52 protein-coding genes and 1 pseudogene (1 of these 53 only partly in view) are annotated in these 57,093 nt (G+C 68.4%); 16 read left to right on the top strand and 37 right to left on the bottom strand.

What is annotated here, in order from left to right:
* Positions 1-500, bottom strand: the 5' portion of a protein-coding gene (locus NRP21_RS25755) for an FAS1-like dehydratase domain-containing protein (RefSeq protein ID WP_257719108.1). It extends 658 nt beyond the left edge of the window; the window shows 500 of its 1,158 coding nt (coding positions 1-500); it begins with the start codon at positions 498-500; its stop codon lies off the left edge, out of view.
* Positions 501-526: 26 nt separating this feature from the next.
* Positions 527-2,086, bottom strand: coding sequence for an acyl-CoA synthetase (locus NRP21_RS25750; protein WP_257719107.1), 1,560 nt, complete (start codon positions 2,084-2,086; stop codon positions 527-529).
* A 94-nt stretch (positions 2,087-2,180) separates the two neighbouring features.
* On the opposite strand from NRP21_RS25750, the gene NRP21_RS25745 reads away from it, so the two are divergent.
* Positions 2,181-2,978, top strand: a complete 798-nt coding sequence (locus NRP21_RS25745; RefSeq protein ID WP_257719106.1) for an IclR family transcriptional regulator — start codon at positions 2,181-2,183, stop codon at positions 2,976-2,978.
* A 327-nt stretch (positions 2,979-3,305) separates the two neighbouring features.
* On the opposite strand, the gene NRP21_RS25740 is transcribed toward NRP21_RS25745, so the two are convergent.
* The 19 genes from NRP21_RS25740 to NRP21_RS25650 form a co-directional block, all read right to left on the bottom strand.
* Positions 3,306-4,262 (bottom strand): SMP-30/gluconolactonase/LRE family protein, encoded by a 957-nt coding sequence (locus tag NRP21_RS25740; protein ID WP_257719105.1) that lies wholly within the window; start codon positions 4,260-4,262, stop codon positions 3,306-3,308.
* Complete coding sequence (locus NRP21_RS25735) at positions 4,259-4,996, bottom strand: ABC transporter ATP-binding protein (protein WP_257719104.1); 738 nt, start codon at positions 4,994-4,996, stop codon at positions 4,259-4,261. The genes NRP21_RS25740 and NRP21_RS25735 overlap by 4 nt, the downstream gene beginning before the upstream one ends.
* Positions 4,989-5,777 carry an ABC transporter ATP-binding protein gene (locus NRP21_RS25730; protein ID WP_257719103.1) on the bottom strand — a complete coding sequence of 263 codons (789 nt, stop codon included), beginning with the start codon at positions 5,775-5,777 and terminating at the stop codon, positions 4,989-4,991. Before NRP21_RS25730 ends, NRP21_RS25735 begins: the two co-directional genes overlap by 8 nt.
* A complete protein-coding gene (locus NRP21_RS25725; protein ID WP_257719102.1) occupies positions 5,770-6,759 on the bottom strand; it encodes a branched-chain amino acid ABC transporter permease in 990 nt (329 codons plus the stop codon). The genes NRP21_RS25730 and NRP21_RS25725 overlap by 8 nt, the downstream gene beginning before the upstream one ends.
* Positions 6,752-7,642, bottom strand: coding sequence for a branched-chain amino acid ABC transporter permease (locus tag NRP21_RS25720; protein WP_257719101.1), 891 nt, complete (start codon positions 7,640-7,642; stop codon positions 6,752-6,754). Before NRP21_RS25720 ends, NRP21_RS25725 begins: the two co-directional genes overlap by 8 nt.
* Entirely contained in the window at positions 7,639-8,550 is a 912-nt protein-coding gene (locus NRP21_RS25715) for an NAD(P)-dependent oxidoreductase (RefSeq protein ID WP_257719100.1), read from the bottom strand. The genes NRP21_RS25720 and NRP21_RS25715 overlap by 4 nt, the downstream gene beginning before the upstream one ends.
* A gap of 7 nt (positions 8,551-8,557) precedes the next feature.
* Positions 8,558-9,313, bottom strand: a complete 756-nt coding sequence (locus tag NRP21_RS25710) for an SDR family NAD(P)-dependent oxidoreductase (RefSeq protein WP_257719099.1) — start codon at positions 9,311-9,313, stop codon at positions 8,558-8,560.
* A gap of 49 nt (positions 9,314-9,362) precedes the next feature.
* On the bottom strand, positions 9,363-10,568 hold the full coding sequence (locus tag NRP21_RS25705) for an ABC transporter substrate-binding protein (protein ID WP_257719098.1): 1,206 nt from the start codon (positions 10,566-10,568) through the stop codon (positions 9,363-9,365).
* A 183-nt stretch (positions 10,569-10,751) separates the two neighbouring features.
* Positions 10,752-12,401, bottom strand: coding sequence for an acyl-CoA dehydrogenase family protein (locus NRP21_RS25700; protein ID WP_456300251.1), 1,650 nt, complete (start codon positions 12,399-12,401; stop codon positions 10,752-10,754).
* Between the two features lie 13 nt (positions 12,402-12,414).
* On the bottom strand, positions 12,415-13,632 hold the full coding sequence (locus NRP21_RS25695; RefSeq protein WP_257719096.1) for a CoA transferase: 1,218 nt from the start codon (positions 13,630-13,632) through the stop codon (positions 12,415-12,417).
* On the bottom strand, positions 13,629-16,289 hold the full coding sequence (locus NRP21_RS25690) for a 2-oxoglutarate dehydrogenase E1 component (RefSeq protein ID WP_257719095.1): 2,661 nt from the start codon (positions 16,287-16,289) through the stop codon (positions 13,629-13,631). Before NRP21_RS25690 ends, NRP21_RS25695 begins: the two co-directional genes overlap by 4 nt.
* A 49-nt stretch (positions 16,290-16,338) precedes the next feature.
* Complete coding sequence (locus NRP21_RS25685) at positions 16,339-17,400, bottom strand: isocitrate/isopropylmalate dehydrogenase family protein (protein ID WP_257719094.1); 1,062 nt, start codon at positions 17,398-17,400, stop codon at positions 16,339-16,341.
* Between the two features lie 5 nt (positions 17,401-17,405).
* Positions 17,406-18,398, bottom strand: a complete 993-nt coding sequence (locus NRP21_RS25680; protein ID WP_257719093.1) for a Bug family tripartite tricarboxylate transporter substrate binding protein — start codon at positions 18,396-18,398, stop codon at positions 17,406-17,408.
* Positions 18,395-19,228 carry a TauD/TfdA dioxygenase family protein gene (locus tag NRP21_RS25675; protein ID WP_257719092.1) on the bottom strand — a complete coding sequence of 278 codons (834 nt, stop codon included), beginning with the start codon at positions 19,226-19,228 and terminating at the stop codon, positions 18,395-18,397. The genes NRP21_RS25680 and NRP21_RS25675 overlap by 4 nt, the downstream gene beginning before the upstream one ends.
* 444 nt (positions 19,229-19,672) lie before the next feature.
* On the bottom strand, positions 19,673-20,254 hold the full coding sequence (locus NRP21_RS25670) for a cysteine hydrolase family protein (RefSeq protein ID WP_257719091.1): 582 nt from the start codon (positions 20,252-20,254) through the stop codon (positions 19,673-19,675).
* Positions 20,247-20,954 carry a GntR family transcriptional regulator gene (locus tag NRP21_RS25665; RefSeq protein ID WP_257719090.1) on the bottom strand — a complete coding sequence of 236 codons (708 nt, stop codon included), beginning with the start codon at positions 20,952-20,954 and terminating at the stop codon, positions 20,247-20,249. The genes NRP21_RS25670 and NRP21_RS25665 overlap by 8 nt, the downstream gene beginning before the upstream one ends.
* Positions 20,955-21,059: 105 nt before the next feature.
* Entirely contained in the window at positions 21,060-21,896 is an 837-nt protein-coding gene (locus NRP21_RS25660) for a Bug family tripartite tricarboxylate transporter substrate binding protein (RefSeq protein WP_257719089.1), read from the bottom strand.
* 336 nt (positions 21,897-22,232) lie between these two features.
* The gene (locus tag NRP21_RS25655; RefSeq protein ID WP_257719088.1) at positions 22,233-22,415 is read right to left on the bottom strand and encodes a hypothetical protein; all 183 of its coding nucleotides are present in this window, start codon (positions 22,413-22,415) and stop codon (positions 22,233-22,235) included.
* A 221-nt stretch (positions 22,416-22,636) separates the two neighbouring features.
* Complete coding sequence (locus NRP21_RS25650) at positions 22,637-23,356, bottom strand: GntR family transcriptional regulator (protein WP_257719087.1); 720 nt, start codon at positions 23,354-23,356, stop codon at positions 22,637-22,639.
* 172 nt (positions 23,357-23,528) lie between these two features.
* On the opposite strand from NRP21_RS25650, the gene NRP21_RS25645 reads away from it, so the two are divergent.
* Genes NRP21_RS25645 through NRP21_RS25630 form a run of 4 tightly spaced genes read left to right on the top strand, consistent with a single transcriptional unit; the run spans position 23,529 to position 27,475 of the window.
* Positions 23,529-24,395 carry an amidohydrolase family protein gene (locus NRP21_RS25645; RefSeq protein WP_257719086.1) on the top strand — a complete coding sequence of 289 codons (867 nt, stop codon included), beginning with the start codon at positions 23,529-23,531 and terminating at the stop codon, positions 24,393-24,395.
* The gene (locus tag NRP21_RS25640; RefSeq protein ID WP_257719085.1) at positions 24,392-25,414 is read left to right on the top strand and encodes an NAD(P)-dependent oxidoreductase; all 1,023 of its coding nucleotides are present in this window, start codon (positions 24,392-24,394) and stop codon (positions 25,412-25,414) included. The genes NRP21_RS25645 and NRP21_RS25640 overlap by 4 nt, the downstream gene beginning before the upstream one ends.
* Before the next feature lie 43 nt (positions 25,415-25,457).
* Complete coding sequence (locus NRP21_RS25635) at positions 25,458-26,456, top strand: Bug family tripartite tricarboxylate transporter substrate binding protein (RefSeq protein WP_257719084.1); 999 nt, start codon at positions 25,458-25,460, stop codon at positions 26,454-26,456.
* A gap of 29 nt (positions 26,457-26,485) precedes the next feature.
* Positions 26,486-27,475: a Bug family tripartite tricarboxylate transporter substrate binding protein gene (locus NRP21_RS25630; RefSeq protein WP_257719083.1), complete on the top strand. Its 990-nt coding sequence runs from the start codon at positions 26,486-26,488 to the stop codon at positions 27,473-27,475.
* 20 nt (positions 27,476-27,495) lie between these two features.
* Here NRP21_RS25630 and NRP21_RS25625 read toward each other — a convergent pair whose 3' ends face one another.
* The 5 genes from NRP21_RS25625 to NRP21_RS28125 form a co-directional block, all read right to left on the bottom strand.
* The gene (locus NRP21_RS25625) at positions 27,496-27,999 is read right to left on the bottom strand and encodes an aromatic-ring-hydroxylating dioxygenase subunit beta (RefSeq protein WP_257719082.1); all 504 of its coding nucleotides are present in this window, start codon (positions 27,997-27,999) and stop codon (positions 27,496-27,498) included.
* Positions 28,000-28,004: 5 nt separating this feature from the next.
* Entirely contained in the window at positions 28,005-29,339 is a 1,335-nt protein-coding gene (locus NRP21_RS25620; protein WP_257719081.1) for an aromatic ring-hydroxylating oxygenase subunit alpha, read from the bottom strand.
* A 35-nt stretch (positions 29,340-29,374) separates the two neighbouring features.
* Positions 29,375-30,364 carry a tripartite tricarboxylate transporter substrate binding protein gene (locus tag NRP21_RS25615; RefSeq protein WP_257719080.1) on the bottom strand — a complete coding sequence of 330 codons (990 nt, stop codon included), beginning with the start codon at positions 30,362-30,364 and terminating at the stop codon, positions 29,375-29,377.
* Positions 30,365-30,500: 136 nt separating this feature from the next.
* Positions 30,501-30,818: an FAD-dependent oxidoreductase gene (locus NRP21_RS25610; RefSeq protein WP_257719079.1), complete on the bottom strand. Its 318-nt coding sequence runs from the start codon at positions 30,816-30,818 to the stop codon at positions 30,501-30,503.
* On the bottom strand, positions 30,790-30,882 hold the full coding sequence (locus NRP21_RS28125) for a hypothetical protein (RefSeq protein ID WP_408639665.1): 93 nt from the start codon (positions 30,880-30,882) through the stop codon (positions 30,790-30,792). Before NRP21_RS28125 ends, NRP21_RS25610 begins: the two co-directional genes overlap by 29 nt.
* Between NRP21_RS28125 and NRP21_RS25605 the strand changes: the two genes are divergently transcribed.
* Positions 30,854-31,207: a hypothetical protein gene (locus NRP21_RS25605; protein WP_257719078.1), complete on the top strand. Its 354-nt coding sequence runs from the start codon at positions 30,854-30,856 to the stop codon at positions 31,205-31,207. The genes NRP21_RS28125 and NRP21_RS25605 overlap by 29 nt on opposite strands.
* 619 nt (positions 31,208-31,826) lie before the next feature.
* Here NRP21_RS25605 and NRP21_RS25600 read toward each other — a convergent pair.
* The gene (locus NRP21_RS25600) at positions 31,827-33,476 is read right to left on the bottom strand and encodes an ABC transporter substrate-binding protein (protein WP_257719077.1); all 1,650 of its coding nucleotides are present in this window, start codon (positions 33,474-33,476) and stop codon (positions 31,827-31,829) included.
* 161 nt (positions 33,477-33,637) lie between these two features.
* Between NRP21_RS25600 and NRP21_RS25595 the strand changes: the two genes are divergently transcribed.
* From NRP21_RS25595 to NRP21_RS25555, 9 genes are all read left to right on the top strand, one after another.
* A complete protein-coding gene (locus NRP21_RS25595) occupies positions 33,638-34,753 on the top strand; it encodes an ABC transporter ATP-binding protein (protein WP_257719076.1) in 1,116 nt (371 codons plus the stop codon).
* Positions 34,750-35,736, top strand: coding sequence for an ABC transporter ATP-binding protein (locus tag NRP21_RS25590; protein WP_257719075.1), 987 nt, complete (start codon positions 34,750-34,752; stop codon positions 35,734-35,736). The genes NRP21_RS25595 and NRP21_RS25590 overlap by 4 nt, the downstream gene beginning before the upstream one ends.
* 4 nt (positions 35,737-35,740) lie before the next feature.
* Positions 35,741-36,694 (top strand): ABC transporter permease, encoded by a 954-nt coding sequence (locus NRP21_RS25585; protein WP_257719074.1) that lies wholly within the window; start codon positions 35,741-35,743, stop codon positions 36,692-36,694.
* A complete protein-coding gene (locus tag NRP21_RS25580) occupies positions 36,691-37,593 on the top strand; it encodes an ABC transporter permease (RefSeq protein WP_257719073.1) in 903 nt (300 codons plus the stop codon). Before NRP21_RS25585 ends, NRP21_RS25580 begins: the two co-directional genes overlap by 4 nt.
* A 52-nt stretch (positions 37,594-37,645) precedes the next feature.
* Positions 37,646-39,256: an ABC transporter substrate-binding protein gene (locus NRP21_RS25575; protein WP_257719072.1), complete on the top strand. Its 1,611-nt coding sequence runs from the start codon at positions 37,646-37,648 to the stop codon at positions 39,254-39,256.
* Positions 39,257-39,444: 188 nt separating this feature from the next.
* Complete coding sequence (locus tag NRP21_RS25570) at positions 39,445-39,612, top strand: hypothetical protein (protein WP_257719071.1); 168 nt, start codon at positions 39,445-39,447, stop codon at positions 39,610-39,612.
* A 291-nt stretch (positions 39,613-39,903) separates the two neighbouring features.
* The gene (locus NRP21_RS25565) at positions 39,904-40,512 is read left to right on the top strand and encodes an exopolysaccharide biosynthesis protein (protein WP_408639666.1); all 609 of its coding nucleotides are present in this window, start codon (positions 39,904-39,906) and stop codon (positions 40,510-40,512) included.
* A 28-nt stretch (positions 40,513-40,540) separates the two neighbouring features.
* Positions 40,541-41,326 (top strand): Ntn hydrolase family protein, encoded by a 786-nt coding sequence (locus tag NRP21_RS25560; RefSeq protein ID WP_257719070.1) that lies wholly within the window; start codon positions 40,541-40,543, stop codon positions 41,324-41,326.
* Positions 41,327-42,557: 1,231 nt separating this feature from the next.
* On the top strand, positions 42,558-44,450 hold the full coding sequence (locus NRP21_RS25555) for an ABC transporter ATP-binding protein/permease (RefSeq protein ID WP_257719069.1): 1,893 nt from the start codon (positions 42,558-42,560) through the stop codon (positions 44,448-44,450).
* A 179-nt stretch (positions 44,451-44,629) separates the two neighbouring features.
* Here NRP21_RS25555 and NRP21_RS25550 read toward each other — a convergent pair whose 3' ends face one another.
* The 7 genes from NRP21_RS25550 to NRP21_RS25520 form a co-directional block, all read right to left on the bottom strand.
* Positions 44,630-45,118: a hypothetical protein gene (locus NRP21_RS25550; RefSeq protein ID WP_257719068.1), complete on the bottom strand. Its 489-nt coding sequence runs from the start codon at positions 45,116-45,118 to the stop codon at positions 44,630-44,632.
* Between the two features lie 487 nt (positions 45,119-45,605).
* Positions 45,606-46,229, bottom strand: coding sequence for a GAF domain-containing protein (locus NRP21_RS25545; RefSeq protein ID WP_257719067.1), 624 nt, complete (start codon positions 46,227-46,229; stop codon positions 45,606-45,608).
* Positions 46,230-46,313: 84 nt separating this feature from the next.
* Positions 46,314-46,589 carry a hypothetical protein gene (locus NRP21_RS25540; protein WP_257719066.1) on the bottom strand — a complete coding sequence of 92 codons (276 nt, stop codon included), beginning with the start codon at positions 46,587-46,589 and terminating at the stop codon, positions 46,314-46,316.
* A gap of 750 nt (positions 46,590-47,339) precedes the next feature.
* Positions 47,340-48,314: a tyrosine-type recombinase/integrase gene (locus tag NRP21_RS25535; protein WP_257719065.1), complete on the bottom strand. Its 975-nt coding sequence runs from the start codon at positions 48,312-48,314 to the stop codon at positions 47,340-47,342.
* Between the two features lie 399 nt (positions 48,315-48,713).
* Entirely contained in the window at positions 48,714-49,079 is a 366-nt protein-coding gene (locus NRP21_RS25530) for a response regulator (protein ID WP_257719064.1), read from the bottom strand.
* Complete coding sequence (locus NRP21_RS25525) at positions 49,076-52,249, bottom strand: PAS domain-containing protein (protein ID WP_257719063.1); 3,174 nt, start codon at positions 52,247-52,249, stop codon at positions 49,076-49,078. The genes NRP21_RS25530 and NRP21_RS25525 overlap by 4 nt, the downstream gene beginning before the upstream one ends.
* Before the next feature lie 353 nt (positions 52,250-52,602).
* Complete coding sequence (locus tag NRP21_RS25520; RefSeq protein ID WP_257719062.1) at positions 52,603-53,208, bottom strand: tyrosine-type recombinase/integrase; 606 nt, start codon at positions 53,206-53,208, stop codon at positions 52,603-52,605.
* A gap of 384 nt (positions 53,209-53,592) precedes the next feature.
* Here NRP21_RS25520 and NRP21_RS28120 point away from each other — a divergent pair, with 384 nt between their 5' ends.
* Positions 53,593-54,435 carry a transposase gene (locus NRP21_RS28120; protein WP_408639664.1) on the top strand — a complete coding sequence of 281 codons (843 nt, stop codon included), beginning with the start codon at positions 53,593-53,595 and terminating at the stop codon, positions 54,433-54,435.
* Positions 54,436-55,324: 889 nt separating this feature from the next.
* Here the strand turns inward: NRP21_RS28120 and NRP21_RS25515 are convergent.
* The 3 genes and pseudogenes from NRP21_RS25515 to NRP21_RS25505 form a co-directional block, all read right to left on the bottom strand.
* On the bottom strand, positions 55,325-55,933 hold the full coding sequence (locus tag NRP21_RS25515; RefSeq protein ID WP_257719061.1) for a DUF3102 domain-containing protein: 609 nt from the start codon (positions 55,931-55,933) through the stop codon (positions 55,325-55,327).
* Positions 55,917-56,585, bottom strand: coding sequence for a ParA family protein (locus NRP21_RS25510; RefSeq protein ID WP_257719060.1), 669 nt, complete (start codon positions 56,583-56,585; stop codon positions 55,917-55,919). Before NRP21_RS25510 ends, NRP21_RS25515 begins: the two co-directional genes overlap by 17 nt.
* Positions 56,586-56,775: 190 nt before the next feature.
* A pseudogene (locus tag NRP21_RS25505) lies at positions 56,776-57,093 on the bottom strand (hypothetical protein); the annotation flags it as partial.

The following is a 57,093-nucleotide window of genomic DNA, read 5'->3' as shown; positions in this document are numbered from 1 at the left end:
AAGCACCAGCTCTCGGCCTCCGCCACCTTGTCGCCGCCATCGCCGTAGAAATCGACGTGGTAGACTTGGCGGATCGCCCGTCCGGCGAAGGTGGTCTCGTGCTCCACCAACTCGGAAAGATGTGCCTCGGTACGGATGGTCTCGTTCCGGCGCACCCAGCGATGCCAGCGCCAATCGGCGCCCGACCACATGGCGTGCACGCCCGGCAGCCCGCCAACATAACCGGAGATGATGCGGCTGGTGGTAAAGAGGAAGCTGGGCAGGGCAACGATGCCGCCCTGTGTGCTACGCGCTGCGTAGTCCGGGTTGCACCACAGCGGGTTGTCGTCCCCGATGCCGTGGGCGTAGTGGCGAATGTTGTCCCGCGTCGCCTCGTAACACCAGGGCTCGGCGGTGTTCTCGATCTTCACGCCGATGCGGGCGCGCAGGTCGTCGAGCGCCTCCTCGGTGATCTTCGGGAAAAGCCGGCTCCCCGGCTTCTCGAGTGTCGTTGCGGACATGACGTTCCTTCCTTCTCTCTTTGAGCCTACGCAGGCACGCGACGTGCAGCCTCGGCGTCGCGGATGGCCTTGCGGTTGATCTTGCCGGCCGGGGTCTTCGGCAACTCAGGTACGAAGGCGACCTGGCGCGGGTACTCGTGCTGGCTGAGCCGAGCCCGGGTGTGGTCCTGCAGCTCCCGGGCGAAGTCGTCGTCGCCGATCCGGACGCTGACGATGAAGGCCTTCACCACCTGCCCGCGCACGGGATCGGGCACGCCGATCGCTGCCGCTTCGCGCACGTCGGGATGCTGCATCAGCACGTCCTCGATCTCGACGGCACTCATCGTCCAGCCGGCGGAGATGATCACGTCATCGGCGCGTCCGGCGTGGTAGAAGTAGCCGTCCTCGTCGACACGCCCCAGGTCCTTGGTCGGCACCCATTCTCCCCGTCGCCGCAGCTTGATCTCACCGATCTCACCGGGTTCGGCGGGTGTACCGTCGGGACGTTGCACCTGCACCTCCAGCCCCGGCACAGCCTTGCCGAGGGAGCCGGGCTTCACCGGGAAATCGCGGGCGCCCGGATAGTTCACGAGGGCGACGCCGACCTCGGTAGTGCCGTACATGCTACAGGCCGGCACGCCGAAGATCTCGTCGATGAAGCGCAGCGTCTCCGCGTCGATCGGCTCGCCGGTGTAGGAGAGCTTGCGTATCGCGAACCGGAACTGCGCCGCTTGCCCGCTGGTCCGCATCATTCGGTAGTGGGTGGCGGCCGCGGAGAGATTGGTGATGCCGAAATCCTGGAGCGCCTTCATCAGCCGAACCGGGTCGAACTTCCCCGCATATGTCCCGGTTGTGACACCCATGGCGAGCGGCGCGAGCGTGCCGTGCGCCAGCCCGTGGCCCCAGGCGGGGGAGGAGGGGCAGAAGAACTCGTCGGCCGGGCGGATGCCGGTGCCGTAGAGGGCTGCCAGCATGAGCACGACGATGGAGCGGTGCGTGTGCTTCACCGCCGCCGGAAGCTCCCGTGTTGTGCCAGAGGTGTACTGGAACAGCGCCATGTCGTTCGCGCCCGTCCGCACAGCGTACTGGGCGGGGAACCGCGCCAGGCCGTCCATGAAGTCCGCGTCGGCAACCACCGTCTCCGTTCCCTCGATGGCGCTCGCGGCGTCCTCCTTCCCGGCCTGGGTCAGCAGCACGCGCGGGGCACAGTCCGCCACCCGTAGCCGAACCCCGTCCGGGCCAAAGAGGGTGAAGAGCGGTACGGCGATGGCGCCGCGCTTCATGGCGCCGAACATGGCGGCGTAGAAGGGCAGCGAGGGGTCGATCATCACCGCCACCCGGTCACCGCGGCGCACGCCGCGCGTCTCTAGCCAATGGGCAATGCGGGAAGAAGCCTCGGCGATAGCGCGGAAGGTGATGAGCTCGTCCCGGCCATCCGCATGCGCGACGCGCACGGCCAAGCGCGCGGGATCGGTGGCGTGGCGATCGATGCACTCCTGGGCGACGTTGAAGTGCTCGCGGTCGCCGTCGAAGAAATCCCAAAGGCGCTCGGGGGTGAAGTTTGCCTGCGCGAAGCCGTAGTCGGGGCTGTCGGTGAGCCGTGCCATCGAACGCTTCCTCTCCCGGCTTCTCGCCTTGGGCACATTCAAGGCAAGGCAGGATAGTGTTGTCAATGAGAATAGTTTGTTGTATTAGGACAACATGAACCAGGATGACGAAGCTCGGCATGATCCCTCTGACCGGGGCGCGACGATCCGTGCCGTTCCCGCCGTTACCCGCGCGATAGCAATCCTGAAGCTGCTCTCGCGCAGCGATGCCCCGCTGGGCGTACACGGCATCGCGCGGCCGCTAGGCATGGTGCCCAGCACTTGCCTGCACATCCTTCGCGCGCTCGTCGCGGAGGAGATGCTGTCCTTTGACCCAGCGACAAAGCGCTATGCACTGGCGGGTGGCGTCGTCGCTCTCGCGCGGGGAATGCTGCGCAAGGACCCCTTCAGCAACCTCGCGCAGCCGGTGCTCGATCGGCTCGCGGCGGAGTACAGCGCCACCGCGATCGGCGTGGAGATCCCGGGGCTCGACCACATCGTGGCTGTCGCCATCGCGCGGCCGAGTCACGCGCTGCGGCTGCAGGTGGATGTAGGTAGCCGGTACCCCTCGCTGATCAGCGCGACCGGGCGCTGCATCGCCGCCTTCGGCGGCCATTCCTGGAGGGAGATCGAGCGGCGCTTCCACGGCCTGCGCTGGGAGGACCCACCAAGCCTCGCGCAGTGGCGCGCCGACATCCAGGCGACGAAAGAGAGTGGCTTCGCGGTCGATGAAGGCCGGTACATAACCGGTGTCACGGTGATCGCCGCCCCGGTGGCGCCGCGAGAGCGCGTCTCCCATGCACTTGTCATTGTCGGCGTCAGCGAGCAGCTGCGCCGCATCGGCCTGACTGAGATCGGGACGACCCTCAGAGCTCAGGCTAGCGCCCTCTCCCTCCAGCTGGAGGGCGGGTGACCTCGCCCTACCATCGGGGCAGCGATGGCGACGTTACCCTGCGAAGGCAAGTATCTCCTCCGCCCGCCGGACGACCGGCGGATCGATCATGCGGCCATCAAGTTCGAACGCACCTCGCCCCTTGTCCCGAGCGTTACAAGCTCCCTTGGCAACACGCAGTGCCCAGTCGAGCTCCCTCGAACCGGGCGTGAAGGCGGCATTCAGCGGTGCTACCTGAGAGGGGTGTACGACCAGCGCGCCGCGGAACCCCATCTTCCACGCGCGGGCCGCGATGTGCCGGTACGCAAAGGTGAGGCAACTCGCAGCCCGAGCTCGACCCAGCGAGGGTCACCCAAGCCTCGGTTGCAGCGGCAGCCCACTTCTGGGCCAGTCAACCGCGATCAGGCGCCCGGTCCCGGACAGGGTGATGAATGCCGTCCTGAGCCCGCCACCGCCGAAGCAGATGTTCGTGCAATACGGCTCCGGTGCGGCATGGAACTCGACCAACTCGCCCACGGGCGAGATGACCGAGATACCTGCATGCACCAGTGTCGCCACGCAGATGTTGCCGTCCGCCTCAACGGCCAGGGAGTCAAAGCGCTGGTATCCCGGGGGACCGTAGAGAAGGCGCCCGCCGTTGGGCGACGGCCAGGCCTCCAGGCCCACCTCACCCGGCGCGGTGACAGGATAGGCCCAGAGACGGCTCGTCTCCGTCTCCGCCACGTAAAGCGTGCGGCCATCCGGGGAAAGACCGACCCCGTTCGGGGTCATGGAGGGGAAGATCACCTCGCGGATGAGGCTGCCGTCGCAGCGGGCATAGTAGACGGCGCCGCGGTCCATGCTGCGGGCCCGCACCTTGCCCAGGTCGGTGAACCAGAAGCCGCCATGGGCGTCGAAGACGATGTCGTTCGGACCGTTCAGGGGCTTGCCGTCGCATTCCGTGTAGAGAATTCGGACCTGGCCCGTCCCAAGGTCCACACGCTCGATCCGGCCGCCAGTGTAGTCCTCGGCGATACCGACGGGACGGAGGTAGCCGTCCGCCTGCTCCAGCCAGCGGAAGCCGCCGTTGTTGCAGACGTAGCAGGCCCCGTCCGGCCCGATGGCCGCCCCGTTCGGCCCGCCGCCCAGCCTTGCGACCACCTCGGCGTGGCCAGAGGGAGCGATCCGCGTCAGCGTCCCGCCCTCGATCTCCACGACCAGCAGGCTGCCGTCGGGCAGCCAGATCGGCCCCTCGGGAAAGCGCAGCCCGCGCGCGACCTCGCGCCCAACCAGTTCCATCACGCCACCCTTCGTGAATGCATTCACGCCGCCACCTCCCCCGCCCCGAGATAGGCGGCGATGGCCTCCTCCATGGCCGCGGGCTCCCGCAGCTCCGCGGCCTCCCTTCGCCCGAGCATCCGTCCTCCCCGCATGAAGTGCACCGCGTCGGACACACGGACGGTCAGTCGGAAGTTCTGCTCAACGAGGATCATGGCCAGCCCCGTCTCCGCGCGTACCGCCTCCAGCTTCTCGAAGACACGCCGCACCAGCAGGGGCGCGAGGCCGAGCGAGGGCTCGTCGAGGAGCAAGAGGCGCGGCCCCGCCATCAGAGCGCGGCCGATGGCCAGCATCTGCTGCTCGCCGCCGCTCAGGCGCCAGGCCGGGCTCCCGGCCCGCCCGGCGATCTCGGTGAAGATGCCCAGCACCATGTCCCGCCGCCGGCGCCGCGTGGCGCCATCTAGGTGGAAGCCGCCCAGGACTAGGTTCTCGTCCACCGACAGGTTGGGCACGATCTCCCTTCCCTCCGGCACGTAGACGATCCCGGCCCGCACCAGCGCCCGCGCATCCTGCACCGTGATGTCCTCGCCCTCCAGCAGCACGCGGCCGGCGGATTTCGGCACCAGCCCCGCGATCGCCTTCAGCACGGTGGACTTGCCCGCTCCGTTCGCGCCCAGCAGCCCGACCGTGCCGCGCTGCGGCACCGCCAGCCCTATCCCGCGCACCGCCGTGGCGGCGCCGTAGCGGACCTCAAGCCCTTCCACCCGGAGAAGGTCAGTCATCGGAATCCCCCAAGTAGACGCGGATGACCTCAGGGTCGGCCCGGATCTCTTCCGGCGTGCCGGTCGCGATCCGCTGGCCGAAGTTCAGCACGTGGATGCGGTGGCAGAGCTGCATGATGAGGTCCATGTCGTGCTCCACCACCACGATCATCAGATCCGGGGAAACGAGGCCCCGGAGCACCGCCATGAGCTGCCGGGTCTCCGCCGGGTTCAGCCCCGCCGCAGGCTCGTCCAGGAGCAGGACGCGGGGGCGGGAAACGATGGCACGGGCAATCTCCACGAGGCGCTGGGTGCCCGGGGGCAGCCCGGCGGGCGTGGTCTCCGCATAGGCCGCAAGATCCAGGCGGCGGAGCACTTCCATGGCCGCCGCCCTGGACTCCTCCACCTCGGCCCGCCCGGCAGGAAGGGGCAGGAAGGCGTCCGCCCAGCCCGAGCGGCCGAGCCGCGCCCGGCCGAACATGACGTTCTCCACCACGTCCAGCTCCGGACAGAGGGCCACGTGCTGGAAGCTGCGCGACAGGCCAACCCGGGCCCGTTGCGCGGGCGGCAGCCGCTCCAGGGGCTCGCCACCCAGGGCGATGGTGCCCTGCTGCGGGCGGTAAAGCCCGGTGAGGCAGTTGAACAGGCTCGTCTTGCCCGCCCCGTTCGGCCCGATGAGCCCCGTGACCTGGCCAGGCCGGAAGTCCATGCTGACTTCCTTGAGCACCCGGTGCCCGCCAAAGGACAGGGAGACGGAGGTGACCGTCAGCTCCGCACCTGCGGTGATCGACGCGTCAAGCATCCCGCCGCCCTCCCGCCAGCCGCGCCCGGAGTGCCGCGAGGACCTCCGCCGGACGGTGTCCGAGGGTGATGACCAGCAGCAGCGCGGCGCCGTAGATGATCGGCACCCAGTCCCCCCAGGCCGCGAAGACCTGCGGGACAAGGGTGATGAACGCGCCCCCGGCCAGGGCTCCGATCAGCCCGAGCGACCCGAAGCTGACCACCGTGCCCACGAGGAGGTAGATGGCCGTCGAGAGGGTGAAGCTGTTCGGCGAGACGGTGGAGGCCGAGAAGGCGAGGAGCGATCCGGCGACGGAGGCCACGGCGGCACTGATGGCGAAGGCCGCCAGGCGCGCGTAGCCGCGGGAGAAGCCGAAGGCCTCGGCAGCCCGGGGATGGTCCCGGGCCGTGAGCAGCACCAGCCCCTGCCGGGAGCGCCGGAAGCGCGCCAGCAGCAAGACAACCAGCCCCAATACGACGAGCGGGAGGTAGTAGCGCTGCAGCTCGATGGACAGGCCCGGCACCAGGGGGCGCGAGACGTAGAGGCCCTCGTAACCGCCCGCGACTGGGCCCGCCTGCAGGATCAGCTCGGGCACAGCGAGCGCCAGCGCCATGGTGGCAATGGCAAGGTAGATGCCGGACAGCGCGCGGGACGGCCAGGCGAAGGCGACGCCGAGCACCGCGCCGGCGATCGCCGCAACCGGGAGCCCGATCCCGACGGACAGGCCCAGCTGCCGTTCCAGGATCGCCGTGCAGTAGGCGCCGAAGGCGAGGAAGAAGCTGTGCCCGATCGAGACCTCCCCGCCGTAGCGGAGCAGGAAGCCGACGGAGAGGACCGCCACGGCATTCGCCATGCAGACGCCCACGCTGTAGGTCCAGAAGCCGCCCGCCACGGCGGGGATGGCGGCCAGGACCACGAGAGCGACCCAGCTCGCCAGGCGGCGCGGCAGGGGGCGCGCCTCGCCCGTGACCGCGTGGGTTACCACGCCGACCGCCTCAGGCACGAGAGCCTCCTCCGCGCTGAGGCAGGATGCCGCCCGGGAACAGGTTCAGGGCCGCGAGCATGAGGACGAGCAGGAAGGTCGCGCTCAGCTCGGAGGTCACGAAGTAGCTGAACAGGTTCATCGTGACCCCCACGATCAACCCGCCGACAATGCTCCCCGGCAGGCTGGAGAAGCCGCCGAGCACCGCCGCGGCGAAGGATTGCAGCATGAAGGATGCGACCGTCGTCGAGCTGAGGAAGGTGCTGGGGATGATCAGCAGCGCCGCCGTCACGCCCAGTCCTGCCGCCACGCCCCATGCAAGGCCTTGGACGGCGTGGATGTTCAGCCCGCAGACGCGGCTGGCGAAGGCACTGGTGGAGACCGCGCGGAAGGCGATCCCGACCCGGGTCCGCTCGATGACGAAGAAGAGGACCGCGATGACGGAGCCCGAGACCGCCAGCACGGCAAAGTCGTAGGAGGTGACCCGGAGCCCCGCGACCGTCGCGCTCCAATTCGGCACGGGCAGATCGAGGTTGACGATGTCGGCGCCGAAGAGGACCTGCACCACCCCCTGCAGGACGAGGCTGATGCCGAGGGTCGCGATCGTCCCGCGGAGGTCCGACACTTCCGAGACCCGGGCAATGAGCCCGTAGGAGACGAGCGCCAGGACGACCACGATCGCCAGCGCCACGAGGACGGAGGCAACCCAGCCGAGGCCGCCTCCCATCGCCGTCAAGCCATAGACCACGAAGCCTGCGAGGGCCGCCAGGTTGCCGTGCGCGAAGTTCACCACCCGGGTCGCCTTGAAGATCATCACCAGCCCGAGAGCCCCCATGGCGTAGAGGCAGCCCGTGACGATCCCCGTCCAGACGAGGGAGAGGAGGTCCTGGAGGGCGTCGCTCATGTCTCTGCGGGCTCCGTCACGGTGAGGCGCCCCGCCACCAGCTCCAGCAGGACCGGGAAGTACTGACTGCCCGCGCCGAGGCGGACGAGCTCGGCGTAGTATTCGCGCGCCGTCTCCGTGACTCGGGCCTGAACGCCCGTATCACGTGCCAGCTCCAGCGCCCCGGCCAGGTCCTTCAGCACGTAGGTGGAGGGGAACGCGCGCTCCGGGTAGTTCCGCGGCACCATCGCCTTCATGCCGTGGTTGCGAAGCACGAAGCTGTCGCCCGATCCCCGCGAGACGGCGTCCAGCAGCCGGGCGGGTTCCACCCCGGCCCGCTCTCCGATCGCGATCATCTCGGCCAGCGCCGCGACGTGCTCGAAGACGAGGGCGTTGTTGATGAGCTTCACCGCCTGGCCCGTACCGATCCCGCCGCAATGCGTGACGTCGGTGGCCATGTAGCCCAGCAGCGGGCGCAGCCGGGTGAAGGTCGCCTCGTCCGCGCCGACCATGATGCTGAGCTCGCCGCGGATCGCGGCTTCGCGGGTGCGGGCCACGGGAGCGTCGGCAAAGCCTATCCTGCCCTCGGCCAGCCGCCGCGCGACATCACGGGCGGAGGCGACCGTGGTGGTGCTGAGATCCACGACGAGGAGGCCAGGCTTGCCGTGGTGCAGGATGCCATCCTCGCCGAGGCAGACTGCTTCGACCTGCGGCGGGCCCGGAAGGGAGAGGAAGACAATGTCCGCGCCGCGAACCGCCTCCGCCGCGCTCTCCACCACCACGGCCCGGGTGTCCCGCAGCGCGTCGCGCGCGGCCGCCCCCATGTCGAAGGCACGGACCTCGCCCGCGTGCTTGGTGGTGGTGTTGCGGCACATGGGCCCGCCCATGACGCCGAGGCCGATAAAGCCGATGGTTTCCGCTGCTGTCATGTCCGCCTCAATCCATCAACATGCCGCCGTTCACGTCGAGCACGGTTCCCGTGATCCAGTTCGACGCGGGCGAGCAGAGGAAAAGGATGGCCTGCGCGATGTCCTCGGGCTGGCCGAACCGCCCGAGCGGAACGCTGCCGTTGGCCGAGGGCGGCGCGCGGCCGGTCACGGTCTGCCACATGGGCGTTTCCACCGGCCCGGGCGCGATGGTGTTGGCGAAGACGCCGTGCTGGGCGCCGGACTTCGCAACCCACTTCATCAGCCCGTGCACCGCCGACTTGGCGGAGACGTAGGCGGGGCCGGACGCCACGCCGCCGATCTTGGCGGCAATGGATCCCAGCGCGACAATCTTGCCCCCACCCGCCTGCACCATGAGGGGGTAGAGCTTCCGCAGCGGGTTCACCACGCCCATGAGGTTGACGTCGAGGATGGACCGCCACTCGTCGTCCTCGCTGTCCGCCAGGGGCGTGTTCGCGATCGTGCCCGCACAGAGGACCAGCGCGTCCACCCGCCCGTGCTCCGCCAGCACCGCGTCGATCATGGCTTCCGTCCCGGCCCGGGACGTCACGTCGCATCGCATGAAGGTGACCCCGGGCGCCATGACGGTTCCGGCGGCGGCCTGGTGCAGGTCGGCGGCCACCACCTTCGCCCCGGCCTCCGCCAGGGCGGCGCAGACGGCCCGCCCGATACCGCCGGTCCCGCCGGTCACGATGGCCACGCGGCCGTCCATCCGCGCGGGCGCGCTGATCGGAATGCTTGTCATGTCTGTCCTGTCTTGGAGGCTTCGTCGGTCGGCCGCGGTCGTTGCCCGCTCAGCTCGGCAGGTCGAACGCCGCGGCCGGGTAGGGCCGGAACTCACGGACGAGGCTGAACTGCCCGCCCTTGGCCTGGATGATTCCTTCCTGACGGGTGCCGCGGTGGTCACCGGGCTGGAAGGAGACGTTGCGGGCGCCGCCGACCGAGGCATCCCTCAGCCCTTCCATCGCCTCGATCAGGTTTGGGCGCGTTAGCGGCTTGCTGCTGTCCAGCAGCCGCTCGAACCCCGAGGCGAAGAGGGCCGCGTTGCTCCACCCGTTCAAACCGAAGACCCCGATCGGGTCGTTCGGGGCGTACTTCGCGGCGGACTGGCGGTAGGCCTCCACCTCCGGCTCCGACCCGCCGACGGGCAGCAGCCATGAGGAGAAGTAGGTTCCGTCCAGCAGCTCTGAGGCGAGGCGGTAGGTGGAGGGGTCGGCGGTGAAGAAGGGCGCGAACCAGGTAGCGCGCAGGCCGCCGCGGCTCGCCGAGCGCAGCGCGGCGGCGAGGTTAGCGTTTGAGCCGAACATCACCACCGCCTCCGCCCTCGCGCTGATCAGGCGGCGGATCTGCGGGGTGAAGTCGGTGGCCCGCACGTCGAAGGGTTGCGACTCCGCAGGCTCCATGTTGCGCGACGCCATGTACTTGTCGAAGCCGCGCTTGGCAGAGCGACCGAGCTCGTCGTTCTCCCACAGGAGCGCCACTCGCTGGAGCTTCAGCCCGTCGATGGCGTGCTCCGTGTTCGCGGCGGCCGACCAGCCGTAATCGGGCAGCAGCGGGAAGACGTGCTTCTCGGTAAAGAAGGCGGAGGCACCCCCGATCGGGCCGATCATCGGCAGGCCCTGCTCCCGGGCGTAGGGGATGACGGCCACGTTCGTCGCGGTGCCGACCGGCGCGACCAGGGCGAAGATGCCCTGCTCCTCCACCAACCGACGGGTCACGGCGACGCTGCGCGAGGGCTCGTAGCCGTCATCCATGGTGGCGTACCGAACCTGCCACCCCCGGATCCCGCCATTCTCGTTCTTGTACCTGAAGAATGCATCGGCGGCCCGGGTCAGGATGGCGTAGAAAGGCACGGGCCCGGTGACGGGCGTGAAGGCGCCGACCGTGACCGTCTTCGTTGCAGGGTCGATGCCCGGCACGCCGCCCTGTGCCAGCGCGGGTCGCGCCAGCGGCGCCAGCGCCGACGCAGCCATAACCGACAGGAACTGGGCTCGGCTCATCGTCATCTTCTTGGATCCCCAATGGCCGCCTTTCCGGCAACCCTTTCTGATGCCGTCCGCGCGAAGTCCTGCCCGGCCGACCTTTTCCAGAAGCTTCGCTGCTATTCAGCCGGGCGTCAACGGATAATGCATTATGCATCTGTTTCTTCGCAGCAACTCGGCTCTTCGGGCCTTGCTGGAGTCCTAATTCACTCGTCCTAGCAGCCCGCGCGCGATGACCTGGGCCTGGATCTCCGCCGCGCCCTCGAAGATGGAGAGGATGCGCGCGTCGCAGAGCACGCGGCTGATGGGGTACTCGATGGCGTAGCCGTTCCCCCCGTGGACCTGCAGCGCGCAATCGGCGTTGCTGAACGCAACCCGCGCGGCCAACAGCTTGGCCATCCCTGCCTCCATGTCGCATCGCTGGCCAGAGTCCTTCGTGCGCGCCGCGAAGTAGGAGAGCTGGCGCGCCATCATCGTCTCGGCTGCCATCCAGGCGAGCTTCGCGTGCACGCGCGGGAAGCGCAGGATTGGCCGCCCGAACTGCTCGCGCGTCGTGGCGTAGGCGGCGCCCAGCTCCATCGCGTTCTGCGCAACGCCGAGGGCGCGAGCGGCGGTCTGGATGCGCGCGCTCTCGAAGGTCTCCATCAGCTGCTTGAAGCCCTGCCCCTCCACCCCGCCCAGCAGCGCGGAGGCCGGCACCTCGAAGCCATCGAAGCCGATCTCGTACTCCTTCATCCCACGGTAGCCGAGCACGGGGATCTCCGCCCCGCTCATACCCGGTGCGGGGAAGGGATCCGCCTCCGTCCCGCGCGGCTTCTCGGCCAGCAGCATCGATAGGCCCTTGTAGCCCGAGCCCGGCGCGCCCGTGCGGACGAGCAGCGTCATCAAGTCGGAGCGCGCGCCGTGGGTGATCCAGGTCTTGGCGCCGTAGACCCGGTACACATCCCCTTCCCGCACCGCGCGGGTGCGGAGATTGCCGAGGTCGGACCCCGTGTTCGGCTCCGTGAACACCGCCGTCGGCAGCGTCTCGCCGGAGGCGATGCGGGGCAGCCAGCGCGCCTTCTGCTCCTCCGTGCCGCCGAGGCGGATCAGCTCCGCCGCGATCTCGGAGCGCGTGCCGAGCGAGCCGACGCCGATATAGCCCCCGCTCAGCGCCTCCGAGACGAGGCACATCGCCACCTTGCCGAGCCCGAGCCCGCCGTACTCCTCCGGCACGGTCAGCCCGAAGACGCCCATCTCGGCGAGCTTGCCGACGAGCTCGATCGGGATCAGCTCGTCGCGCTGGTGCCAGCCCTGGGCATGTGGCGTTACCTCGGCCGCGGTGAAGCGCAGGAATTCCGCCCGTGTCGCCTCCAGCGCCTCGTCGTCCAGCCCGAGCGCGCCGTAATCCCCTTCCGCGACCCTGTCGGCCAGTGCCAGCCGGGCGGCCTCCACCGCCACGGGGCTGGAGAGGCGGGCGAGCAGGGGCTCGGCGAGGAAGCGCGCGACAGCCTCGGGCGGCACACCAAGATCTGCGGGGCGCACGACCTCCGCCTGGCTCATCGGGATGCCGCCCGCAAGCTGGGCCAGGTACTCGGCATAGCCCAGGCGTAGGATCGCCGCCTCGGTCGCGCCAAGGCTGCCGGAACTTGCGAGGCCTTCCGCCCAGCGCAGGGTCTGGCGCAGCGCCTCCACATAGGCGGCCTGCCAGGCCAGCCCGTGCAGGGCGAATTGGTGCCGGTCCATCAAGGCCGCGTCCGGCTTGCCCGCGGGAGCCACCCTCCCGGCCACCGCGCGGCGCCCCTCCTCGAAGAGGCGCTCGGCCGCTGCCAGGGCCGCGCCGTACTCGGACAGCGCGATTTCATTCGTCACGGCATTCATCGGGTCAGCGCTCCTCCGGTCCGGCAACGATGCCGAAATCATGCAACTTTCGGATCTCGGCGGCGGACAGGCCGAGGACATCCGCCAGCACCGCGTCGCTGTGCTCGCCCAGGCGCGGCGCCGGGATCGGCTCCGGGCGCGGCGTGCCGGAGAAGGCAAGCGGCACGGCGGGGGCCAGGACGCGCCCGACGCCGGGCTGCTCGATTTCCGCGAACATCGGGTTGGACGTGGAAACGCGCGGGTCCTCCCTCACGAGCTGGCCGAAATCCTGGTAGGGCCCCCAGAGGATGCCGCTGCCCTCGAGGAGCTTGGTGACCTCGGCCAAGGTGCTGCGCGCGAACCAGGGGGCGAGCACGGCGGCGATGGCGTGCCGCGCCTCGAAGCGCCCGCCCTCCTCGTCCAGGTTCACGTCCAGCATGGGGCCGATCATCGCCAGCTTCTCGGCCAGCCCCGTCACCTTGCCGATGGCCCGCCACTGCCGGTTCGAGATGGCGACAATCATCACCCGGCGCCCGTCCGCCGTCGGGAAGTCTCGCCCGAAGGCGCCGTAAAGCTCGTTGCCCATGGGCGGCCGCACCGCCCCGTTCACCTGCACATCCGCCACGTAGCCGAGGTTCGCGACGGAGGCGAAGGCCACGTCCGCGAGGGACAGCACCACCTCCTGCCCCTGCCCGTCCCGCTTCCGCGACCGCTCCGCCGAGAGGAGGCCGGTGGCGAGGTAGAGCCCCGCCGCGATGTCCCAGGCAGGCAGGACGTGGTTCACCGGCTGCCCACCGGCGCCCGTGGCCGCGGGGAAGCCCGCCGCACAGTTCACCGTGTAGTCCACGGCCCCTGAGCCGTCCGGGTTGCCGGTCAGGCGCAGCATGATGAGGTCCGGACGCCGCGCGGACAGGGCGGCGTGGCTCATCCAGCCGCTGGCGGGCAGGTTCGTCAGGAGGATTCCCGCATCCTCGCCTTCCGCGCAGATCAGGGCGCGGGCGATCTCCTGCCCTTCCGGCTTGTCCAGGGCGAGCGCCACGGAGCGCTTGGCCTTGTTCAACCCGGTCCAGTAGAGGCTCGTGCCCTCCGGCGCGAGCGGCCAGCGGCGGTAGTCGATGTTGCCGCCAATCGGGTCGATGCGGATGACCTCGGCGCCGAGCTGGGCGAGCGTCATCCCCCCAAGAGGAGCCGCGATGAAGGCGGAAACCTCCACCACGCGCAGTCCGGAAAGCGGGCCCATCATGCGGCCCTGGTCGCTCGCGCAGGCGGTTCGGCGGCGCAGGCACGCTCGACGATGGAGCGCTGATCGGCATCGTGGTCCCCGTGGAAGCTGCCCGCGGGGGACGGCGACTCAGGGCGCCCCACATAGGCCAGCTGCGGCGAGCCCAGCCCGGCACCGGCCAGGACGGCTTCCAGCCGTGGGCGGACCCAGTTCCAGGGGCCCATGTTCTCGGGCTCCTCTTGGACCCACCGGCACCGGGCATCGGGCCAGCGACGGGCCATTTCGGCGAGGACCTCCTCCGGGAACGGGTAGAGCTGCTCCAGCCGGACCACAACGGTCCCCGCCTCCTGCCGCTGGGAAAGCTCTTCCTCCAGCTCGTAGGCAATCTTGCCGGAGCAGATGAGAACGAGGCGGACGTCGCCCCTCACTGCCCCGGCGATCACGGGCAGGAACCGGCGGCCCGGCGCAAAATCCTCCAATGGCGAGACCGCGGCGGGCAGGCGGAGCAGCTTCTTCGGACTCATCACGATCAGGGGGCGCCGGACGCCCCCGAGGGCCTGCTCGCGGAGAAGGTGGAAGTAGTTGGCGGGCGTGCTGGGATTGACGATCCGGGCGTTGCCCTTCGCCGCCATCTGCAGGTAGCGCTCCGGCCGTGCCGAGGAGTGCTCCGGTCCCTGCCCTTCCAGCCCGTGCGGAAGCAGCATCACGAGGCCGGAGCGGTCGCCCCACTTCTCCTCGGCCGACATGACGAACTGGTCGATGACGATCTGCGCGCCGTTGGCGAAGTCGCCGAACTGGGCTTCCCAGAGCGTCAGCACATCAGGCCGGGCCAGGCTGTAGCCGTACTCGAAGCCGAGCACCGCGTACTCGGAGAGCGGGCTGTTATGGACGGAGAACCGCGCCTGTCCCTCGGCTAGCCCGTTCAGGCCGAGATGCATCGCGCCGGTCCCTGTGTCGAACAGCCCGAAATGGCGGTGGGAGAAGGCCCCGCGCACCACGTCCTGCCCACTCAGGCGGATCGGGACGCCTTCCATCAGGAGAGAGCCGAAGGCGAGCGCCTCCGCGATGGGCCAGCCCACCTGCCCTTCCTCCGCCACCAGGCGCTGCTTCAGGATCCGTCCCATGCGCGGATGCAGCGCCATGCCCGCGGGACCCTCGGCGAGCCGGGCCGCGATGGAGCGGAGCAGGTCCGGCGATACGCCGGTCTCGGGCGCGATGGAGGGCTGCGCCTCCCCGGCCACCCCTGCGGCGTTCGGGCGGTACTCCGACGCCTGCTCGTAGGCAGCCTGGAGCCGGTCCCGGTTCCGGCCCCGCTCGGCCGCGACCTCCTCCTCGGTCATGATGCCCTCGGCCACCAGGCGCCCGGCGAAGGAGGATGCCACCGGCTCCTTGTCCGCGATCCGCTGGTAGAGCAGCGGCTGCGTGAAGGTCGGCTCGTCGATCTCGTTGTGGCCGTTCCGGCGGTAGCAGACGAGGTCGATCACGGCGTCCCGGCCCTGGGCGTGGCGGTAGCCGAAGGCCAGCTCCGCCGCCCGGCACACCGCCAGGGGATCGTCCGCGTTGACGTGCAGGATGGCGCTGTCGATGGCCTTCCAGGCCCCCGTACAATGCGTGGAGGTGCGGGCGTCCCGCTCCTCGGTCGTGAAGCCGATACGGTTGTTGATGACCACATGCACGGTCCCGCCGGTCCCGAAGCCCTCCGTCCCACCGAGCTGCAGGGTTTCCGGCACGATACCCTGGCCGATAACGGCGGCGTCGGTGTGGAGGATGACAGGCAGGACCTTCGCCCGCCCCTCATCGCCCTCCAGCTCCTGCAGCGCGCGAGCCCGGCCCAGGACAAGCGGGTCGACCGCCTCCAGGTGGGAGGGATTGGCAAGAAGGGTGACGCTCAGCCTGCGCCCGCCGACCTCCAGGGACGTCTCCAGGCCGAGGTGGTAGGGCACGTCCCCCGCGCGGTCGGAACCGGGCGAGAGGGGATGCATTCCCTTGATCTCGGCCAGCATCCGCGTGAGATCCTTGCCCAGCACGTTGGCCATCAGGCTCAGCCGCCCCCGGTGCATCGTGCCGACGACCACGTGCGTCACGCCCGAGGCGGCGGCCGCCTCCAGGATACGGCGCAGCAGCGGCACTACGGCCTCTGCCCCCTCGGCGCCGAAGCGCTTCTTGGTCGGGTACTTCACGCCGAGGAAGCGCTCGAACTCGTCCGCGGCGATGAGCCCTCCCAGGATGGCCCGCTTCTCCTCGGGCCCGGCCTCCCTCGCCCCGGCCTCGAACTCCCGCAGGAGCCAGGCCCGCGCCTCCGCAGCATCAATGTGCGCCGTCTCGACCGTCAGCGTGCCGCCGTAGAGGCGCTCCAGGGCCTCTGGCGACAGGGGCTGGGCAGGAGGCTCGCTGGCCTTCAGCCGCGAGAGCATGGGTGAGCGCTCCTGCACGAGCGGGCAGACCCACGCATGCAGGTGCCCGCGGGCCCGGATCGCCTCGGCGAGCCGGGCCGCCACCGCGCCCCCCTCCCCCGGCGCCCGCGCCTCGAGGCCGCTTCCTGGCTCCAGATCCTCAAGCACCTCGAAGAGGACGCGCCAGCCCGGATCGACCGATGCCGGATCGAGGCGGAACTGCTGCTGCAGCGCCTCCAGCGAGGAGGCGCCCATTGCCACCAGCGGCGACGAACCATGACCCATGCGAAAGACTTGCTCCGGATGACTGGGCGTGCGTGGGAGGGAGGGCGCGTCAGTTCGCGCGAATGCGGGCTGCGAGTGCTTCCGCGGTCGCGGCGGTGCCGAGGCGGCCGCCGATGTCCCGCGTTGTCTCCCCAGCATCGATAGCATTGGCGACGGCGGCCTCGATGGCGTCCCCGGCGGCCGCGAACTCTCCCTTCCCGGTGCGGCGACCGTGCCAGGAGAGGAGGAGCGCTGCCGAGAGCACCAGCGAGAAGGGGTTGGCCAGGTCCTTCCCTGCAATGTCCGGCGCCGAGCCGTGGGCAGCCTGGGCCATGGCGTGCTCGGCCCCGGCATTCAGCGACCCACCCAGGCCGAGGCTGCCCGACAACTCGGCCGTCAGGTCCGAGAGGATGTCGCCGAACATGTTCGTGGTGACAACCACGTCGAAGCGCCGGGGATCCCGCACGACGTGGGCCATCATGGAGTCCACCAGCACCGTCTCGAGCGAGACGTCCGGGTAGTCGGCGGCCACCTCGCGGCACGCGCCGAGGAACAGCCCGTCCGTCACCTTGAGCACGTTGGCCTTGTGCACCACCGTGACGCGGCGCCCGCGGCGCATGGCCAACTCGCAGGCCGCCCGCGCGACGCGCAGGCTGCAGGCCCTGGTAATCCGGCGCAGCGAGATGGCCACCTCCGGCGTGACCAGGATCTCGCCGTTCCCCGCCTCCATGTTGCGGTCGGCGTAGAAGCCCTCCGTGTTCTCCCGCACGACGACGAGGTCGAACTCGCCAACCTTCCCGACGAAGCCCGGATAGGTCCGGCATGGGCGGATGTTGGCGAAGAGGTCCAGGCCCTTGCGGAAGAATTTGGAGGGGTTGATCTCCCCGCGCCGCTCGTCGTCGCTCTCCAGGATGTCGGCCGGGCCGAGCATCACGCCGTCCGACCTGCGGGCCTCATCCAGCAGCTCGCTCCGTGCTGTCGTGCCGTGGAGCCGGTGGCTCTGCCGGCCGACCACCTCGTGCTTGAACTCCAGGGATAAAGAGAAGCGGCTCCGCGCGGCGTCGAGCACGGCCAGGGTGGCCGCCGTGATCTCGGGGCCGACCCCGTCCCCGGGGAGAACCAGGATGCGCATCTCGTTCAATCCATTCTTGCCGCGTTGCTGTGGCGCAGAACCTCGCCCCAGCGGCTTGTGTCGTTCGCGATCAGCGCGCCCAGATGCGCGGCCGTCGCCTCCTGCCCGGCCGGTATCCGGCCCATCATCCCCTCGTAGCGGTGCCTCAGCGACGGCTCCTTCAGCGAGGCCGCCAAGGCGGCTTCCCAGGCGGCCCGGACTGGCGCCGGCGCGGCGGAGGGCAGCACGAGGGCGTTCCAGACCTCCATGTCGAGGCCGGGGAGGCCCGCCTCCCCCGCCGTGGGTACCGCGGGCAGCACGTCGAGCCGCTTCGCGCCCGTGACCAGGAGGGCCCTGGCCATGCCGTCCCGGGAGTTGGGGATGGCGCTGAAGGCCTGCTCAATGAGCATGTCCACCTGCCCGGCTAGTAGGTCGTTCACGGCAGGTGCCCCGCCGCGGTACGGGATGAGGTCCGCACGCCCCCCGGCCGCGTCCAGGAACTGCAGCGCCGCGAGGTGCAGGGTCGAGCCCGCGCCAGAGGTCGCAATGCGCAGGTCCCCGCTCCTGGCCCGGCGAAGCAATCCCTCCAGATCCGCTATTCCGGACCGGGCGGAGACCAGGAGCACCATTGGGTTGGTGCAGACCACCCCCACGGGCGCGAAGTCCCGCTCACTCTGGAATCCCGGCGAGCGGTAGAGGTGGCCGTTGATTGCGAACACCCCGACGTGGGCGAAGAGCGCCGTGTGTCCATCGCCCGACGCCCGGGCAACGCGCTCCGCACCGATGTTGCCGCCCGCGCCCGTGACGTTCTCCACCACCACCGTCTGACCGAGGCGCGGGCCGAGCTGTTCGGCCAGGAGCCTCGCCATCACGTCCGTGGTGCCGCCCGCGGCGAAGGGCACCACCAGCGATATGGAACGCGCCGCGCTCCACGGCGTCTGGGCCCGGGCGACGGCTGGCAGGGACAGCATCCCCGCCAGCACCGCCCGCCTGGCCACGCCGGCTGGCGCAGGCGTCACCTCGGGGTGTCCCCGGCGAGGGTCACGCGGTGCATGATGCGCCGGTAGCCGTGGTAGTCGTTCACCGGGTTGTGCAGCGCGCAGCGGTTGTCCCAGAACGCGATGGAACCCGGCTCCCAGCGGAAGCGGCAGGTGAACTCAGGCTTGACCTGGTGCTCGAACAGGTAGGCGAGCAGGCCCGCGCTCTCCTCCTCCGACATGCCCTCGAAGCGGAGGGTGTGGCCCCCGTTGACGTAGAGCGCCTTCCGCCCCGTCTCGGGATGGGTCCGCACCACGGGATGCGCGGCCTCCAGCACCTTGCGCTCCTCGCCCGCCTTGCGATCCTCCCGCGTCCGGGTCTTCTCGGCCTTGGCGGAACTGTTGATGGCCTTCAGCGGATCAAGCAGCTTCTTCATGCCGTCCGAGAGCGCGTCGTAAGCCGCATAGGCGCTGGCGAAGAGCGTGTCGCCGCCAAAGGGCGGGAGCTCTCGCGCCACCAGCATCGTCGCCATCGGCGGCTGGTCCAGGTAGGCCGTGTCAGTGTGCCAGAGGCCACCGAAGTTGACGCGCTCGTCCTCGCGCTTCGCGACGGTGATCACCTCCGGTGCTTCATCCAGCCCCTTGAGGAATGGATAGTGGACCACATCGCCGAACCGCCGCGCGAAGGCGACGAAGTCCTTCGGTTCCAGCGGCTGGTCGCGGAAGAAGATCACCGAATGTTCGAGCCAGAGCTCGCGGATGCGCGCGATGGTCTCGTCGGAGGCCTTGGCGAGGGGACCGACGCCGTAAACCTCGGCGCCGAGAGCGCCGGCGATGGGGCGGGCCGTGATCTGCGGGGTGATGCTATTCATGGCGGCCCCACTTCCTCGAATGATCGCAAGTCATGGTGGTCGTTTCCTCCTTGAGGTTGTGCGTCAGACCGGGGAGCTCGCCCCTCCGACCAACACCATGGTGCCCAGCCGGAGCATCCGTCCGGTGATGCCCGACGGGGCGGAATGAGAGCCGGCGCGCCGAGCATTTCGTAGAGCGCCCCGGCAACACGGACCGGAACCCAGACCGGGATGTCTTTCCTTCCCCCGATGATGCATAATGCATTCTTTGGAGCGTCACAAGCGGCCATGTCGTTAATTGCCGATAATCTAGTGGAAGGCATGGGAGCGGGGCGAGTTGGATGGAACTCAGGAATGCCTGAAATTGGGCCTACCCAGGGGAAGTTCGGAGCCCCTCCCCGGCCGCTCACTTACGGGCGTGATGGTCAGCCCGCCTGACACCGCGCCTAGGCTTGCAGGGTGAGCTCAAGCCGAGAGGTCCACCTCACTGACCTTCTGGATCTTGGCGAAGCGCTGCATGCAGGAGATCGCGTTTCGATGCTCCTCGTCGGAAATCCCAGCACAGCAATCCTCCACGACCACGCAGGCATAGTCGCGATCGTGCCCTTCGCGAACGCCCGTGTGCACGACGCCATTCGTCGAGACGCCGGTGAGGAAGAGGCGCTTGGTTCCCAGGGCCCGCAAGGTCGGCTCGAGAGAGGTGCCGTAGAAGGGGCTGACCCTGTGTTTCACGATATCCAGGTCATCAGGTTGGGGCCCCAGAGCCGGATGGATCTCGGTCCCCCAACTCCCGAGCTTGAACAGCCCCTTTTGCCGCGCGGCGGAGAAGACCGGGGAGTTGGGCGGGCACTGGACGTAGTCGGGCGAGAAGCCCACGCGCACGAACCCCACCCGCACCCCCGCAATTCGCGCCTTGCCGATCAGCTCACGCGTCCGCTCGATAACGCCGCGCTCCGCGATGATGGGAGCGTAGGTCTTCGCGTTGGGCCCCTCCGGGTGAATCAGGTCGTTCATCATGTCCATGACGAGAAGCACTGAGTCACTCATTCCGTTTATCCTCCTTGCCGCGTCGCGGCGTCCTACGGACACGGACAGCAGGCGGGTGATCCCCCCCGATCTCCGTTTCATCCTTCACCGTCGCCCAGCCCGCCTCGATGTGGCGCCGCAGGGCTAGCATCGCGCCCGCGAGGTCGCCCTCGATCATCGCCCGCAGGAGCTCCTCGTGCTCTTCTACGGCCGTGACCGCGCGTCCCTCGACCCGGTTGATCACGTCGAACGGGTAGCGGGCCCACAGGATCTGAACGAAGTGCAGGGTCTGCGGCAGGTTCGCCGTGGCGTACATCTGCTTGTGGAAGCGGTAGTTGGAGGCCCGGGCCTCGGCGCTGTCCTTCCTTCGGACGGCTTCCGCGAACTCGTCCGCGAAGCCTCGGATCAGGCGCAGGTCCTCCGTGGTTGCCCTCTCGACCGCGTGCCGGATCAGCTGCCCCTCGAGCAGGATCCGCAGGTTCAACGTCTCCACGGAGGCTGCCACGTCGAGAGGTGCCACCACCGCGCCCTTGTAGGAGCTGCCGCTGATGTATCCTTCCGCCTCGAGGAGCTTGAGCGCCTCCCGCACCGGCGTGATGCTGATCTGAAGCGTCTTCGCAACCTCGGCCTGCTTTAGGCGCGTGCCGCGAGGGAAGTGGCCGGATAGGATAGCCTCCCGAAGATGATCGGCAACCTGTTCCTCTTTGGTGCGGTACTCCACGGCTCCCGTGATCCCCTCTGGCTGGGCCGACCGGCCGAAAGGGATCTCATACGATGCCTGATGCCCGAGGAACAACGTCGCCAGCCCTCTACCCAGCCTCGTGGGCTAGTCCGCCTTGACGTTGGCGGCGTGAATGACCTCGCGCCACCGGACGATGTCGGCAGCAAGGAAGCGACTGAACTCCGCCGAAGGCATACCCACCGGCACGAGCCCAAGGTCTTGGATCCGCGGCCGCAGCGCAGGGTCGTCCAGTGCGGACCTGAGTGCGGCATAGACGGCATCGACGATCGGCGTGGGAAGCCCAGCCGGGCCGAAGAGCCCGTGCCAAGCGGCCACGTCGAAGTCGCGGATGCCCGCTTCCTGGACGGTCGGGACTTCGGGCGTCCAACTCAGCCGGGCGTCGGAAGTGGTGGCCAGCGCCCGCAAGGATCCCTCGCGCACGTAAGGCAGGACCGCTGTGACCTGGTAGACGAGCATCGGCACCTGGCCGGAGATGACGTCCGTCACGGCCTGGGCCCCGCTGCTGTAGGGCACATGCTCGAGCGGCGCGCCCGTTCGTAGTACGAGGAGCTCTCCCGCGAGGTGGCTTGAGGTGCCGTTCCCGGCAGATGCGTAGGCGACCTTTTCCCGTTGCCGGTGAGCCCAGTTCAGGAATTCCGGCAGTGTCCGCGCCGGTACCTTAGGGTTCACCACCAGCAGGTTCGGTGCGTTCGTCGTCAGCGAGATCGCCGTGAAGTCGCGGAGCGGATCATAGGGCAGCCTCGGCATCAGCGTGGGCAGGATCGCGTGGGAAGCGACTGCCCCCAGCAGTAGCGAGTACCCATCCGGCGCGGACCTGGCGATCGCCTCGCTGCCCACCGCGCCGCTTGCCCCCGGCCGGTTCTCCACGACGACCGGCTGGCCGAGAACCTTGGCCATGGCCGGGCCGATGAGGCGAGCCATGGTATCGGTGCTGGTCCCCGCGCCATAGGGAACCACGAGGCGGATGGGACGGTTGGGGTAGCGCGCATCGGATTGCTGCGCGGCGCCACGTCTCGGCCACCCCGCAACCATCGCGGCCCCAACCCCGAGCAGCGTGGCGCGACGGCTAAGGACACCGGACTCATGAACGACAGCTACCATTCCGGTCAGCCCTCCCCTGTCCCTGCAACGCAGGCAGCCATTCCGAGCCAAATAATGCATTTTATTTCTAATGCTGCAAGGGCTGGCTACATTGGCAGCCACCTTTGCGACTGCCTCGCCCAAGCAGAATGGCTCCCGAGTGAGCAGGGGCTGTCGTTACGCGGAATGCGGCACCTTGGGGCAGAAAAGCGGAACGGCCGTCACCACGACCGGCAGGATCAGCATCGCCCACGTCGCCGCGTAGCCGAGATGGTCCACGACGAGGCCGAAGGCGAACGGGCCGTGCGCCATGGCCCCCATGCAGACTGTCGTCGTCAGGGCTACCGTGAATGCGATCAAGGTCCTGGCAGCACTCTCCGCAACCCCTCGAAAAGTGGGGAAACCAGCTGATCCCGCACAGCCCCAACACGACGAGAGCGACGGCCACAAGCGGTGGCGGGCGCAGTGGTAGCCGCGAGGTGTCTGCTGAAGAACGGGTAAACGGGGCTTCTGTCTTCCGGCAATGCGGAAGACCGAATGGACAGCAGCGCGATGGCATGTCCGCCGATTTTACGACGTCGTCACCGAACGTCGCCGGACCATTCGCGGTCCGTCACAATGTCCAATGCCGCCGGCATACCGGTGAAGACATGGCGGTGCATGGCCGCAGCAGCATCGGCAATCTGGTTGCACGCCAGAAGGTCAATGATTTTGTCATGCTCCTCGGCGGCGCGGCTTTGGTGAAGGGAGCGCACCAGCATTGCGTGCCGCAGCGGCTCGGCCAGCTCCTGCACCGCGTCGAGCGCGCGCGCGAGCGGCTCGTTTCCCGCGTGCCGGTGCAGCGCGGCGTGGAAGGCGAGGTTGGCGGCGATGTACTCCTCGACCCTCCCGGCCTCACGGTGGCTCCGCATGGTCACGTTCTGCGCCCGCAGCTCCTCCAGCAGCGCCGGGGTGACCCGGTCTTTCAGCTCCTCGACCGCGTGGCGCTCCAGCAGGGCGCGCACCTCGTAGATCTGGCGCACCTCCTCCGGCGTGACGCGGCGCACCCGAAAGCCCTGGCGCGGCGCATGGGTAACGAGGCCGCGCCGCTCCAGCAGACGGAGCGCGTCGCGGATCGGCGCACGGGAGCAGCGGAACTCGGCCTGCAGCGCCTGTTCCCGAAGCGGACTGCCAGGTGGGTAGCGGCCCAGGATGATTCCCCGGCGGATCTGCTCCGTCAGGTAGTAGGGGATGGGCGGCGGCACGCCGGGCGAGGCGCCCAAGTCCACCATCGAGGGCCCCTCCACCACTCCGGCCGTCACGAACCACCTTGCTGCATCAGGCTCAGCCTCCAGCAAAACCTCATCATGTGGCCGGCACGCTGTCAAAATGGATATTGTCGACAAACGACATCTCGATTACGCTTCCCGGATGGGAAACGTCCAATGGCCGGGGAACCCGTGCCTCGAGTCATCTCGCGACTTGGCGAGCGGCGTGCCCTGGTCGGCGGGTACGGGTCCTGCCCGCCTCGCGGTTCCGCCCGGCGCTGCCGACTGCCACATCCACATCTACGACGGGCGCTTTCCTTACGACCCGGCAGCCACCCTCCGCCCTGCCCCGGCAACCGTCGCCGACTACCGCCTACTCCAGCGGCGCCTCGGCACCGGCCGCTGCGTCGTCGTCCAGCCCTCCTCCTATGGCACCGACAATGCCTGCCTTGTCGACGCGCTATGTCAGTTCGGCGACGCCGCGCGCGGCGTGGCGGTGGTGGACGCCTCGGTGCAGGAGGCGGAACTCCGGGCGCTGGACGCGGCGGGCGTGCGCGGCGCCCGCTTCAACCTCGCCCGCCCCGCGGGGGCCGATGCGGAGGCACTGGAGGCCGTCGCACGGCGCATCGCCCCACTCGGCTGGCATCTCCAGGTCCACACGCTCCCGGATGTCTGGCAGGGGCTGGAAGCGGTCCTGGGGCGCCTTCCCGTCCCGATCGTGATCGATCACCTCGGCCGGCTGCCGCAGCCCGCCGGACTGTCTCATCCCGCCTGGCCTCTGCTGCGGCGCCTCGTCGATGAAGGGCGGGCCTGGGTGAAGATTTCCGGGGCCTATCACGACACGCGCAGCGGCGCGCCGGACTACGCGGACACCGGCGCCGTCGTCCGCGCCTGGGTGGAGGCCGCGCCGGAGCGGGTGGTCTGGGGCACGGACTGGCCTCACCCCTCCGCCACGGCCGGGGAGAAGCCGGTGCCGGACGACGCGCGCCTGCTCGACCTGCTCGCGGACTGGGCGCCCTCCGCGGCACTCCGCACCCGCATCCTGGTCGACAACCCCGTCGCGCTCTACGGCTTCCCGGAGGCGCGTGCATGAGCGGCTATCCCCGCCTCCGCGTCTTCCTGACCCACACGGAGGAGGCGTTGACCGCCCAGTACCTGGAGGCCGGACTGGAGGAGCTGCGCCGCGTCGCCGAAGTCGTGCTGAACCCGACCGGCCGCGTGCTCTCCGGCGCCGGGCTCTCCGCGGCCGCGAAGGGGTGCGAGGTGATCATCGCCCACCGCGCCACCCCCGGCCTCGCCGAGACCTTCGCGACGGCGCCGGACCTCGTCGCCTTTCTCCGCGCCGCCGTGGACGTCAGCACGATCGACATCGGCGCCGCATCGGCCGAGGGCATCCTCGTCACGCGCACGGGCGCGGCCTTCGAGAACCCGGTGGCCGAACTCGCCTTCGGCATGATGATCGACCTGGCGCGCGGCGTCTCGCGGATGCGGGGAGACTACCTTGCCGGCCGCGTGCCGGCGCCGCCCCGCGGGATCGGGATGGCCGGTGCCACGCTCGGCATTGTCGGCTACGGCCGCATCGGGCGGCGCCTCGCGGCGATGGCGGGGGGTTGGGGGATGCGCGTCCTCGTCCACGATCCCTTCGCCAGCCCGGTGCCGCCGGTCGAGGTGGCCGGGAGCCTGGAGGCGCTGCTTGCCGCTGCCGACTTCGTCGTCTGCCTCGCTGTCTCCGCGCCGGGGACCGCCCGGATGTTTGATGCCCGGGCCTTCGCGGCGATGCGGCCGGGATCCTGCTTCCTCAACCTCTCCCGCGGTGAGCTGGTTGACGAGGACGCGCTAGAGGCAGCGCTGGACTCCGGCCACCTGCGCGGGGCCGGCCTCGATGTCGGGCTGGCACCGGACCAGATGCCATCTCCGCGCTTCACCGCGCGGCCGGACGTGGTCGCGACCCCGCATATCGGCGGCGTGACTCCCGAAGCGAGGATGCACCAGACCATGGACACGGTGCACCAGGTCGCCGCCCTCTCGGCTGGGCAGGTGCCGGGCGGGGCTTTGAACGCGGAGGCGGCCTTCCGGCTGGCGCACCTCGCCGGGCGCCGTGGAGGCGCGTGACACAGGGGCACGGCAGAGGCGCCGCGAGAGGAGAGGGAACATCATGAACGAAAGCAGTCGGCGCGGCCTCCTGAAAGCCGCCGCCCTTGCCGTGGCCGCCGGAGGCACGCCCCTGGCCGGCGCCCGGGCGCAGGGTGCTGCGTCCTGGCCCTCGCGCTCCGTGCGCCTTATCTGCGCCTTCGCCGCGGGCGGGAACACCGATCTTGTCGCGCGCATCGTGGCCGAGCGGCTCTCGGCCACGCTCGGCCAGTCGGTGGTGGTGGAGAACCGCACAGGTGCGGGCGGGATGATCGGGGCCGAGGCCGCCGCCCGCAGCGCGCCGGACGGCTACACGCTCTTCCTGGGCTCGCTCAGCACCCAGTCGATCCATGTGAGCCTCTACGAGGGCCGGCTGCCCTACGACCCCGTGGCCGACTTCACGCCGATCTCCCGCACCACGGTCGGCACGCACATGTTGATCGTGCACCCTTCCGTGCCCGTGCGGAGCGTGGCGGAGCTGGTAGCCTATGCGAAGGCGCGGCCGGGCGAACTGGCCTACGCCTCCGGCGGCAACGGCACCAGCACCCACATCTGCGGCGAGATGTTTCGCCAGTTAGCCGGAATCGAGCTGCTACACGTCCCGTTCCGCAGCACCGCCCCCGCTTCCACCGCGCTGGTCGCCGGACAGGTGCAGATCATGTTCGACTCCTTCTCCTCGGCCATGCCCCAGGCGCGGGCGGGGCGCGCCACCGGGCTGGCCGTGACCTCGGCGCGGCGCCAAGCGGCCGCGCCGGAGGTTCCGACCATGGCGGAGACCCTTCCAGGCTTCGAGGCGGACACCTGGGATGGCGTGTTCGGCCCCGCGAAGCTGCCACTAGCGGTGGTGGAGCGGGTGGACGCCGCGGTGCGGGCGGCGCTGGCGGATCCCGCCCTGGCCGCGCGGCTGACCGAGCTGGGCCTGCAGCCCTTCCCGGCCGGGCCCGCCGAGTTCGCGGCCTTTCAGCGGAGCGAGATCGAGAAGTGGGGCCGCGTGGTGCGCGCGGCGAACATCAAGCCCGACTGAGCGGGCGGGAACGACCGGGAGAGACGGGCATGCCGACCCTGAACCGCCGCACGATCCTCGGGGCCGCCCTGCTCGCGGGAGGGGCGTCCAGCACCGGGCGAGGCCTGGCCCAGGAGGCGCCGCGCTGGCCCACCCGGCCCATCCGCCTGATCATCGCCTTCGCGCCGGGCGGCTTCACCGACATCGCCGGGCGCGTGCTGGCGGCCTCCCTCTCTCGCGCGCTCGGGCAGCCCGTGGTGGTGGAGAACCGGCCGGGCGCGGCCGGGTTGATCGGCACCGAGGCGGCCGCGCAGGCCTCGCCCGACGGCTACACGCTGTTGCTCGGCACGATCAGCACGCACGCGATCAACGTAGGCCTCTACAACCAGCTTCCCTACGATCCGATCCGGAGCTTCGTGCCGGTCTCGGGCGTTGCCAGCGGGCAGCTTGTTCTCGTCGTGCATCCCTCGGTTCAGGCCAGGACGGTGCCGGAGCTGATTGCCCTGGCCCGCGCGCGGCCCGGCGAGCTCACCTACGGCTCCGGCGGAACCGGCACGACCAGCCACCTCGCCGGCGAGCTGTTCAAGTCCATGGCGGGTGTGAACCTGCTGCACGTGCCCTCCCGCAGCCCTGCGCCGGCCTCTTCCGCCCTGCTCGGCGGGCAAGTGGACGCCATGTTCGACACGGTGGCCAGCGCCCTCCCGCAGATCCGCTCGGGCGGGCTGCGCGCGCTCGGCATCAGCTCGATCGAGCCGGCGCCGGAACTTCCGGACGTGCCGCCGGTCGCGCAGGCCCTGCCGGGCTTCGAGACCGGCACATGGGTCGGCCTCTTCGCGCCGGCAGGCACGCCGGCCGCCGTCGTCGCGCGCATCGACGCGGCGACGCGGGACGTCCTGGCCGCCGGAGAGACGCGGAGCCGCCTGGCCGAGCTCGGGATGCAGCCTCTCGTCGCGGACTCCCGATCCTTCTCAGATTACCAGCGCGGTGAAATCGCGAAGTGGGTCGGCGTGATCCGCCGCGCCGGCATTACGCCCGATTAGGCCGCGGGGCGGCAACGCCCTCACACGCTGTAGAAATCTAGGGCTGTCGGGATCATGTCGTTGGTCAGCAGCACCGTCTTGCGCGCGATCCGCCAAGCGCCGTCCGCCCCGCGGCGGAACAGGTGCTCGTAGCGCCCGAAGAACATGTGTGGGCGGGAGACGCGCGGGTCGTAGCCGTGCACCGTCCAGCTCGACGTCGCCTCGATCGCGTCCTCCGCCAGCCGCACCGGCAAGATGTTCGTCACCATGTGGACGGTGCGGGGCAGCGGCAGCGCCGTGACCGACTTGCGCGAACGGATCCGCATCACCCGCTCCTCCAGCCCCGCACGGGAGTCATGGTAGATGAGGGAGACCTCGCGGTCCGGATCGGACGTGACCTTGTGCTCGTCCAGCCAGGCCGGGATCCAGAACACGGCGTCCTCGGCGTAGAGGGCGAGCCAGGCATCCCATTCCTGCCGGTCCAGATGCAGCCCCTCGCGGTAGAGCAGCCCGGCGCAGATCGCGGCCGCCTCAGCATCAGCCATCGCGCTCACGCCTCCGCCCCGCGCAGCATCAACCGGCGCCACTCGCGGTAGCCTGCGTGGAAGCAGGTTTCGTCGCCGAAGGTGACAGGGCCGCGCGCCTCGGCAAGCGGGGCGATGCCGATCCCGGACACGAGCGACGGTGCCGCTGCCGCCCCACCCATCCCGCGCGCGTAGCCCTGGGTCCAGCCATCTGCGTCGGCCGCGTAGCCGGACTGGCAGTACTCGTACATCACGTTGTCGTCCGAGGTGGCGAGGCCAGTGGGGTTGAAGAAGTCCTCGTACTGCCGGATCCGCAGCCGCCGCGCCTCCGCCTCCTCCCCGATCGGGGCCAGGCAGTGGGAGACCATCTCCGTCCGATCCGGCGCCAGCGGGCGCCAGGTGCGGAGCTGGAGCGAGACAATGTCGATGATCTGCAGGTTGGGGAAGATCGTCAGGTTGCGCTGGCGCAGCATCCACTTCGCTCTCTCCTCCCCCACTCGCGCCCGCACCTCCTCCAGCCGTGCCCGGTCGAAGGCGAGCGGGCGCAGGCCGCGTGGGGGATTGCGGATGGACCACATGACGGAGTGGCCGTGGGCGAAGCTGAAGCTGCCCTGCTCCTCCGGGTCCGGCTCCGGCGGGGCCTTCACCGCCGGCGGGTTGCGCTTCGCCCGCTGGGCCAGCACGTCCATGTAGGAACTGTGGGTGGAGGCGAAGTGGTAGAAGTCCAGCCCGTTCTCGAACTGCAGCTTCCAATTGCCGTCATAGGTGTAGTTCACGGGCCCTGGCACGAATTCCCACCCCGTGCTGCTCTGGTCCAGGACGAGGTCGAGCATGCCCCGCGCCTCGCCCAAGTGCTCCTCCAGCGCGGGCACGTCGGGCGAGAGGCTGGCGAAGAGCAAGCCGCGGTAGTTGCCGAAGCGCGCCACGGGCATCAGGTCGTGCCCCTCAGCGTCGAATGCGTCCGGGTACTGCCCCGTCGCATGGTCGGTTACCAGCGTGTTGCGGCCCGCGCTGTCATAGGCCCAGCCGTGATAGCGGCAGACATGGAACTTAGCCCGGCCCTTACGGAAGGGGCAGACCACCGCGCCGCGATGGCGGCAGGTGTTGAGGAAGGCGTGAACAAGCCCATCCGAATCCCGTGTCACCAGCACGGGCTGCCGGCCGATATGGGTGGTGAAGAAGTCGTTCGGCTTCGCGACCTGGCTTTCCAGCCCCACGAAGTTCCAGGTTCCCTCGAAGACGCGCTCCATCTCCTGCGCGAAGACCGCGGGGTCGCGGAACAGGTCGCGGTGGATGCGGAACACCCCGTCGGCGGGGCGGTCGTCCACCAGCTCGGCGGCGGTCCTGTGATGATGGCTCATGCAAGCACCCGGATGGGACGAGAGGGGTTCGGAGGTCAGTCGAGCACGATCTTCGCGGCGCGGGCTACGTCCCGCCACTTCGCCATCTCACCCTTGAGGAAGGCGCCAAAGGCGGCGGGTGTGCCAGGTGCCGGATCAACGCCGAGCGGCACGACTTGGCGGCGGAAGCCCTCGGAGGCGGTGACGGCGCGCAGGTCGGAGGAGATCGCCTCCACCAGCGCCGGCGGTGTGGCCGCCGGGGCGATCACGCCCTGGAAGGCGACCGAAACAAAGCCGGGCAGGGTCGCCGCGATGGTAGGGACCTGCGGGGCGTCGGGCAGTGGCGCATCGCCCGCCACCGCCAGGATCTTCAGCCGCCCGGCCTCCACATGCGGCCGCACGGAGCTCCACAGGTCGAACATCACGGGCACCCGCCCGGCCAGCACATCGGTCAGGGCCGGCGCGCTACCGTTGTAGGGTACATGCTCCATCGCGATGCCGGTCCGCTGCTGCAGCAGCGCCCCGGCCAGGTGGCCAGCCCCACCAGGGCCGGGCGAGGCATAGGCCAGCGGTTCCCCCCGGCGCCTCGCGTCAGCCACGAGTTCCCCCAGCGTGTTCGGCCCGAAGCCGTTCCCGGCAACGAGGACGAACGGCGAGGTGACGAGCATGCCAACCGCGGCGAAGTCGGCCCCGGTATCGTAGGGCATCCGCTCCTTCACCGCGGGGTTGATGACGAAGGGGTTGGTGCAGATGCCCAGCGTGTAGCCATCACCCGTGGCGCGGGCGATGGCGAGAGTGCCGACGATCGTGCCGCCACCCGCGCGGTTTTCCACCACCACCGGCTGCTTCCAGCGGTCGCCCAGCGCTTCCGCGACCACGCGCGCGATCACGTCGGTGGGCCCGCCCGCGGCGAAGGGCACGATCATCCGCACGGGCCGCGTCGGGAAAGCCGCCTGCGCCCGGGCCGCGCCTGGGGGCAGGAGCGTCGTTCCGGCGCCCAGCGCCGCCGCCCGCAATGCCGCGCGCCGCGTCCACCTCAGCGTCATGCCGCCCTCCCCTTCGTTTTTTGTGCGCCGCATCACGAAAGTCCCGCCGGCCACCGCAGGCGGATCGCCCTGTAGAGCATGACGCCGTCACGCCCGTTGTCGAGCGCCATGGGCCCGGCGGAACTGGCCGGCCGGATCAGAACATCATGCAGCGGCCTCTGCCAGCGGCAGCTCCGCCCCGCAGCAGTGCGTCGCGCACCCGGTCGGAGACGAGGTCCGCGACCGCACCCTGTCCGGCGGCCGCCAGCGCCGCCGCCGCGCCGGCCGCCTGGCCCATCGCCATCACCGGCGGCATCTGCCGCAGGCCGGAAAGCGCGACATGGGTGGCGGACATGCCGCGCCCGGCCACCAGCGCGTTGTCGAGCGAGACCGGCACCAGCGCCCGCAGGGCGATGGTGTAAAGGTGGTCCGGCCCGCCCACGCGCTCAAAGCGGTTGCCCGTGCCGTTGGCCATCGTGGATACCGATGGGGAAGGCGCAGAGCCCGATCGTGTCCTCGAAGACCCGCCCCTGCCGCATGTCCTCCTCCGTCACCACCACGTGGCCGCGCACCCGCGCCACCCGCCATCCCCTGTACCGGGTCGGCCGCTACAATGCCGCGCCAAAGGATGACCTGCTGGCGGCAGTAGCGGTCCCGATCGTCGCCAGGGGGCGCCTCCTCGGCGCCGTGACCATCAACTGGAACCGGGCCGCCCTGGACGAGGCCGCCATGATCCGGCTGCACCTGGGCAAGCTGCTGCGCGCAGCGAATGGCACCGCCAGGGATGCTGCGGAGCTGGGGGTCCTGGACATCTTCCCAGGAGAGGCAGCGGAATGGCCCGTCCGGGAGAGCGGGCGGCGTTGATTGTTCCGCGTACCTGTTGAGCGACGTAGCTGCCTCAGCCCGTCCTCTACTTCGGACGGCAACTGAAAGGGGCTATTCAAGACGCCCCCACAACTCTTGCCGGATGGAAATGCATGAAATGGCATGATGGTCTGCGAGCTTTGCGGGTTCGGCTAAGCTGCCGGGATCATGGATCTCCTGCATCCTCGCCTTCGTATGACACGGCGCCGGGATGCAAGCAGGCATTTGAGCTTGCTTTCCCTTCCGCTAGTCGGGGTTCTCGAAATCGATTGCTGCCCGGCCTCAGCGGCTAGTTCTCGACGCGGCGCATTCGCATTGATTCAGACGACTGCATTTACAATCGGTGATGACGATCGGCAGGCTTCAGGAACGGCGGAACCGCCCTGATCGTCTCAGGCGACTGCAAGGGTAGGGTTGGACGCTTTACTCGGAAACCCCCGCATCAGGACGGTGTAGCTGCAACCAGACGGAGGTCCAGGGGCCTCAAGCCTTTGGCTCAAGACAAACTCTTCGCGTTTGCCCGGGGGTTCCAGGGGGTGGTGCCCCCTGGTCCCGGACAGCCCAGGGCAAAGGTTCCCGGGTTTCAGCCGGCGAACCCATGCCATCGGGCGATGCCTCTCTAGTTCATCGCCATGGTCGCGATGTCGATGAACCAGCTGCGCGGCTGCACGACGCCCGTCACGCGCGGGGAGATGGCGCGGGGGCCGACGTCATGCGCCACCCAGAGGAAGGGGGCTTCCTCCACAATGCGCTTATGCAGCTGGGCCAGGGCCGCGTCCCGCTGCGCCGCCTCGAAGCTCGTGCGCGCGGTCTGCACCAGGCCGTCAAATTCGGGGCTGGTGAAGTAGCCCCAGTTGTTGGAGGCCGGGGGCAGCGCGCTGGTCGCCACGAAGCGGACCATACCGAAGAAGGGGTCCATGGCGGCGAAGCTGATGTTGGTGGCGTTCGCCCCGCGCGCGCCGGGAGCCTTCGCGCCCTCGCGCCAGCCGTTGAAGATGGCGTTCCATTCGCCGACCTCCAGCTGGACGTCGAAGTGGCAGGCGCGCAGCGCCTCCTGCAGGAACTCGTTCATCGGCAGGGGCTGCATCTGGCCTGAGCCGGAGGCGGAGGTGAGCACCTTCACCACGGCGCGGCGATTCGGGCCGTAGCCGGCCTCTCGCATCAGCCGCTGCGCCTCGGCCAGGTCGTAGCGGATGTCGAAGGAAGGATTGCCCCACCAGGGATGCCCCGGTGGGTAGGTGCCCTTGGGGATCTCCATCTGCCCGGCCAGAAGGGTCTTCAACTCCTCACGGTTCACGCAGAGGTTCGCGGCGTGGCGCACGCGCCGGTCGGTCCAGGGCGAGTTCTCCAGAAAAGAGAACTGCCAGGGCCAGACATGGGGCTGGGCATTCTGGTAGGTCCGGAAGCCGCGGCCGGTGATCTGGGGCAGGGCGTCCGGCGCCGGCGCCTCGATCCAGTCCACCTGGTTGCCTAGCAGGGCGGCGGTGCGGGTGTTCGCCTCCGGGATGGGCAGCAGCACGACGCGGTCGATCTTCGGGCGGCGCGCCGGGTCCCAGTAATCCCGGTTCGCCACCATCTCGAACCGCTCGCGCGGGACCAGCCGCACGCCGCGGAAGGGGCCAGTGCCGGAAGGCTCGGCGGCGAAGGCGGCCCAGGCCTGGTTGGAGCGCTGCCGCGCATCCGTCACCCCCGCCGGCACCGCCGCCAGCTTCGCCGCCCAGTGCGCGGGAGAGGCCATGAAGAGGTTGGTGAGGTTGATCGGCAGGAAGCTGTCCGGCTCGCTTGTCGTCAGCTCCACCTCGTACTCGGAGACGGCGCGGGCGGAGCGCAGCGTCGGCATGCGGCTGGCGGTCAGGCCCACCTGCGCCGGGTCGTAGTGCGGCGCGGACTGGTCCAGCACCTTTTGCACGTTCCACACCACCGCGGCGGCGTTGAAGGGACTGCCATCGTGGAACTTCACGCCCTGGCGCAAGGTGAAGCGCCACTTCGTCTTGTCAGCCTCGTCCACGCGCCATTCGGTGGCCAGACCGGGAATGATGACGGAGGGCTTGTCGGCCGAGGACAGGTCCCAGTTCACCAAGCCATCATACATGGGGATGCCGGTGAAGCGGTTGCCCTCGAAGCCCTGGTCCGGCTGGCCGGAGGTGCGGGGAATGTCGGCGGCCGTCATGCCGATCCGCAGCACCTTCTCCTGTGCCAGGGCAGGGCCCATCAGGCCGACGAGCAGGGCGCCGGCCGTCAGCAGGGCTCGTCGCGTGGTCTTCCTCATTCCGCTTCCTCTCGGTGAGTGCTGGTTCGCGGACAGGCGACGCAAGTTCGATGCCAATGATTACGGAATGGTCATGGCACGGAGCTTGCTGCGCCTGTGCCAAGGGCCGCCCGAGCCATGGGCGGGCCACGAGGCGGAAGACCGGAAATGACGACGAGCCGATGTTGCCTGTCGGATGGCGGGATAGCCGTGGCGGTGGTGGCCGGCGCCGCGCCGGGCGCGGCATGACGGAAGCTGCCGCCACGCTGGAGCCCCTGCCGGATATCGGCGGCCCCGCGCAGCCGCTCCTGACGGTACGCGGGCTGACGAAGCACTTCCCGCTGAAATCCGGCTTTTTCGGCCGCGGGGCCGGGGTGGTGCAGGCGGTGGACTCCCTCGACTTCGAGGTTCGCAAGGGCGAGACGCTCGGGATCGTCGGGGAATCCGGCTGCGGCAAGTCCACCACCTCCCGCCTCGTCATGGCGCTGATGCAGCCGACGGCCGGCGAGGTGGTCTTCGATGGTAGGGCGGTGGGCGGGCGCGAGCTGCCGCTCAAGGAGTACCGCCGCCAAGTGCAGATGGTGTTCCAGGACAGCTACGCCTCGCTCAACCCGCGCCTGACGATTGAGGAGTCCATCGCCTTCTCCCCGGAGGTGCACGGGCTGGCGCGCCACGACGCTCGCGCCCGCGCACGGGACCTGCTAGCCGCCGTGGGGCTGAACCCCGATGGCTTCGCGCGGCGCTACCCGCACGAGCTCTCGGGCGGGCAGCGGCAGCGCGTGAACATCGCCCGCGCCCTGGCGCTTCGCCCGCGGCTGGTGATCTTGGACGAGCCGGTCTCCGCCCTGGACAAGTCAGTGGAGGCGCAGGTGCTGAACCTGCTGCAGGACCTTAAGGCGGAGTTCGGTCTCACCTACATCTTCATCAGCCACGACCTGAACGTGGTGCAGTACATGTCGGACCGCGTGCTGGTGATGTACCTGGGCAAGGTGGCGGAGGTGGGGCCGGTGGAGGCCATCTACGCCGCCGCCGCCCATCCCTACACTGCCGCCCTGCTGGCCAGCCGTCCCTCCATGGACCCTGACCTGCGCCGCACGGAGCCGCCGCTGACGGGCGATCCGCCCAACCCCATCAACCCGCCCGCCGGCTGCCGCTTCCATACGCGCTGCGGCTTCGCGGAGCCGCTCTGCTCCGCCACCGTGCCGCCCCTGCACGCCGCCCCAGCCGGCCAGCAGGCGGCCTGCCTGATGGTGGTACCGGAGAGCGGGCATAGCCGCGCCCCGAAGGTGGCCGCATGAACGAACCCCTGGTCCATGTGCGCGACCTGCATGTGCGCTTCGTCTCCCGCGATGCCACGGTGCACGCCGTCAACGGCGTCTCCTTCGATCTTGCGGAGCGGGAATCCCTGTGCATCCTCGGGGAGAGCGGGTCGGGCAAGTCCGTCACCCTCCGCGCACTGATGGCGCTGAATCCGCCGCGGCGGACGAAGCTCTCCGGCACGGTGCGGGTGGGTGGGCACGACATCATCGCCGCCTCCGAGCGGAAGATGGCAGATATCCGCGGCAGCACCGTCTCCATGATTTTTCAGGAGCCGATGACGGCCCTGGACCCGGTTTTCACCATCGGCCGCCAGATCGCGGAGACGGTGATGCGGCACGAGGACGTCTCCCGCGCCGCCGCCGAGGCGCGCGCGCTGGAGCTGCTGGAGCTCGTGCAGATCCCCAGCGCCAAGCGCCGCCTGGCCGCCTATCCGCACGAGCTCTCCGGCGGGCTGCGCCAGCGCGCCATGATCGCCATTGCCCTCTCCTGCCGCCCGAAGCTGCTGCTGGCGGACGAGCCGACCACGGCGCTGGACGCCACGGTGCAGATCCAGATCCTCCTCTTGCTGCGCCGCCTGCAACAGGAAATGGGCATGGGCGTGATCTTCGTGACCCACGACCTGGGCGTGGCGGGCGAGATCGCGGACCGCGTGGCCGTGATGTACGCCGGCAAGTTCATCGAGGAAGGCCCGGTGCGCGGCCTGATGCGAAACCCGCTGCACCCCTATGCCCAGGGCCTGCTGGGCGCCACCGTCCATGCGGGGATGCGCGGCGAGCGGCTGACCACCATCCCTGGCGCCCCGCCCAACCTGGAGCGCGTGCCCCAGGGATGCGCCTTCGCCCCGCGCTGCCCGCATATGCGGGAGGAGTGCCTGCCGAAGGTGCCGGATTCCCGCAGCCCCGTCCCTGGCCACGCCGCGCGCTGCGTGCTGGTGCCGGACGCCATGTCCCAGGCGGCCTGAACCCATGTTCTTCTACCTGATCCGCCGCATCCTCTACGCCATCCCCATCGCGCTCGCGGTCGGGCTGGTGTGCTTCATGCTCGTCCAGATCGCGCCGGGCGACCCGATCAACGCCATCGTGCCCGCCGACGCCCCGGCGGAGGTGGTGGAGCAGGTCCGGCGCGACTACGGGCTGGACAAGCCGCTGCCCGTGCAGTTCGCCCTCTGGCTCGGGCGCGTGGTGCAGGGCGACCTCGGCCGGTCCCTCGCCACCGGGCGGCCTGTCACGGCGGATCTCCGCTCGGCGGTGGGCAACACGCTGATGCTGGCCCTCGTCGCCGCCTTCATCGGCTTCGCCATGGGCTCCATTCTCGGCACGATCGCGGCGGTGTTCCGGGGCAGCGTGCTGGACAAGCTGGCCGTAGGCCTGGCGGCCGCAGGCGTCTCGATCCCGCACTACTGGTTGGGCATGGTGCTGGTGGTGTTCTTCAGCGTCACCCTGAACTGGCTGCCCGCCATGGGCGCCGGGCCCGGAGGTTCCGGTGCCTGGGAGTGGAACTGGGCGAATATGCAGTTTCTCGTGCTGCCCGCCGTTACGCTCTCCGTCATCCCCATGGGCATCGTCACCCGCACCGTGCGCGGCGTGGTGATGGAGCTTCTGGCGCAGGACTTCGTGACCACCCTGCGCGGCAAGGGCTTGCGGCGGGGCGGGATCGCGCTGCACGTGCTGAAGAACGCCGCATCCTCCGTGCTGGCGGTGATGGGGCTGCAGCTGGGCTATCTCATGGGCGGCTCCATCCTGGTGGAGACGGTTTTCTCCTGGCCGGGCACGGGCTTCCTGCTGAACAGCGCCATCTTCCAGCGGGATCTGCCGGTGCTCCAGGGCACCATCCTCGTCCTCGCCATCTTCTTCGTGGTGCTGAATCTCGCGGTTGATCTAGTCCAGACCGCGCTCGACCCCCGGATCCGCCGCGCATGAGCACCGCCATCACGCCCGCCGCCATCGCCGTGCCGCAGCCAGCGCCCGCCCGCAGCCGGGGCTACTGGGCCGGTGTGGCGCGCCGCCTCTCGCGCGATCCGGTCACGCTGTTCTTCGGGGCGGTCCTGCTGCTGATGGCGCTCGCCATCCTCTTCGCGCCCCTGCTGGCGCCGCACGATCCCTATCAGACCAGCATGATCCGCCGCCTGCGCCCGATTTGGTTCCAGGACGGCCGCTACCCGCTGGGTACGGACGAGCTGGGGCGGGACATGCTGACGCGGCTTCTCTACGGCGGCCGCCTCTCCTGGTTCCTCGGCATCGCGCCGGTGCTGATTGCCTTCGCGATCGGCGGCACGCTGGGAGTGGTCGCGGGCTTCGCGGGCGGCTGGGTGAACATGCTGATCATGCGGACCACGGACGTGTTCTACGCCTTCCCCTCCGTGCTGCTGGCCGTGGCCATCTCCGGCGCGCTGGGGCCGGGCATCTCCAACGCGATGCTCTCGCTCACCCTCGTCTTCATCCCGCAGATCATCCGCGTGGCGGAGAGCACCACCACCTCGGTCCGCAACCTGGACTACGTGGAATCCGCGCGCGCCAGCGGCGCCGGGCCGTTGACGATCGTGCGTGTGCACATCCTGCCCAACGTGCTCGGGCCGATCTTCGTCTATTCCACCAGCCTCATCAGCGTCTCGATGATCCTGGCCTCGGGCCTCTCCTTCCTCGGCCTCGGCACCAAGCCGCCGGAGCCGGAATGGGGGCTGATGCTGAACACGCTGCGGACGGCCATCTACACACAGCCGCTGATCGCCATGTTGCCGGGCGTCTGCATCTTCGTGACCAGCATGTGCTTCAACATGGTCAGCGACGGGCTGCGGACGGCGATGGACGTGCGGGGGTAAGTTCCGGCACGACCGTTGCTTGAGGGTTCCAGACCTCTCACCGGAGCCCTCCATGACCTTGTCGCGCCGCGCCCTGCTGGGTGCCACCGGCCTTGCCACGCTGCCTTCCGGCCTGATCATCCCACCGGCGATGGCCCAGGCGGAGCGCGTGCTGCGCTACGGCATCTCCATGGCCGACATCCCGCTCACGGCCGGCCAGCCGGACCGCGGCGCGGGCGCCTACCAGTTCACGGGTTACACGATCTACGACCCGCTGGTGGCCTGGGAGATGGACGTGGCGGACCGGCCCGGGAAGCTGGTGCCCGGCCTCGCCACCTCCTGGGAGGCCGATCCCGCTGACCGCAAGCGCTGGACACTGAAGCTGCGCGAGGGGGTGAAGTTCCACGACGGCTCGGCCCTCGACGCCGACGCGGTGATCTGGAACTTCGAGAAGGTGATGAACCCCCAGGCGCCGCATTTCGACAACCGGCAGGCCGCCCAGGTCCGCCCGCGCCTGCCCTCGCTCGCCGGCTGGAAGAAGCTGGACGCGATGACGGTGGAGCTGACCACCAAGGCGGTGGACAGCCTCTTCCCCTACCAGCTCCTCTGGTTCCTCGTCTCCTCCCCCGCGCAGTACGAGAAGCTCGGCCGCTCCTGGGACCGCTTCGCCGCCGAGCCCTCCGGCACCGGCCCCTTCCGCCTGGCGCGGCTGGTCCCGCGGGAGCGGGCAGAGCTGGTGAAGAACCCGGCCTACTGGGACCCCAAGCGCATGGCGAAGGTGGACCGGCTCGTGCTGGTCTGCGCGCCGGACGCGGTCACGCGCAGCAACGCGCTGCTTTCCGGCCAGGTGGATCTGATCGAGACGCCGGCGCTGGACATGGTGGACCAGCTCAAGGCCGCCGGGAACCGGGTGGTGGAGAACGTCACCCCCCATGTCTGGAACTACCATCTCTCCTTGCTGGAGGGCTCGCCCTGGCGCGACCTGCGGCTGCGGCAGGCGGCGAACCTCGCCATCAACCGGGACGAGATTGTCCAGCTCCTCGGCGGCCTCGCCAAGCCGGCGGCGGGCGTGGTGGACCCGGCCTCACCCTGGTTCGGCAATCCCTCCTTCAAGGTGCGCTACGCGCCGGACGAGGCACGCCGGCTGGTCCAGGCCGCCGGCTTCGGCCCGCGCAACCCGGTGAAGGCGAAGTTCATCATCGCCACCGGCGGCTCCGGCCAGATGCTCTCCATGCCGATGAACGAGTACATCCAGCAGGCCTGGAAGGAAGTCGGGATTGAGGTGGAGTTCCAGCCGGTGGAGCTGGAGGTGCTCTACACCGCCTGGCGCAATGGGGCGGCGCACGAATCCATGCGCGGCATCTCCGCGAATAACGTGGCTTACGTCACCTCGGACCCGCTCTACGCCCTGGTGCGCTTCTTCCACTCTAACCAGGTTGCGCCCACGGGCGTGAACTGGTCCCACTACAAGGACCCGGAGACGGACAGGCTGATCGATGGGGCAACCCAGTCCTTCGACCCCGCGGAGCAGGACCGGCTGATGGCCCGGGTGCACGAGCGGGTGGTGGACCAAGCGCTGCTGGTCTTCGTGGCTCACGACACCAACCCGCACGTGCTGGGCAGGAATGTGAGGAGCTACGTTCAGGCCCAGCACTGGTTCCAGGATCTTACAACTCTGGCCTGAAACGTCTTGGATCCGGGTCGGCACTTGTCATACCGCGATGCTCCGCAGAGCGCTCGCGGGCGGTGGGGAGTGTTAGACCCGGATTCGCTGCGCGCCGAGCGGAGACATGGCAGTCAGCCGCGGACCTCCCCAACACGGTTCTCGCGAAAGCAGGCGCGCTCATCAGCAACGCAGCAGCCCTGGATCCCGTGACGGCCCTGCTTGCGTTGCCCTGCTCAATGGTCGGAACGAGCGCGGCGAAGCGTCTCCTGGAGACGATGACGGACCTGCAGATTCGCCGCCGGGCCAATCGGCTGATCGCCGCGATCGCGGGGTACTACGTCGTCCAGGGGACCGTGTTGCATTCGCTCCGCTGATGCTCATTCTGGCCAGCAGCACTTGATGTGACCAGACGGGCTGATGCTAAGGGCTGCTTGGCTGCGGAGCAGGCTCCGAAGTCGGCCGTCCATCTCTGACCACCTCTGCCCTTCCGCTCCGCGTGCAGGCCAGCGGGTCGGATGCCGACACTGACCTTCCCCAGAGCGGACAGCGCCGTTCCGGGCAGAACTGAGGGCCGATGGCTGTGGAGGCACCGATGACGTCGGCGGCCCCTTCCCGGCGTTAGTGCACCGTCCATTCAGCCGACGGTATGCGATCGGAGGCACCCCATCCTGCAGACCGGCCCACAGGCGCGCCAGCCGACCTCCGTCATCCTGGCGGACCTCGCCCTGCATGCACCGCCCGAGCACGTAACGCTCGACTGGCTACTCCGCGGCCTGGGGGACCGGTCATTCGGAGTGATCCTCCTGCTTCTGGCACTCCTCGGCGCCCTGCCCGGCGTCTCGGTCGCAGTTGGCCTCCTGCTGCCCATCCCGGCCTATCAGATGCTGCGGGCCCATCCCGGCCCGGTCTTTCCGGGTGCAGTGGCGGCGCGCCCCATCGCGACCCGGCCGCTCGCCCGCCTCGTCCGCGGCGTCGTCCCGGTCCTCCGCCTCCTGGAGAAGGTCGTCCATCCCCGCTGGACTACGCCCTTCGAGGCCACGAAGCGTGCGGTCGGCGCGGCCGTGCTTCCGGTGAGCCTCGGCTTCTTCGTTCCGCTGCCACTCAGCAATATCGCACCGGCCCTGGTCGTCGCCCTGATCGCCTTCGCCTATCTCGAGAGGGATGGTCTCCTCCTCCTCGTCGGGCTCCTGACCGCGCTGGCCGTCGTCGTCGGCGCGGCTCTCCTGGCCTGGGAGACGCTGAGCACGACGGGCTGGGTGCCTGGCCTGCTCTAACCCAGCCCCCTCCAAGAGGAGCCCTACCATGACGATCATCGTCTCCGTGAAGATCAACGACGGCGTGGTCATGGCCGCCGACAGCGCCGGCACCATGGCCAGCGGGCAGGTCTATGCCCACGCGAACAAGATCACGAACCTCTATGAGGGCCTGCCGATCGGCGCGATGTCCACCGGCGCGGGCGGCATCGCCAACGAGTCCGTGGAGACCCTGCTGAAGGACCTGCGGCGGCGCTTCTCCGGGCTCGACCCGGAGCATGCGGACTGGCGGCTGGATCCCGCCGCCTACACCCTGGAGGAGGTCGCGCGACGGCTGCGGGCCTTCATCTTCGAGGAGAAGGTCCTGGCCTGCGGTGAGGGCACCGCCCTGCAGCTGCGGGTCTGCGGCTACTCGGCCGGGCGTCCGCTTGCCGAGGTATGGGAGGTCAACATCGTCGACCGCACCTGCCCGGCGCCCCGCTGCATCATGGGCGAGGACGGGTTCGGCGTGCTGTGGGACGGGCAGTACGAGGCGCTCAACCGGCTCATCCTCGGGACCGGCTTCGAGATCGGGGCGGCGCTTGCACGGCACGGCATCCCCGAGGATCGGGCGGCGACGTTACAGGCCGATCTGGTCGGGGACCTCTACGCCACGCTCTCGGCCCCGGCCATGCCGATCCAGGACGCGATCGATCTCGCGCGCTTCCTCGTCGAGACCACCATCGGCTTCGTGCGCTTCGCGGTCTTTCTGCCGAAATCCGTCGGCGGGGCGGTGCAGATCGCCGCGATCACCAAGCACGAGGGCTTCCGTTGGGTGCAGCGGGCCAAGAGCTGAACTCAAAACCTCGTCCACCACCGCCGTCGCCCGCCGGTCCATATCAGGGCCCGAGAACTCGTGGCGGGCGTGGTACTGAAACCATGGCCGACTTCATCCTCGCCGGCGCACATTGCCCGTTGCAAGAAGGTACGGCACACCCAGTTCCTCCAGCGTGTCCAACGCTCCCTCGGTGAGGTCCAGCGCCTGCTCCGCTCTCGGAGCCGGGCCAATACCTCAGCCACAGTCCGGCACAACCACCCCTCCATCTCGTCAGCGATCACGTACTCGTCCTCGCCGAGAAGGCTTCGGAGGCCGGGAGCGGAACTTCAGGATCAGGCATGGAGACGCACGTAACTGGCCGGTGAAGAAGGGGAGAGTTGAGGTTCGAGGTGCAGGCCTGTGCTTTTGAGACACATTCCCGGCCAGCCTAAGATGCAGCTAGAGCCCTCCCGCTGCGTTCTATGTTGCAACGAAGGGGGTGCGCCGTGCCGTGATCCTGTCGCTAAGATGCGCCAGCCCTTCAGCGGCTCGCCCACTTTCCAGTCCGTTTGTTACCTGCGTGCTGCTCAGTTCAATCGTTCTTTTTGCTCCTCCGTGCTCTGCGCAATCCAGGCCAACCAACAATAGAGGCGACCAGTTGTGGTTCGATGCAACCCAGCTGCCCTCTTTCACGGGGATGGTAGAGCGCTTTCTGGTGAACCCCCGCGGCGAGGTGGACGCTCTGCTTCTCCGGGAGGGCCCACAGGTTTCCTTTCCCCCCGATGTGGCCGACGAACTCCGGCGAGTTGCGGTGCCGGGGCGCCCCCTGACTGTTTGGGGTGTTCGAGCTCGTAGCGCACCGGTCATCACCATGCTTGCGTTCGCACCCAACAACGATACCACGCCGGTAGTCCTGGACCGCTTCTACTGGAGACGTCCCGGCCCAGTAGTGATGCAGGGGGCAGTGCGCCTTTCGGTAACGGGCGCTGTTCGCTCGCCGTATTACGCGCCGCAGGGCGAGGTCGTCGGCGCAGTTCTTGAAGACGGGACCGTGGTTCTGTTGCCACGCGGTACCGCGACCTCGGACATAGCCCGTCGGCTGTTTAGAACTGGCACACGTCTGCAAGCCGACGGTTTCGGATACCAGGGCGAGGTCGGCCGTGCCGTGCTGGCAGACCGCTTGGGTGAGCCTGGCGACATGCAAGCTGTTCCTGGTGCCGAAGGCGAGACCAACGGTTCTCCTCAACTACCTCAACGGAGCCGCTGATCGATGAGGGAACGCGATAAGAGCCAGAGCCAGCTAGGGGATGATGAAGATGCGGTCCAGGAAAGCTTCATCCTACGCTTCTGGCGGCTGGCTCGCGGCTACTACACGGGAGAGGAGCGCCGTTCGGCCTGGCTGCTCACGGCAGGAGTGATCGGGCTGACGCTGGTTCAAATCGGCATTCAGGTGCGGTTCAACCTCTGGAACCGTGACTTCTTCAACGCCCTGGAGGCGCGCGACCGGTCTGCCTTCTTCGGCCAGATGGGGACCTTCCTGCTTCTGACTGGCGCGAGCATGGTCGTTGCGGTTTTTCAGCTCTACGTTCGGCAGATGCTGCAGCTTCGCTGGCGGGAGTGGCTGGTTTTCCGCCTGCAGGCGCGGTGGCTGGCAGGCAGCCGGCACTACCAGATGAACTTTCTGCCGGGCAGCGCCGACAACCCTGACCAGCGGATTAGCGAGAACACGCGCTGGGCGACGGCTATGGCGGTCGACATGGCGGTGGGACTGTTCCAGTCCGCGGTGATGCTGATCTCCTTCGTCGGGATCCTCTGGACCCTGTCGGGCCCGCTGCTCGTTGCCTTCGGCAGCAACGAGTTTCAGATCCCCGGCTATATGGTGTTTGCCGCGCTGATCTATGCCGTGATCGGCTCTACGCTGACCTACTTCCTGGGGCGGCCGATGGTGGACATCAACATTCGCCGGAACCAGGCGGAGTCCGACCACCGCTTCGCCCTGATCCGCATACGCGAGAACAGTGAGGGCGTCGCCCTGATCCGGGGAGAGGGCGACGAGGACCGTGGGCTGCGGCGCTCCTTCTCGCATGTCGTCGCCGTCATGAAGGATCTCATGCGCAGCGAACGACGGCTCATGTGGCTGACTTCCGCCTATGGCATGGTGGCCGGCGTGTTCCCGATCCTCGTTGCCAGCCCCCGCTACTTCGCCGGAGCGATTACGCTCGGCGTTCTCATGCAGATCGGCTCCGCCTTCGCCGAGGTGACGCGAGCCCTGAACTGGTTCGTGGACAATTTCCCGCGCATTGCCGACTGGCGTTCCCACCTTGAACGCGTGGTCGCCCTCGAAGACAGCCTGGATGCGGCTGATATCCTGGATGCAGGGGAAGTCCGGATCAACGTCACCGAAGGTCCCCTGCAGGACGGCCGTGAGGTTCTGGCCTTCCATGATCTCCAGATCGCCCAAGCCGATGGCAACATCCTGGTGGGCGAGGCAAATGCCGAGATCAATGCAGGCGAGAAGGTCCTGATCATCGGGGAGAGCGGTACAGGCAAGTCGACGCTTTTCCGTGCCATCTCCGGCGTATGGCCCTGGGGTTCCGGGGAGATTAGGGTTCCGCCTCGGAACCACATGATGTTCATGCCGCAGCGCCCTTATCTGCCGCTTGGCACTCTTCGGGGCGCCATCGCCTACCCTGCTGCCCCCAAGAAGTTCCCCGACGCCGCCGTGATAGCCGCCCTGGAGCGCTGCGGCCTGGCTCACCTAACGGGTCGGCTGGACGAGGATGAGCGCTGGGATCGGATGCTTTCGTTGGGTGAGCAGCAGAGGCTTGCCTTTGCCCGCCTGCTTCTCCATCGCCCTCGCTGGGTCTTCATGGACGAAGCCACCGCTGCCCTCGACGAAGCGAACCAAGACGCCATGATGGGCCTCTTCCAGGACGAGCTTTCCGGATCTGCGCTCGTCTCGATCGGACATCGGCCAGGACTGGACCTGTTCCACGACCGCACCCTGACGCTCTTGCGGTCGCCGGACGGAGCGAGGCTGACCGCCCCGCAGAAGCAACGAATGGTCGGCGCGCGCAGGAGGCGTGGGGGCGGGGCTGGCCCTGTCACCACGGCTCGTCGCGGAGTGGCGCGCATCCTGAGAGGCCGGCCACGGCGGACCTGACCTGGCGAAAGCTATGGGATAGCCTGCCCCTCCTCGTTGCTGGCGTAAGCTGGCTTAGGAACCGAGCGCGAGGGAGTTGCCCCATGGCGTCGATCGCGGCTCTCGCCGCGAATTTGGGCAGGGACGGCGATGCGAAGATGGAGATAGGGTCACCCCGCCAGAACAGTTCGCGGCGTGGCTTATACGACGCGCGTCAAGACGGCCTCATCACCGGGGGCCGCACTGGCCGCGGACGGGCGGGCGAGGAGCCCTCGCGAGGTCACAGGCCGCACGTTGCCCGCCAGCTTCCAGGCCCCTCGGAAGATCGAGACGGCTCCCAATCCCATCTCGGCAACCCTCGCTGTCGCGCGCATGCTCTCAGCCGTCTCGGGCGTCGTCAGATCGACCAGAAGATCCAGCGGGATTTTGTTGGCCGATGACTTCGGACGATCGCTCGCGGCCGCCTGCCGGTTGAGGATCAGCGCCCCAACCGTCCGGGCTGCCTCACGCTCCGCAAGTGGCATGGGCCAGCTTGGGTGGTGACCTGCGAAGACGGACACCGCCTCCTGCCAGGCCTGCACCTTGGATACTCCACGCTCCACCAGGATCCGGTATCGTTGCTCAGCCGATCGTGCCGCCAGCACGTCAAGATCAGGGGGAGGAGCGTTGGTGTCACGAAGGTGGCTCATAGGTCTAGCTTAGCCACCAATGGAACAAAACAGGAATTCAATTCGGAGGGCGGGCCGGAGACGAGTTGCTTCAACGGCCAGGAGAGGGCGGAAGGCTGCTCATCCCAGATCACGGGCCAGGACACCATGAGCCTTGGAAGGCTAGGGGCTGGCCTATCCCCGTCGAGCACCGCCTGCACAGTCGTCGGGGCTAACAACGTGAATTGGAGCAGGCTTCTCAAAGATCCGCAGTCCAGGCACTCAGCTTCCGCTATCTCAGCGATTGAGGAGTAGCGTTCCTCGACCGAGCATGTGCTGGTACCGGAACGCCCGTGCCAGCGCCGTGACCAGCGCAGGATCAGTGCGGGAGGAAGGTGGCGCAGTCGGGCTCGCTCCCTCCCGCACGACGACCGTCTTCGGCCCTGACCGGCGTGGTGCTGCAAAATCTCTCATTCAGGCCCACCTCACATTAGCGCGCGGCGGATCAACTAAGCGGCCCTGGAGGGATTTACCTTCCCTGTTTAGCAAGCGCCTCAATCGTCAGGCGGAGGAACGTCTCGGCGGCAGTAAGACCGTGTGTTCCCGCAAAGTCGCGGAGATCGAACAGCTCTTCCTCATCACCATGTGCCCGTCCCCTGGACTTTGGAAGTGCCGATGAGCGTAGGGCCTGATTAGGATCTGCCCGCCTCTTTCGCTCGTCGAGCAGCGCTTCGGCTCGGGAAGCAAGGCTCAGCATTTGGAGTTCCTGCCAGGAAGTCAGCCCCTGAGGGCGAGGGACCGTGTCCACCACGCAGAGAGAACCGATCTGTAGGCCATCAGCGAGCCGGATCGGCGCCCCGGCATAGAACCGGACATGTGGCTCCCCAGTGACCAAGGGGTTCGCTGCCGTGCGCGGGTCTTCTGTCAGGTCCGAGATCACCAATGGCCTGTCGTCGGTGATCGTCAGGACACAGACGGCATGCTCGATGGGCGTTTCGGTCAGTTCAACGCCCACTCGGGCCTTGAACCATTGCCGCCTTCTCCCGATCAGACTCATGACGGCGATCGGCGTACGGCAGGCCTGGGCGGCTTCATGGACCAGCTGATCGAAAGCTGGCTCTGCCGGTGTGTCCATGACGGCGTAGTCGGCCAAGGCAGCCTCACGCCGGGTTGCGTCATGATCGGGAATGGAACTGGCGGACATACCGTTGGTACCCTGCAGAGTGGGGGTCGAAGCTCAGGTCTTGCCTTTGAAGCCGCGGGAGGGGCGGCCAGACGCTTCTGACATCTCCCGCAAGACCTCATCGTACATCGCCGCAATTTCCGCGCGGACAGCCATGCCCTGCACAGCAGATCCTCGCATCGGTGCATGGGTCAGAGCTTGGCCGAGTTGCTCGGTGATCCGGTTTTGGGCCAGGGTTGCCGCCTCATCATCAAGGCCGCGGAGCATGCCCGAAAGAGCTGCCCTAATGGCCGTCCGAAGATCGCCGGCCAGCAGATCCTTGTCGGTCACGCGGCTCTCCATGAGATTGTTGCAGGAAAATCCGAGTATATGAGGGCCTGATCTGAATATCTGCCGCGGTTCTGGTCGCCTCGCAAGCAACGCCCAGCATAGCCCGCAGCCCTGGCCACCGCCTCGCCGACCAGTCCCGAGAGCACGGCCAGCGCCTCGGGCGGCAACGCAGCCTGCACTCGGCGCCTCACCGCCGGGGAGAGCAGCTTGTTACCAGCCCAGTCCGGCGGCGTCATCGTCCCGCCCTCACACGTTGACACCCGAGAACCTTAGCCTTTGCTGGGTTCCGCTTCCCCTTCGCGCTCACTACCTCCAGGTCCCCTACCCTCTTCCAGCTGTGCGACCGGTGCCCCTGCGCCCTCTATCCCGACCTGATCCACAGTGTCAGGACAGGCACTCCGATAACAATCAGGCGTTCTGTCCATTGAAGTCACAATACATGCTGCAAGGGTGGCGAGATGAGGCGAGGAGCCGCTAAATCCTTGAGTAGCCAAGGGTTCTGCGTGACAGCCCTCCCCGATAGGCACGTCTCCCCCACCACCCCCTCACTCCGTCCGCTAATCGCCCTTTCGGACGGAACTAGGCACGCCATACTCGCGCATTCCGCACGGTGCGCCCCTTCCCCTGCCCCAGCCATCCTCACCGCTCCAACCGGCCTAGACCGTAATGCTGCACACCCGCCTGATCGGCGGCCTCCGGGTGCCCAGGCGCGGTCCACTGAGTAGGGCGCTCTCTCCTCCCCTGTCCCGCTCACAAGTCGAGCAGCCGGGCCGGGCTGTCCCGGGTGATCTTGGCCCGGCGGCGATAGCCTTGGGTGGTGGCCAGGCTCTTCTGCCGGGCGTGGTGCATCACCTGCTCGTCCAGCGCGCCCTTGAGGTAGGCCTCGGTGATGAACCCGGCTCGCAAGCCATGCGGCGAGAGGCGCTCCGTCTCATCCACCGTGAGTCGCGCGAGTTCGGCTCTCTTGCGCAGGATCTTCCACACCCCCTGCGGGCTCAGCCGGTCCTCCAGCGCGCCGCTCGGGCTGAGACGGCGGAACACCGGGCCCCACTCGATCCGGGTCCGCCGAAGCCACTCCTCCATGGCCCGCGCCGGGCAGGAGAGCGGGTTCAGCCCGCGGGGAATGCCGATCGTGGCGCCCTCCCCCTCCTGGTCCCGCTTGGAGCGCGGAATGAACACCGTCATGCCCTCGCTCGTGAAGCGCAGGTGCTCGCGGTCGATGCCGACGATCTCCGAGCGCCGCAGCGCGCCGGCAAAGCCCAGCAGTAACAGCGCCCGGTCGCGGTAGCCGGCGGTGTCGGTCCCGCAGGCGGCCAGCAGGCGCTTGACCTCGGCCGAGGTGAGGGCGGCGGCGGGGCGGGCGGGCTTGCCGTGGGTGGCAAGGATGCCGCGCATGGTGGCCGTGATGGCCGGGTGCCGCGTCTCCCAGGGGTGGCCGGCCTGCCGGTGCTGGTGGGCGATGGCGGCGAGACGCCGGCGCAGCCCGCTGCGGCCCAGCGTCCTGGCGAGGCTGGCGAGGTGGCCGGCGACAACCACCGGGGATGCCGGGAGGGGAGCGATGCCGCCCGCCTCGCACCAGGCGCAGAAGGCGCGCCAGTCGCTCTCGTAAGCGCGGCGGGTGTTGTCCGAGAGCGCCCGGCCGGCATAGCCGGCGGCCTGCGCCACCGCCTCGCCGACCGGGCCTGAGAGCACGGCCAGCGCCTCGGGCGGGAGGGCCTCCTGCACCAGGCGCCGCACGGCCGGGGGGAGCGATCTCCCCCGGCGCCATCGGGCGGCGTCACCGCCCGGCTCTCCCCAGGTCATCACGGGAAACCCCAGCCTTCGCTGGGGTCTGCGCGCCCGTCGCGATCATCCCTCCCAAGCCCCCTGCCCTCTCCCAGCCGCGCCGCCGGCACCCCCGCGCCCGCCGATCCGACGCCGTCCATAGTGCCAAGACAGGCACTCTGATGGCAATCAGCTGGTCCATCCAACAGAGGCACGATAATGCAACTTTATCGTGCCTGAGTTCCTGGCCGGAGTGCGGCTTCTACTCGGCCCAGTGACCGCAGGGCTGTGCAACTTGGCCACGCGGCATTCGGCTACAAAGGCGCTCCTGTATCTGAACTCGCACGGTAGGACGCCCTCTCAGGCGCTCAGGGGGAAAAGCGCCCGCGCGATCCTGGCCGCGTCCACCGGCTTCTCGCAGCAGGGCACGCCGGCATATTGCGCCGGGATGGCGGCGGCATCGTAGCCCGTCGCGAAGACCAGAGGCACGCCGCGCGCCAGCAGCGCATCGGCAACGGGAAAAGCCATCTCGCCCCCGAGGTTCAGATCCAGCACCGCCCCCTCGAGGCTCTCCACGCGGTCGAGGAGATCGAGCGCGTCGTCCACCGTGCCAGCCGGGCCGATCACCTCCGCCCCGCCCGCCCGGAGGTCGCGCGTGACTTCATCGGCAATGAAGAAGTCGTCCTCGACCACGAGGATCCGGCGTCCGGCGAGGGAGGCGGTCACGCCGTGCGCGTCCGGGTTGCCGGCCGTTCCAGCGGCATGTCGATCGTGCAGCGCACGCCCCGCTCGCCGAGTTCGTAGCTGGTCCTGGCGTTCAGGGTATAGGGCAAGGCTCGCTCAATGAGCTCGCGCCCATAACCGCGCCGGGTGGGAAAGGCGTCGTCGCCGGTCGGGCCGCCCTCCTCCACCCATTCCAGGGCGAGGCGGCGTAGCCCGTCCTCCTCCGGGGTTGCCCAACGGATCGCTAGGCTCCCGGCCCCGTCCGCGAGTGCGCCGTATTTCCGCGCGTTGGTCGCGAGCTCGTGCAGCGCGAGCGAGAGGGTCTGCACGACCGAGTTGCGGATCCGCACCGAGGGCCCGTTGAGGATGACCTGCCCTGCCCCGCCGTCCCCCAGCCCCAGCGTGTCGAGCTCCATCCGGATCAGCGCCCCGATGGTGATCGGCTCCTCCTCCGCCCGCGACAGCAGGCCCTGCACACGCGCGAGCGCGGCCAGGCGGTCGTTGAACTGGGTTCGGAACGCCTCCAGGCTCTCGGAAGACGCCATCGTCTGACCCGCGACCGAGCGGACCACCCCAATGAGGTTGCGGGTGCGGTGCTGCAACTCGGCCACCATCACGGCCTGGCGCTCCTGCATCTCCTTCAGCCCTTGCACGTCGGTCGAGGTGCCGAGCCACTCGACAATGCGCCCCTCCCCGTCGCGCACCGGAACGGAGCGGGTGTGGTGCCACAGCCAGGCACCGTCCCGCGCCCGCCGGACCCGGTATTCCACGTCAAGCATTCCATGCGCCCGCGCGGCCTCCCAGGCCGCGATCGTTGCCGCGCGGTCGTCGGGGTGGACCACGTCAAGCCAGCCGTGCCCCTGGCTCTCCCCGCACGTCTGTTCGGTGAAGTCCTGCCACTGCCCGCTCGACCACGTCCACTGGCCCTCGTCACCCGAGCGCCAGACGAGTTGGGGTATGCCCTCGGCGAGGGTGCGGAACCGCTCCTTCTCCGCCTCCAGCGCAGCCCCCGTCGCCTTTTGCTCCGTCACATCCTGCCCGAAGCCGCCGATGCGCCCCACGTGCCCTGCCCCGTCGCGGAGCGGGAAATCCGTATTGCGGAGCCACCGCACCGCTCCATCCGAAGGACGCCGAACCCGGTACTCGAAGGTGACCTCCTCCCCTTCCCGCACCCGGGCGATGCTCCCCAGCGCCGCCTCGCGGTCGTCCGGTACGATGAGGTCGGCCCAGTTACGCAGGTTGTCGCCACGGAGCACCCGCTCGCGCTCCTCCCCGTAGATCGTCTCGAAAGCGGGGGAGAAGTACTCCCACTGCAGCGTAACAGCGTTCCGGATCCAGACGATTTCGGGCGAGGCCTCGGCGAACTGCCGGAAGCGCTTCTCGCTTTCCCGCAGCCTCCGCTCCGCGCGGTGCCGCTCGACGATCTCCGCCACGCTCGCGGCGAGGAGATCGACTAGCCGGAGGCCGTCCTCAGTCGGCCGGTGGGGTGAGCGGAACTGGTTGCTCAGCACGCCGACCATCACGCCGTTGCGGGTGATCATCGGCGTGGACTGCGTGGCGCGGATGCCCTCCCCGAGCGCGACCTCGCGGTCAGGGGTGCCCTGAAGGGCCGGGAAGGTCCCCACGTCCTCGATAACCAGCCGCCGACCGTACTGCCGCGCCGCGTCGCAGGCGGGCTTCGATCCCTCGTGCAGGAAATGCCGGATGAAGGGCGAGTCCGGCCCGTAGCCCCGATAGGCGAACATCTCCAGGCGCTCGCCGTCCTCGCTCACGAGCTGGATGCAGCCCCGGTCCGTGCCGAGAAAGTCGTTCGCTGCCTCGATGATCCCGTCCAGCCGCGCGCGCAGGTCGGGCTCGGTCGCGAGCCGGACGTTGAGTGCGTAGAGCCGCCGCAGGCCGGCGAGGTCCGCCGCGAGCCTCGCCTCGCTCTCCCGCAGCGCTGCCTCGGCCAGCCTCTGCTCGGTGACGTCGAAGGTGACCCCGTTGAGGATCCAGGGCCTGTCCCGCTCCACGCGGCCGCGCCACCGCACCCAGCGGCCGGCGGCTGGGCCGGAAGCGACCTCCAGCTGCCCATCGAACTCCTCGCCCGCCTCGATGGCCCGGGTGACGATCTCCCCTATCTCAGCAGCGCCTTCCCCGGACATTCGTTCCGTAAAGAGCGACAACGGGTGCGGCCCGTCTGTCGCTGTCACGCCCCAGAGTGCGAGGAACTGGGCATCACCCCAGATCAGGCGACTGTTGACGTCCCACCGCCACGTCCCCATCCGCCCGCCCTCGAGCGCGATGCGGCGCAGCTCCTCGCTCTCACGCAGCGCCACCTCGATGCGTGCCCGCTCCACCGCCGCCCAGGTGCGGTCCGCCGTCTCCTCCAGCAGCGCGATGTCCGTCGAAGTCCACCGGCGTGGCGTCCCGCTCAGCGCCGACATTACGGCAACCGTCGTCCTATCCTTCATCAGCGGGGTCGAGAGGGCGCCCCGGACCGATGCCGCCAGCATGCCGGCCCGTTTGGCCCCGCCCAGCGCCGGATCGGTCGCTACGTCGTCCACGACGACCGACCGGCCGGCGCGCCATGCCGCAGCATGAACGGGGAATTGCTGGAGGTCGTACTCACCGACATGGCTCGGCAGGTCGCCCCGGTAGTAATCCCGGGCATTCGTCATAACGCCCCGGTCCCAATCCATCTCCGTGTACTGCGCCCAGTCCAGGTTCAGGTGCTCTCCCAGTACCCGGCATGCCTCCCTCTGGACGGCGAGCGGATCGGCGAGCGGCCGCAGCGCGTCGCTGAGCTTCAGCAGGAAGGCCTGGTGCTGCTCGCCCTCCTTCAGCGCTCCATGTGCCCGATCGAGTTCCTGGAGCGCCTTACGAAGCTGCATGGAATCTGACGCTTCCGCCGCCTCGCTCGCGTCGAGCAGGACGGCCGCCAGCTCGGGATATTGCTCCATGCAGGCGAGCATGTCTGGCTCATTGGCCAGCTCGGGATGCGTCTCGGTCCAGTAATGGGCAGTGCGCACAAAGGCGAGAAAGGCGGTGAGGAACTCGAAGCGCCCCTCGCCCATGCTCGTCCGGACGGCGTTCCGCGCCCGCGCCGAGCGCAGAGGCGCCAGGAAGATCACGGTGAGCGCGTCGAACAGATCGGCCTCGCCCTGCGTCTCGGGCAGAGGCAGCTCGACCATCTCAGTCCGAGACTCCAAACGGAGGAGTGCCCGATCAAGGGCAGCGGCGTCCGGCACCGGCCGACGAAGCAGCGCAAGGGCTTGCTGGATTGTGTGCGGCGCCGCAGCGTCGCCCGCCGGCCGCCCCTCTCCGACGAGAAAGCCAACATGCCGCACAATGCAGTAGCGCACCTCGCAGAAGCGCGAGAGGTGGACGAACAATCGCTCATTAAGGAGAGAGGGTAGCGGGCTGTCGAGGTAGGCAGACTTGGCGAAGGCCCAGAGTTCCTCGATGAGCCCGGGCGCGGCCGATGCGGAACAGAAAAAGTTCGGCAGGACACCAAGACGCCCGGTGACCTCGTCTTTGAGACTGCTCATCGCCACAACCCGTCGAAGCGGCGACCTGCGGTACGGGTGTTATGGACAGTGTGCTTGAGGTCGCGGTGGCTGACGTAGTCCTGAATGAGGCGCAGACCGTGTCCCTTGTCGGCGAGTGCGAGACCGCAGGAATGCCGCATCCTGTGCGGGTGCCCCCTGGCCAGGCCGGCGCGCTCTGCTGCGGCTGAAACAAAGTCGGCTGCCGCCTGACACCTCATGAGCTGGCCGCGTTGGGAGACGAATGGCGAGGGCAGGACATCCTTGCGGGTGGCAAGATAGCGCTTGATGGCGAGCAGCCCGTCACTGGTGACCAGCTGCTGGACCGATGCCCCTCCTTTGAGGTGGCGCACGGAGAGCCGGGCGCGCTCAAGGTCCAGCTTCTCCCACCGCAGGCACACGGCCTTGCTGACCCTCACGCCTTGGCGGTAGGGCATGAGGAGATGGTTGCGCACCCCGCGCCGGCCTATTTCGGCTGCGTTGAGCAGCCGGGTCACCTCGACGGATGTGGGAAAGTCCTCGGTCCGGTCGTGCCGATCGTCAGGCTTAGAAACTTCAGCGGCACTACTCTTAACCGGTCGCCGGTTGGTTGGCTCTGTCGGCATTGCCGCAACTCCCCGCCGAACCAAGAGGCAATTTATCAGTCTCCCAGTAAACGATGCCTTCGTAAAGAGTTGCCGCGCTTACGCCGCCGCGAGCACCTTCAGGGCTGGCCGCTGGTCCTTATTGAGGTCAAAAGCGCCATAGGGGCTGACGTGCCCGCCCGAGGGACCTGGCGCGTACCGGTCCGACCGGCATCGCATTCCGGCCGGGAACCTACCGTCGCAGAAGACACGCGGTCCCGCCTCCGCGCGTACATGTAGCCAGAGCCGGCCGCGAGCATCTGAGTATCCGGTCAGATCAGGTCAGGTGGATTGTGGAGCGCCCCCCATTTCGACCGGACAGGTGGCGTAACCTGAGGGCCTAGGCTGAAGCCTAGGCATACGCCTATGTCCAATCCCGTTGAGCGCGTCGAAATCATCACCGGCCGCGAGCGCCGCAGGCGCTACAGTGCCGCCGAGAAGGTCCGGCTGGTTGAGGAGACGGCTCAGCCCGGCATGACGGTCTCGGCCGTTGCCCGGCTCCACGGCGTCTCCCCCAGCCTGTTGTTCGGGTGGAGGCGGCGCATAAGAGAGTGCGGCAAGACCGCGACCCGGGCCGACAACAAGGTAGTAGCTACGAGGCGCCTACGCGAGCTAGAGGGCCGCATCCGTGACTTGGAGTGCCTGCTGGGGAGTAAGACCATGGAGGCGGAGATCCTCCGGGAGGCGTTGAGCGCCGCCTCTGTGCAAACGGGCGGTGGGGCGATTGCCGTCGCCGCTACTGGGCAACTCCCGGTGAAGGTCATGGCCGACACTCTGGGCGGGGCCCGCTCCAACCTGGTTGAGCAGGTGCGAGGTGCGTCGAAGCCTCGGGCCGCTACCGGTGCAGGGGTGACCGCAAGCTGCTGCCGGCCATTGCCACTCACCGACGTCCGGTCCACCTTATTGCTGCCGCAGGATCACCGCCCTGCTGAGCCGCGCTCGCCTGGCCTCTGGAGCGGGGCCCCTGAACCACAAAGAGATCTACCTGCTGATGCTGCAGGGCGGACTGCTCCTGCAGCGCCACGGAATCTGACGGCTAGTCCTGGCTCACAGAGGCGCGGAGATCCTGCAGACCAGTCTTGCAGCCCGTTATTAGCTGTTCAGGAGGGTGCGGGAAGATTCTTGCCTGTCGCGCCGTTGGCTGAGGCAAGGCGGCGTGCGTGGCGGGGGGGGGGGGTATGCTTCAGCGCATCGGAGGTGCTGATTTAGTTTGTGATGCCGCAAGTGCTGCCTCGCTTCCGCGCGCGCCATTCAGCCGTACAACTCCAGCTTCATGCCATCGTACCTGCGGTGAACTTAGGTGTAGGAGAGGCGAACGTACGTGACGGTCCGGTGCTTACAACAACGGGACATGTCGGCCATCGCCTCGCCTACGATCTTCCTGTGCTGCTGGCCAGCCGTGACCACGCCGAGCGTCACGGACCGCCTAAGATCCTCGAGAAGACAGCGCAGCATCCCGTGATTTGGTCCTATAACGTGGCGGAGGCCCGTTCTCGGCCGCGCCGGCTTCATGCCGTTGTGCCGCCTGAAGCAGTGTTGCTGACGCCCGGTACGACGATGGCATCGCTAGCCGCCAATCGAAGTGGTGCAGTGCAGCCCCGACACCGGCTTCTTCGTGGGCCTTGATCCAGGCGTAATACTGACCCCGGTCGAGGTGCCCGTAGAACCTGTGGGGCTATGATCCTTGCCGATGACATGTCGCGTAGTGTCAGGCCGTCCGTCAGCCCTTGAATTCCGTCTCAGGCTACGTCTTGGGCTGGGGACGAGAGGGCGCAACGACAGCGTAAATTGAGGAAAGTAGTTCCGGCTGTGTCAGCCGGTTGAACTCAGCATTCCCCTGACAAAGGGGCAAGGAATATTGCAGCTCACCTGCGTACTTTCGGGGAACGGCTGAGTTAGTGTCAGCACCCGATGCCGCCGCGTATTAGACGATTCTATTCGGGCCTACCCAACCTGGGACAGCCACACATCAATCCCGGATACCAGCTCGATCGACGTTGGCCACGCTATGCCTTTGGCGACAACGGGCCTCGTCAACTCTCTTGCGCGCACGGAACGTACAAATACCTGGATCTGTCCGCAAAGCTGCAGCACCAGTTCAGTATCCTGGTTCCGCCGAACTCTCGCCTTCTGTCAATTGAGCCTCGATACGGCGAAGTTCATCATCGAGACGCTCCCGCTCCCGCTGAAGCTTATGCTTACGTGCGAGGAGAGCCTTTCGAGACGCTGAGACGGAAGGGGCACCGCGGTCACGACGCCACGCGATCAACTCAGCGCGTTTCAACTCGGGCCGAATGAGCCCGTCAGCCTCAGCCTTCTTCAATGTCGGAGGATCGAGCGTAGATAGGAGATAGATGGTGCTGTAGCTCCCGGGCAGCTTCTCCACCGGGATCGTCTTAGCGCGGTCCATCTCGAGCGCCCACCTAGCGGCCTCACGCAGCTGATAAGCGGTGCGACCAGAGAACGGGAGGTTCTCCTCGACGGCAGATGTGTACTCGCCGTGTGGCAGCATTTCCTTGGCGCGGATTAGGAGGCGTCCAATCTCAAGGAATGCTCCTTGCGCACGCTCCCAAAGCCGGGCGATCTCAGAAACATAATCTTCAGGGCGCCGCGGCTCAGACTTCGCTGCCTGCAGAGCGAGCACCCGCGCATCACCCTCCAGCAACACAGGATCTGGAGCTGCATCGAGCTTAAGTCGCCGGGACATGAATGCCTCCCTTCTTCTTGGCCCGAGGCAGCTTCAACCGGCTCCTCACGAATGCCCAAACGGCCCTCATTTCCTCAGCACCTGCATGCCCAGGAACATCGGCCAATCCAAGTCCCTTCGCACCGGCACGCGCGTAATCAGTTCGGTCGGCAATCTCGACAGGGCAAAGTTCGCCAGATTGAAGGAGGAAGGTCTTGACGGCGTTGATGTTCACTCTTGGCTTCACAAAATTCAGGACCGCTACTGCAGGACGCCCTTCGTCTTTTAAGTGCTTGAGGAAAGGAGCCACGGATTCGGCGTCGTCGAAAGTTGCCCGGGCTGGAACGACGATCAGGTCAGCCGCCTCAAGCAATGCCCCGAACGCTGCAGGCTGGGTCTCGATAGAAGGGGGAGTGTCTATGAACAGAATGTCTGAACTGTCGAACTCCGCATCATCGAGCAATGCGTCCGCGTCGGCCCAAGCCACCTTAAAGTGCGGGACCGCTGGTACGTTCTTTGGGCGGCGACGCGACCAGATAGTCAGGGTCGCCTGCGGGTCGAGATCTGCGGTAAGCGTACGTAGACCGTCATGTGCAGCGGTCACAGCGAGGTTGCGGCATAGGGTTGTTTTCCCGGAACCTCCTTTTGGGCAGCCCATCAGCACACGCAGCATCAACTTCCCCATTCTACTTAGGTCCGCTTCACTGCTGATAGCATGGGCAAGAATGGGGGTGCCAGCGCGAGTGCAAAATCACTGACCGGTTAAACCTTCTGCTGACCCGGCGCGTAGGCGGCAGCTGGCGCCAGAGCGGCAGGAGATGCGAGCGTACTCCTGCCTTGCACACGAAGACACACAGCCCGAATCATGCGTAGGTCCGCCTCACATCGGGTGGACAGATGCCAAGTGGCCGGATTCGAAGCATTGTATGACTACGCTTTAGATGCTGATGGCGGTGCAGACGCTGAACTACCTTCAGCTGCTGACGGCATCGGGGACTGCCGAGTGCTGCATCGGCTTGGCCTAGCTGGATCGGCAAGTGTTGAGAGTCGGCACTCGCCCCGGCCGCCCTCGCGGCGTCCAGCTTCCCGGCCGAGACATCGACCGAGACGATGCGCCGGTGCCCCAGCGCGCGCAGCATGTGGATGGCGTTCAGCCCCAGCCCGCCGGCGCCCACCAGCAC

It is taken from the genome of Roseomonas populi, assembly GCF_024594815.1.
GTDB lineage: Bacteria > Pseudomonadota > Alphaproteobacteria > Acetobacterales > Acetobacteraceae > Roseomonas > Roseomonas populi.
The sequence above is the reverse complement of the archived record's forward strand: the minus strand, read 5'-3'. Positions and strand labels throughout refer to the sequence as shown.

Bases quoted from the DNA above. Each gene is read 5' to 3' on its own strand.
- NRP21_RS25515 (WP_257719061.1), bottom strand. From the start codon at position 55,933: ATGTCCCGGCGACTTAAGCTCGATGCAGCTCCAGATCCTGTGTTGCTG.
- NRP21_RS25585 (WP_257719074.1), top strand. From the start codon at position 35,741: ATGTTCTTCTACCTGATCCGCCGCATCCTCTACGCCATCCCCATCGCG.
- NRP21_RS25715 (WP_257719100.1), bottom strand. From the start codon at position 8,550: ATGACAGCAGCGGAAACCATCGGCTTTATCGGCCTCGGCGTCATGGGC.
- NRP21_RS25675 (WP_257719092.1), bottom strand. From the start codon at position 19,228: ATGAATAGCATCACCCCGCAGATCACGGCCCGCCCCATCGCCGGCGCT.
- NRP21_RS25690 (WP_257719095.1), bottom strand. From the start codon at position 16,289: ATGGGTCATGGTTCGTCGCCGCTGGTGGCAATGGGCGCCTCCTCGCTG.
- NRP21_RS25520 (WP_257719062.1), bottom strand. From the start codon at position 53,208: ATGCCGACAGAGCCAACCAACCGGCGACCGGTTAAGAGTAGTGCCGCT.
- NRP21_RS25630 (WP_257719083.1), top strand. From the start codon at position 26,486: ATGCCGACCCTGAACCGCCGCACGATCCTCGGGGCCGCCCTGCTCGCG.
- NRP21_RS25625 (WP_257719082.1), bottom strand. From the start codon at position 27,999: ATGGCTGATGCTGAGGCGGCCGCGATCTGCGCCGGGCTGCTCTACCGC.
- NRP21_RS25670 (WP_257719091.1), bottom strand. From the start codon at position 20,254: ATGAGTGACTCAGTGCTTCTCGTCATGGACATGATGAACGACCTGATT.
- NRP21_RS25510 (WP_257719060.1), bottom strand. From the start codon at position 56,585: ATGCTGCGTGTGCTGATGGGCTGCCCAAAAGGAGGTTCCGGGAAAACA.
- NRP21_RS25640 (WP_257719085.1), top strand. From the start codon at position 24,392: ATGAGCGGCTATCCCCGCCTCCGCGTCTTCCTGACCCACACGGAGGAG.
- NRP21_RS25635 (WP_257719084.1), top strand. From the start codon at position 25,458: ATGAACGAAAGCAGTCGGCGCGGCCTCCTGAAAGCCGCCGCCCTTGCC.
- NRP21_RS25685 (WP_257719094.1), bottom strand. From the start codon at position 17,400: ATGCGCATCCTGGTTCTCCCCGGGGACGGGGTCGGCCCCGAGATCACG.
- NRP21_RS28120 (WP_408639664.1), top strand. From the start codon at position 53,593: ATGTCCAATCCCGTTGAGCGCGTCGAAATCATCACCGGCCGCGAGCGC.
- NRP21_RS28125 (WP_408639665.1), bottom strand. From the start codon at position 30,882: ATGCGGCAGGGGCGGGTCTTCGAGGACACGATCGGGCTCTGCGCCTTC.
- NRP21_RS25745 (WP_257719106.1), top strand. From the start codon at position 2,181: ATGAACCAGGATGACGAAGCTCGGCATGATCCCTCTGACCGGGGCGCG.
- NRP21_RS25695 (WP_257719096.1), bottom strand. From the start codon at position 13,632: ATGATGGGCCCGCTTTCCGGACTGCGCGTGGTGGAGGTTTCCGCCTTC.
- NRP21_RS25720 (WP_257719101.1), bottom strand. From the start codon at position 7,642: ATGAGCGACGCCCTCCAGGACCTCCTCTCCCTCGTCTGGACGGGGATC.
- NRP21_RS25735 (WP_257719104.1), bottom strand. From the start codon at position 4,996: ATGACTGACCTTCTCCGGGTGGAAGGGCTTGAGGTCCGCTACGGCGCC.
- NRP21_RS25575 (WP_257719072.1), top strand. From the start codon at position 37,646: ATGACCTTGTCGCGCCGCGCCCTGCTGGGTGCCACCGGCCTTGCCACG.
- NRP21_RS25590 (WP_257719075.1), top strand. From the start codon at position 34,750: ATGAACGAACCCCTGGTCCATGTGCGCGACCTGCATGTGCGCTTCGTC.
- NRP21_RS25750 (WP_257719107.1), bottom strand. From the start codon at position 2,086: ATGGCACGGCTCACCGACAGCCCCGACTACGGCTTCGCGCAGGCAAAC.
- NRP21_RS25730 (WP_257719103.1), bottom strand. From the start codon at position 5,777: ATGCTTGACGCGTCGATCACCGCAGGTGCGGAGCTGACGGTCACCTCC.
- NRP21_RS25550 (WP_257719068.1), bottom strand. From the start codon at position 45,118: ATGAGCCACCTTCGTGACACCAACGCTCCTCCCCCTGATCTTGACGTG.
- NRP21_RS25620 (WP_257719081.1), bottom strand. From the start codon at position 29,339: ATGAGCCATCATCACAGGACCGCCGCCGAGCTGGTGGACGACCGCCCC.
- NRP21_RS25610 (WP_257719079.1), bottom strand. From the start codon at position 30,818: ATGGCCAACGGCACGGGCAACCGCTTTGAGCGCGTGGGCGGGCCGGAC.
- NRP21_RS25615 (WP_257719080.1), bottom strand. From the start codon at position 30,364: ATGACGCTGAGGTGGACGCGGCGCGCGGCATTGCGGGCGGCGGCGCTG.
- NRP21_RS25600 (WP_257719077.1), bottom strand. From the start codon at position 33,476: ATGAGGAAGACCACGCGACGAGCCCTGCTGACGGCCGGCGCCCTGCTC.
- NRP21_RS25555 (WP_257719069.1), top strand. From the start codon at position 42,558: ATGAGGGAACGCGATAAGAGCCAGAGCCAGCTAGGGGATGATGAAGAT.
- NRP21_RS25705 (WP_257719098.1), bottom strand. From the start codon at position 10,568: ATGAGCCGAGCCCAGTTCCTGTCGGTTATGGCTGCGTCGGCGCTGGCG.
- NRP21_RS25595 (WP_257719076.1), top strand. From the start codon at position 33,638: ATGTTGCCTGTCGGATGGCGGGATAGCCGTGGCGGTGGTGGCCGGCGC.
- NRP21_RS25660 (WP_257719089.1), bottom strand. From the start codon at position 21,896: ATGGCTCGCCTCATCGGCCCGGCCATGGCCAAGGTTCTCGGCCAGCCG.
- NRP21_RS25710 (WP_257719099.1), bottom strand. From the start codon at position 9,313: ATGACAAGCATTCCGATCAGCGCGCCCGCGCGGATGGACGGCCGCGTG.
- NRP21_RS25580 (WP_257719073.1), top strand. From the start codon at position 36,691: ATGAGCACCGCCATCACGCCCGCCGCCATCGCCGTGCCGCAGCCAGCG.
- NRP21_RS25560 (WP_257719070.1), top strand. From the start codon at position 40,541: ATGACGATCATCGTCTCCGTGAAGATCAACGACGGCGTGGTCATGGCC.
- NRP21_RS25525 (WP_257719063.1), bottom strand. From the start codon at position 52,249: ATGGTCGAGCTGCCTCTGCCCGAGACGCAGGGCGAGGCCGATCTGTTC.